52 protein-coding genes (2 of these 52 only partly in view) are annotated in these 56,393 nt (G+C 72.4%); 33 read left to right on the top strand and 19 right to left on the bottom strand.

Annotated elements, in window-relative coordinates; all coding sequences use genetic code 11:
* Positions 1–689, bottom strand: the 5' portion of a protein-coding gene (locus B1759_RS10370; protein ID WP_095514934.1) for a DUF3459 domain-containing protein. 925 nt of this gene lie to the left of the window's left edge; the window shows 689 of its 1,614 coding nt (coding positions 1–689); its start codon is at positions 687–689; its stop codon lies beyond the left edge, outside the window.
* Between the two features lie 81 nt (positions 690–770).
* Between B1759_RS10370 and B1759_RS10365 the strand changes: the two genes are divergently transcribed.
* The 4 genes from B1759_RS10365 to B1759_RS20465 all read left to right on the top strand — a co-directional run bounded on the left by B1759_RS10365 (position 771) and on the right by B1759_RS20465 (position 4,721).
* Complete coding sequence (locus tag B1759_RS10365; protein ID WP_095514933.1) at positions 771–1,220, top strand: SxtJ family membrane protein; 450 nt, start codon at positions 771–773, stop codon at positions 1,218–1,220.
* Positions 1,221–2,255 (top strand): SGNH/GDSL hydrolase family protein, encoded by a 1,035-nt coding sequence (locus B1759_RS10360; protein ID WP_095514932.1) that lies wholly within the window; start codon positions 1,221–1,223, stop codon positions 2,253–2,255.
* Positions 2,252–4,105 carry a carbamoyltransferase gene (locus tag B1759_RS10355; RefSeq protein WP_095514931.1) on the top strand — a complete coding sequence of 618 codons (1,854 nt, stop codon included), beginning with the start codon at positions 2,252–2,254 and terminating at the stop codon, positions 4,103–4,105. Before B1759_RS10360 ends, B1759_RS10355 begins: the two co-directional genes overlap by 4 nt.
* Before the next feature lie 232 nt (positions 4,106–4,337).
* Positions 4,338–4,721 carry an RNA-binding protein gene (locus B1759_RS20465; RefSeq protein ID WP_095514930.1) on the top strand — a complete coding sequence of 128 codons (384 nt, stop codon included), beginning with the start codon at positions 4,338–4,340 and terminating at the stop codon, positions 4,719–4,721.
* A 131-nt stretch (positions 4,722–4,852) separates the two neighbouring features.
* Here the strand turns inward: B1759_RS20465 and B1759_RS10345 are convergent, their stop codons facing one another.
* Positions 4,853–6,052 (bottom strand): endonuclease/exonuclease/phosphatase family protein, encoded by a 1,200-nt coding sequence (locus tag B1759_RS10345; RefSeq protein ID WP_158225209.1) that lies wholly within the window; start codon positions 6,050–6,052, stop codon positions 4,853–4,855.
* Between the two features lie 88 nt (positions 6,053–6,140).
* On the opposite strand from B1759_RS10345, the gene B1759_RS10340 reads away from it, so the two are divergent.
* The 3 genes from B1759_RS10340 to B1759_RS10330 all read left to right on the top strand — a co-directional run bounded on the left by B1759_RS10340 (position 6,141) and on the right by B1759_RS10330 (position 9,278).
* A complete protein-coding gene (locus tag B1759_RS10340; protein ID WP_095514928.1) occupies positions 6,141–6,971 on the top strand; it encodes a hypothetical protein in 831 nt (276 codons plus the stop codon).
* Between the two features lie 89 nt (positions 6,972–7,060).
* Positions 7,061–8,707, top strand: coding sequence for a CCA tRNA nucleotidyltransferase (locus B1759_RS10335; RefSeq protein ID WP_095514927.1), 1,647 nt, complete (start codon positions 7,061–7,063; stop codon positions 8,705–8,707).
* 178 nt (positions 8,708–8,885) lie between these two features.
* Positions 8,886–9,278: a hypothetical protein gene (locus B1759_RS10330; RefSeq protein ID WP_095514926.1), complete on the top strand. Its 393-nt coding sequence runs from the start codon at positions 8,886–8,888 to the stop codon at positions 9,276–9,278.
* A gap of 41 nt (positions 9,279–9,319) precedes the next feature.
* Here the strand turns inward: B1759_RS10330 and B1759_RS10325 are convergent, their stop codons facing one another.
* The 8 genes from B1759_RS10325 to B1759_RS10290 all read right to left on the bottom strand — a co-directional run bounded on the left by B1759_RS10325 (position 9,320) and on the right by B1759_RS10290 (position 16,360).
* Positions 9,320–11,050: an amidohydrolase gene (locus B1759_RS10325; protein ID WP_095514925.1), complete on the bottom strand. Its 1,731-nt coding sequence runs from the start codon at positions 11,048–11,050 to the stop codon at positions 9,320–9,322.
* Positions 11,051–11,131: 81 nt separating this feature from the next.
* Positions 11,132–11,947: a hypothetical protein gene (locus tag B1759_RS10320; RefSeq protein WP_095514924.1), complete on the bottom strand. Its 816-nt coding sequence runs from the start codon at positions 11,945–11,947 to the stop codon at positions 11,132–11,134.
* Between the two features lie 26 nt (positions 11,948–11,973).
* Positions 11,974–12,396: a DUF3037 domain-containing protein gene (locus B1759_RS10315; RefSeq protein WP_095514923.1), complete on the bottom strand. Its 423-nt coding sequence runs from the start codon at positions 12,394–12,396 to the stop codon at positions 11,974–11,976.
* A gap of 1 nt (position 12,397) precedes the next feature.
* The gene (locus B1759_RS10310; RefSeq protein WP_369811371.1) at positions 12,398–13,234 is read right to left on the bottom strand and encodes a HipA family kinase; all 837 of its coding nucleotides are present in this window, start codon (positions 13,232–13,234) and stop codon (positions 12,398–12,400) included.
* A gap of 13 nt (positions 13,235–13,247) precedes the next feature.
* Positions 13,248–13,820: an RNA 2',3'-cyclic phosphodiesterase gene (gene thpR / locus B1759_RS10305; RefSeq protein ID WP_095514921.1), complete on the bottom strand. Its 573-nt coding sequence runs from the start codon at positions 13,818–13,820 to the stop codon at positions 13,248–13,250.
* A gap of 65 nt (positions 13,821–13,885) precedes the next feature.
* Positions 13,886–14,329 (bottom strand): EthD family reductase, encoded by a 444-nt coding sequence (locus B1759_RS10300; RefSeq protein ID WP_095514920.1) that lies wholly within the window; start codon positions 14,327–14,329, stop codon positions 13,886–13,888.
* Positions 14,330–14,464: 135 nt separating this feature from the next.
* Positions 14,465–15,469, bottom strand: a complete 1,005-nt coding sequence (locus tag B1759_RS10295) for an iron ABC transporter permease (RefSeq protein WP_095514919.1) — start codon at positions 15,467–15,469, stop codon at positions 14,465–14,467.
* A 3-nt stretch (positions 15,470–15,472) separates the two neighbouring features.
* Positions 15,473–16,360, bottom strand: coding sequence for an ABC transporter substrate-binding protein (locus B1759_RS10290; protein ID WP_095514918.1), 888 nt, complete (start codon positions 16,358–16,360; stop codon positions 15,473–15,475).
* A gap of 34 nt (positions 16,361–16,394) precedes the next feature.
* Between B1759_RS10290 and B1759_RS10285 the strand changes: the two genes are divergently transcribed.
* From B1759_RS10285 to B1759_RS10265, 5 genes are all read left to right on the top strand, one after another.
* Positions 16,395–17,357 carry a diacylglycerol kinase family protein gene (locus B1759_RS10285; RefSeq protein WP_158225208.1) on the top strand — a complete coding sequence of 321 codons (963 nt, stop codon included), beginning with the start codon at positions 16,395–16,397 and terminating at the stop codon, positions 17,355–17,357.
* A gap of 64 nt (positions 17,358–17,421) precedes the next feature.
* On the top strand, positions 17,422–18,819 hold the full coding sequence (locus tag B1759_RS10280) for a sigma-54 dependent transcriptional regulator (RefSeq protein WP_095514916.1): 1,398 nt from the start codon (positions 17,422–17,424) through the stop codon (positions 18,817–18,819).
* Positions 18,820–19,085: 266 nt separating this feature from the next.
* Positions 19,086–19,754 carry a deoxyribose-phosphate aldolase gene (gene deoC / locus B1759_RS10275; RefSeq protein WP_369811370.1) on the top strand — a complete coding sequence of 223 codons (669 nt, stop codon included), beginning with the start codon at positions 19,086–19,088 and terminating at the stop codon, positions 19,752–19,754.
* Between the two features lie 99 nt (positions 19,755–19,853).
* Positions 19,854–20,408 (top strand): SPOR domain-containing protein, encoded by a 555-nt coding sequence (locus tag B1759_RS10270; protein WP_143537336.1) that lies wholly within the window; start codon positions 19,854–19,856, stop codon positions 20,406–20,408.
* 10 nt (positions 20,409–20,418) lie between these two features.
* Entirely contained in the window at positions 20,419–20,919 is a 501-nt protein-coding gene (locus B1759_RS10265; protein ID WP_095514914.1) for a hypothetical protein, read from the top strand.
* A 3-nt stretch (positions 20,920–20,922) separates the two neighbouring features.
* Here B1759_RS10265 and B1759_RS10260 read toward each other — a convergent pair whose 3' ends face one another.
* The 3 genes from B1759_RS10260 to B1759_RS10250 form a co-directional block, all read right to left on the bottom strand.
* On the bottom strand, positions 20,923–22,470 hold the full coding sequence (locus B1759_RS10260) for an FG-GAP-like repeat-containing protein (RefSeq protein ID WP_095514913.1): 1,548 nt from the start codon (positions 22,468–22,470) through the stop codon (positions 20,923–20,925).
* A gap of 69 nt (positions 22,471–22,539) precedes the next feature.
* Positions 22,540–23,538, bottom strand: coding sequence for a hypothetical protein (locus B1759_RS10255; RefSeq protein ID WP_095514912.1), 999 nt, complete (start codon positions 23,536–23,538; stop codon positions 22,540–22,542).
* Between the two features lie 114 nt (positions 23,539–23,652).
* Positions 23,653–24,426, bottom strand: a complete 774-nt coding sequence (locus B1759_RS10250) for a hypothetical protein (RefSeq protein ID WP_095514911.1) — start codon at positions 24,424–24,426, stop codon at positions 23,653–23,655.
* 238 nt (positions 24,427–24,664) lie between these two features.
* Here B1759_RS10250 and B1759_RS10245 point away from each other — a divergent pair, with 238 nt between their 5' ends.
* Together B1759_RS10245 and pgm are read left to right on the top strand one after the other, a co-directional pair.
* Positions 24,665–27,808 carry a BamA/TamA family outer membrane protein gene (locus B1759_RS10245; RefSeq protein ID WP_095514910.1) on the top strand — a complete coding sequence of 1,048 codons (3,144 nt, stop codon included), beginning with the start codon at positions 24,665–24,667 and terminating at the stop codon, positions 27,806–27,808.
* A 95-nt stretch (positions 27,809–27,903) separates the two neighbouring features.
* Positions 27,904–29,556 (top strand): phosphoglucomutase (alpha-D-glucose-1,6-bisphosphate-dependent), encoded by a 1,653-nt coding sequence (pgm, locus tag B1759_RS10240; RefSeq protein ID WP_095514909.1) that lies wholly within the window; start codon positions 27,904–27,906, stop codon positions 29,554–29,556.
* A gap of 31 nt (positions 29,557–29,587) precedes the next feature.
* Here pgm and B1759_RS10235 read toward each other — a convergent pair whose 3' ends face one another.
* Together B1759_RS10235 and ruvB are read right to left on the bottom strand one after the other, a co-directional pair.
* On the bottom strand, positions 29,588–30,481 hold the full coding sequence (locus tag B1759_RS10235) for a hypothetical protein (RefSeq protein ID WP_095514908.1): 894 nt from the start codon (positions 30,479–30,481) through the stop codon (positions 29,588–29,590).
* A gap of 102 nt (positions 30,482–30,583) precedes the next feature.
* Positions 30,584–31,636: a Holliday junction branch migration DNA helicase RuvB gene (gene ruvB, locus B1759_RS10230; RefSeq protein WP_095514907.1), complete on the bottom strand. Its 1,053-nt coding sequence runs from the start codon at positions 31,634–31,636 to the stop codon at positions 30,584–30,586.
* Positions 31,637–31,757: 121 nt separating this feature from the next.
* Here ruvB and B1759_RS10225 point away from each other — a divergent pair, with 121 nt between their 5' ends.
* Both B1759_RS10225 and B1759_RS10220 read left to right on the top strand, forming a co-directional pair.
* Positions 31,758–33,413, top strand: a complete 1,656-nt coding sequence (locus tag B1759_RS10225) for a sulfatase-like hydrolase/transferase (protein WP_095514906.1) — start codon at positions 31,758–31,760, stop codon at positions 33,411–33,413.
* Positions 33,414–33,610: 197 nt separating this feature from the next.
* A complete protein-coding gene (locus tag B1759_RS10220) occupies positions 33,611–36,910 on the top strand; it encodes a glycosyl hydrolase (RefSeq protein ID WP_095514905.1) in 3,300 nt (1,099 codons plus the stop codon).
* Here the strand turns inward: B1759_RS10220 and B1759_RS10215 are convergent.
* The 3 genes from B1759_RS10215 to B1759_RS10205 form a co-directional block, all read right to left on the bottom strand.
* Entirely contained in the window at positions 36,847–37,236 is a 390-nt protein-coding gene (locus B1759_RS10215; RefSeq protein ID WP_095514904.1) for a hypothetical protein, read from the bottom strand. The two genes, B1759_RS10220 and B1759_RS10215, sit on opposite strands and share 64 nt — an antisense overlap.
* A gap of 66 nt (positions 37,237–37,302) precedes the next feature.
* Positions 37,303–39,399, bottom strand: coding sequence for a serine/threonine-protein kinase (locus tag B1759_RS10210; RefSeq protein ID WP_095514903.1), 2,097 nt, complete (start codon positions 39,397–39,399; stop codon positions 37,303–37,305).
* A gap of 56 nt (positions 39,400–39,455) precedes the next feature.
* A complete protein-coding gene (locus tag B1759_RS10205) occupies positions 39,456–40,100 on the bottom strand; it encodes an ECF-type sigma factor (protein ID WP_095514902.1) in 645 nt (214 codons plus the stop codon).
* Positions 40,101–40,512: 412 nt separating this feature from the next.
* Between B1759_RS10205 and B1759_RS10200 the strand changes: the two genes are divergently transcribed.
* The 17 genes from B1759_RS10200 to B1759_RS10130 all read left to right on the top strand — a co-directional run bounded on the left by B1759_RS10200 (position 40,513) and on the right by B1759_RS10130 (position 55,697).
* A complete protein-coding gene (locus tag B1759_RS10200) occupies positions 40,513–41,688 on the top strand; it encodes a hypothetical protein (RefSeq protein WP_095514901.1) in 1,176 nt (391 codons plus the stop codon).
* Positions 41,689–41,726: 38 nt separating this feature from the next.
* Entirely contained in the window at positions 41,727–42,299 is a 573-nt protein-coding gene (locus B1759_RS10195) for a T9SS type A sorting domain-containing protein (RefSeq protein WP_095514900.1), read from the top strand.
* A gap of 190 nt (positions 42,300–42,489) precedes the next feature.
* Positions 42,490–43,131 carry a DUF3109 family protein gene (locus B1759_RS10190; protein WP_095514899.1) on the top strand — a complete coding sequence of 214 codons (642 nt, stop codon included), beginning with the start codon at positions 42,490–42,492 and terminating at the stop codon, positions 43,129–43,131.
* A 47-nt stretch (positions 43,132–43,178) separates the two neighbouring features.
* Positions 43,179–44,675, top strand: coding sequence for an RNA polymerase factor sigma-54 (rpoN, locus tag B1759_RS10185; protein ID WP_095514898.1), 1,497 nt, complete (start codon positions 43,179–43,181; stop codon positions 44,673–44,675).
* A 60-nt stretch (positions 44,676–44,735) separates the two neighbouring features.
* A complete protein-coding gene (locus B1759_RS10180) occupies positions 44,736–45,116 on the top strand; it encodes a hypothetical protein (RefSeq protein WP_095514897.1) in 381 nt (126 codons plus the stop codon).
* Positions 45,117–45,393: 277 nt separating this feature from the next.
* Complete coding sequence (locus tag B1759_RS10175; RefSeq protein WP_095514896.1) at positions 45,394–45,606, top strand: hypothetical protein; 213 nt, start codon at positions 45,394–45,396, stop codon at positions 45,604–45,606.
* Positions 45,607–45,631: 25 nt separating this feature from the next.
* Entirely contained in the window at positions 45,632–45,781 is a 150-nt protein-coding gene (locus tag B1759_RS19695) for a hypothetical protein (protein ID WP_158225207.1), read from the top strand.
* A 214-nt stretch (positions 45,782–45,995) separates the two neighbouring features.
* Positions 45,996–46,346, top strand: a complete 351-nt coding sequence (locus tag B1759_RS10170) for a hypothetical protein (protein WP_095514895.1) — start codon at positions 45,996–45,998, stop codon at positions 46,344–46,346.
* Between the two features lie 117 nt (positions 46,347–46,463).
* Complete coding sequence (locus tag B1759_RS10165; protein ID WP_143537335.1) at positions 46,464–47,195, top strand: sensor histidine kinase; 732 nt, start codon at positions 46,464–46,466, stop codon at positions 47,193–47,195.
* 25 nt (positions 47,196–47,220) lie between these two features.
* Positions 47,221–47,838 carry a response regulator transcription factor gene (locus B1759_RS10160; RefSeq protein WP_095514893.1) on the top strand — a complete coding sequence of 206 codons (618 nt, stop codon included), beginning with the start codon at positions 47,221–47,223 and terminating at the stop codon, positions 47,836–47,838.
* A gap of 21 nt (positions 47,839–47,859) precedes the next feature.
* Positions 47,860–48,978: a sensor histidine kinase gene (locus B1759_RS10155; protein WP_095514892.1), complete on the top strand. Its 1,119-nt coding sequence runs from the start codon at positions 47,860–47,862 to the stop codon at positions 48,976–48,978.
* A gap of 289 nt (positions 48,979–49,267) precedes the next feature.
* Positions 49,268–49,432, top strand: a complete 165-nt coding sequence (locus tag B1759_RS19690) for a hypothetical protein (RefSeq protein ID WP_158225206.1) — start codon at positions 49,268–49,270, stop codon at positions 49,430–49,432.
* 29 nt (positions 49,433–49,461) lie between these two features.
* On the top strand, positions 49,462–50,601 hold the full coding sequence (locus B1759_RS10150; RefSeq protein WP_095514891.1) for a sigma 54-interacting transcriptional regulator: 1,140 nt from the start codon (positions 49,462–49,464) through the stop codon (positions 50,599–50,601).
* Positions 50,602–50,805: 204 nt separating this feature from the next.
* Entirely contained in the window at positions 50,806–51,177 is a 372-nt protein-coding gene (locus B1759_RS19685; RefSeq protein WP_095514890.1) for a hypothetical protein, read from the top strand.
* 82 nt (positions 51,178–51,259) lie between these two features.
* Complete coding sequence (locus B1759_RS10140; protein ID WP_158225205.1) at positions 51,260–54,217, top strand: type 2 lanthipeptide synthetase LanM family protein; 2,958 nt, start codon at positions 51,260–51,262, stop codon at positions 54,215–54,217.
* Positions 54,189–55,229: a S41 family peptidase gene (locus B1759_RS10135; protein WP_095514888.1), complete on the top strand. Its 1,041-nt coding sequence runs from the start codon at positions 54,189–54,191 to the stop codon at positions 55,227–55,229. Before B1759_RS10140 ends, B1759_RS10135 begins: the two co-directional genes overlap by 29 nt.
* 60 nt (positions 55,230–55,289) lie before the next feature.
* On the top strand, positions 55,290–55,697 hold the full coding sequence (locus B1759_RS10130) for a hypothetical protein (protein WP_095514887.1): 408 nt from the start codon (positions 55,290–55,292) through the stop codon (positions 55,695–55,697).
* A 49-nt stretch (positions 55,698–55,746) separates the two neighbouring features.
* Here B1759_RS10130 and B1759_RS10125 read toward each other — a convergent pair whose 3' ends face one another.
* Positions 55,747–56,393 carry the 3' portion of a hypothetical protein gene (locus tag B1759_RS10125; RefSeq protein WP_095514886.1) on the bottom strand. Its footprint extends 463 nt past the window's final position, so 647 of the gene's 1,110 nt are visible here — the last part of the coding sequence; the start codon falls outside the window, past its right edge; its stop codon occupies positions 55,747–55,749.

Raw genomic sequence — 56,393 nt, 5'->3', positions numbered from 1 at the left:
ACGGCGATGGCGAGCGCGTTGACCTCGGCGCTGTCGGGGTTGGCAGCGGTCGCTGCCAGAGAGCCGGGCCAGGCCACGTCCAGCACCACCCGGAGGCGCCGCGCGTGGGCCGCCTCGACGAGGTCCTGAAGCAGGCGGTCGGCGGCCGAGGTGCCCCAGGTGGCCGGGTCGCCGGGCGTTTCGAGCAGGATCGCCTCCCGGTCGCGTGCGGGCTTCGGCCCGAGGAAGGGGTCGACGTGGTGGGGCGCCCGCACGTCGGCGACGCGGAGGACGAGGGCGGTCACGCCCAGCGCGGCGATGGCTGGCAGCTCGTCGAGGACGCCCTGGAGATCGCCGCCGTAGCGCCGGAGCGGGAGGGTGGCCTCGGCGTTCCCCAGGTCGCGCTCCCAGTCGGCGCGGGCGGTCCAGTCGGCGCCCCAGGGGGTGGGCTGCCACCCGGCGTCGAGGAGCGCCATCGGAGAGACCGCGTCGGTGGCGGCGACGGCCGCCGGGGTGGGGTCGTTGTCGGGGTCCCCGTTGCGGAAGCGGTCCACGTCGATCTCGTACCAGGCCGCTTCGGCCGCCCACGCGGGCGGCGTGTCGGGAGCCAGAGGGAGGTCGTCGAGGCCGAGCGCCGGGCCCCTGTCCGAAGAGGACGCGCGACACCCCGCGAGCGCGATGACCGACAGGGTGAGGAGGAGCAGGCGCATGGCGGTCGGGAGGACGAGGCAAGCTACCGGCCCCGAGGCACGCCGTCCCGGGCGGTAGCTTCGCCCTCCCCCCTGCGCCCCGTGTCCGCCACGCCCTCTCTTCTTCAGACCGTCCGCGACGAGGTGCGCGCGCTGGACCCGTCGCGGCGCGCGCTGCGGCAGTTCGGCTGGGTGGTGGGCGGGGTGCTGCTGGGCATCAGCGGGTTGCTGCTGTGGCGGCGCGGGCCCGGCGTCGCCGTGTGGGCGCTGGGCGGCGTCGGCGGCGTACTGGTGGCGCTCGGCACCCTCGCTCCCGTCGCCCTTCGCTCCGTGCGGACCGTCTGGATGGCGCTCGCCTTCGCGATGGGCTTCGTCATGACGCGCGTCCTGCTGACGCTGGCCTTCGCGCTCGCCGTCGTGCCCGTCGCCTTCGCCCTCCGACTGTTCGGAAAGGACCCGATGCACCGCCGCCCCGACCCGGACGCCTCGACCTACTGGCTCGACAAGGCCGACGGCCGACCGGACCGTGGCAGCCTCGAACGCTACTTCTGAATGGACACCGCTCCCCCCTCTTCATCCTCGCGCCGCCCACGCGCCGTCCGCTGGCTGGGTGCCCTGGTGGCCGTCGGCCTCGTGACTGTGCTGCTGCTCGGCGCGATGGAGCTCGGCGCCCGGGCGCTCGGGCTGGGCGATCCCATCCTCTACTACTCGACGGTCGAGGGCGGAGTGCGTCCCCTTGCTCGCCAGGCGTCGGAGCGCGTCGGCGGCGCCCGCGTGACGATCGACGAGAACGGATTCCGCTCGGTCAGCACGGTGCCCACCGCGGATTCCTCCGCCCTCCGCGTCCTCTACCTGGGCGGCTCGGTGACGTGGGGGGGGTCCCAGGTCGACGACCCCGACACCTATGCCGAGCGGGCGTCCGAGGTCGTGCGTTCGGCGACGGGACGGCCGGTCTACGCCATGAACGCGGGCGTCAACGGGACATCGCTGCTCAACGCTGCCGAGGTCTACGCCGTCGAGGGCGCGCGCGCCGACGCGGTCGTGTGGCTTTTTCCCTGGGGCAGCACCGTCCGCCCCTACATCTCCCTGGGCCCGCTGCTCCCGGCCCGGCTGGCCCCGCGGTTCGCCGCCGTCGAGCTCGTCGACCAGCTCCTGTTCCGGTACTGGCTCGGGGCCTTTCGCGAGTCCTCGGCGCCGGGCGAGCCGTTCACCGTGGACGACCTCCCGCCCGGCTACGACGACGTGGCCTCGCATGAGACGGAGGCCCGGCGTGACGCCAACCTCGCCGCGCTGCAGTCCGTCGTCGCGGACGCGCAGCGCCGCGGCGTGCCCATCCTCGTGGGCGTGACGCCGACCGTGAGGGGAGACGGTCCTCTTCCGGTCCCTTCGGAGGCACAGGCGGCCCTGGACGAGGCCCGCGCTGCCGGAGCCGTCGTGTTCGACGCGCACGCGGTGGTGGCGGCCGAGGGCGGACCCGACGGCCTGTTCCTCGATGGCGTCCACTTCTCGACGGCGGGCCACCACGCCATCGGCGAAGCGCTCGGCGCCCTCATCCTCCCCACCCTCGCCGACTCCACCGCGCGGTGACCGTTCTCGGCCTGTCCTGCTTCTACCACGACGCCGCGGCGGCGCTCGTGCGCGACGGCGAGATCGTGGCGGCGGCGCAGGAGGAGCGGTTCACGCGGCGCAAGCACGACCCCTCGTTCCCCTCGAACGCGGCCGCCTACTGCCTCGCCGAGGCGGGCATCGAGGCGGCCGACCTCGACGCGGTCGCGTTCTATGACAAGCCGCTGCTGACTTTCGAGCGGCTCCTGGAAACCTACCTGGCCTACGCTCCGAGGGGCCTCGGGTCGTTCCTCCAGGCGATGCCGCTCTGGCTCCGGCGCAAGCTCTGGACGCCCGACATCCTTCGCAAGGAGTTGGGCGGCTACGAGGGGCCGCTCGTGTTCGCCGAGCACCACCGGAGCCACGCCGCGAGCGCGTTCTACCCGTCGCCCTTCGAGCGGGCGGCCGTGCTCACCACCGACGGCGTCGGCGAGTGGGCGACGACCAGCTGGGGCGTGGGCGACGGTGCCGGACTCGACCTGCGACAGGAGATCCACTTCCCGCACTCGCTCGGGCTGCTGTACTCGGCGTTCACCACGTTCTGCGGCTTCCGCGTCAACTCGGGCGAGTACAAGCTGATGGGGCTGGCTCCCTACGGCGAGCCGCGCTACGTGGACACCATCCTGGAGCACCTGATCGACCTCCGGGCGGACGGCTCGTACCGGCTCCACGCCGACGCGTTCACGTTCCCGGTCGGCCTGCGGATGACGGGGCGGCGCTTCGAGACCCTGTTCGGTGGCCCGGCGCGCGAGCCCGAAGGCCCCCTGACACAGCGCGAGATGGACCTCGCGCGGAGCGTCCAGGCGGTCGTCGAGGAGGCCGTGCTGCGGATGGCGCGCCACGTCCACGCGGAGACGGGCGAGGCCAACCTCTGCCTCGCGGGCGGCGTGGCGCTCAACTGCGTCGCCAACGGGCGGCTGCTGCGGGAGGGACCGTTCGAGCGGATCTGGGTCCAGCCCGCCGCGGGCGACGCGGGCGGCGCGCTGGGAGCCGCGCTCGTCGCCACCCACGAGTGGGCCGGCCTCGGGCGGACCGTCCACCCGGCCGACGGCATGCACGGCAGCTACCTCGGGCCCCAGTGGAGCGTCGCCGAGGTCCGCGCCGCGCTCGACGCCGAGGGGCTGGCGTACGAGACGCTGGCCGACGACGACGCGCTGTGCGACCGCGTCGCCGGTCTTCTGGCTGAGGAAAAGACGGTCGGCTGGTTTCAGGGCCGCGCCGAGTTCGGGCCCCGCGCCCTCGGCCACCGCTCCATCCTCGCCGACCCGCGCGGGCGCGCGGTTCAGCGCCGCGTCAACCTCCAGATCAAGTTCCGCGAGAGCTTCCGTCCCTTCGCGCCGTCGGTGCTGGCCGAGCGAGCCGACGAGGTGTTCGACCTCGGCGGGACGGGGAATGCGGAGTCAGGGGCGACCCGTTCTCGCCCCTCTCCCGACTCCCCCTACATGCTCCTCGTCGGCCCGGTGCGCGGGGCCACGGTCGAGGGCGAGGGCCTCGGCCGGATGGGAGGCGTCCAGAGCACCGTCCCAGCCGTCACCCACGTCGACGGCTCGGCGCGCGTGCAGACGGTCACGGAGGCGAGAAACGGCCTCTACTACCACCTCCTGAAGGCGTTCGAGGCGCGGACCGGCTGCCCGGTGCTCGTCAACACGTCGTTCAACGTGCGCGGCGAGCCCATCGTCCACGCCCCGGCGGACGCCCTCCGCGTGTTTCGGCGGACGCACATGGACGCGCTCGCGATCGGGCCGTTCGTGCTCACCCGCGACGCGCTGCCCGAGGCCGAGCGCCAGCCGTTCACGGCCGAGCAAATCGCCGAGACCTACGGCCTGGACTGACCGAATGCCCCTCAGAGCCTCTCAGGGACGTACGAAATCCCTGCGTGGAGGATCTATCGGTCCGTGATGCGGTATGTTGATGAGACCTGCCCGTGGTGATCGCCCTTCGGCGAATCCATCGCGGGCTCTGCTTTCACGGAGCACGCGGGGCCGACAGATCCGAGTCGAGCTTTCTGGCCCACAACGTCTTTCGCCTTTCCCTGTCGGCGCTCCCCCTCAACCTCCCGTAGAGATGAAGAACATTTACGTCGCGAACCTCCCCTACTCGTCGGACGACGCCGAGCTTCGTGGCCTTTTTGAAGAGTACGGCACCGTCGATAAGGCGACCGTCATCAAGGACCGTGACACGGGCCGCTCGCGTGGCTTCGGCTTCGTCGAGATGTCCAGCGACTCCGAGGCCGATGCGGCCATCGAGGGCCTCAACGGCCACGAGATGGGCGGCCGCCCGCTGACCGTGAACGAGGCCCGCCCGCGTGGCGAGCGTCCGAGCGGTGGCGGCGGTGGTGGCTACCGCGGTGGCGGCGGCGGTGGCGGTGGCTACCGCGGCGGTGGCGGCGGCGGCAGCTACGGTGGTGGTGGCGGTGGCGGCTACCGCGGTGGCGGCGGCGGCTACTAAGCCCCCCGGCTCAACGCTTCGGGCGGCGGTCCTCTTCGGAGGGCCGCCGCCCTTTTTTGTGCCCGCCCTCCAGACCGTCCGCCTCGGCGACGGGCCGGGTGCAACTCCCCGGCGGCCCGCCTCCGAACGTGCTACTCGGCGCGGATCAGCCGCTGCGTCCGGACGACACCCGCGGCCTGGAGCCGGACCATGTAGACGCCCGGCGCGAAGGTGCCACTGCCCAGCCGGACCGCGTGCTGTCCGGCTCCGTAGGTGCCCGCCAGCAAGGCGACGCGGCGGCCGAGCGCATCGAACACGTCCAGCTGAACCTCGCCCGGCGCGTCGAGGCGGAAGCGGAGGCGCGCGTCGGCGCGGACCGGGTTGGGAGCCGGAGCGAGCAGCGCCACCCCGGCGTCCGGATCGACGGGCGTGTCGGTGGAGAGGAACGAGAAGCGCGCGAGCACCGGGACGTGGTCTGAGGTCGAGTTGACGTAGCTGCTGACGCCGGTCAGGACCTCGCCGTAGCGGTCCACCGACCCCTCGACGTAGAGCCCCGAGAGGCCCGACGTAAAGAGGAGGTGGTCACGCGTGTCGCCGCCGGTGCACGTCGAGTTGGTGCAGAAGGTGTTGACGCCGCTGTCTTCGAGAGCCAGCGTGGCCGGCACGTAGTCCGCGTCCTGCACGAACCCGTCGTACGGCGACGTGAAGCTGCTGCCGCGCGTCGAGCCGGTCAGGTAGTCGTTGAAGTCACCCAGCAGGATCACCTCGTCGCCCCCCTCGATCCGGCCGTCGATGTAGTCCTTGAGGGCCACCGCCGCCGCCTGCCGGCGCGCGTAGTCCTCCGAGCCGGTGCTGGCCTTCGCGTGGAACGTGATCACGTAGACCGTGCGCGCGACGCCCCCGACAGTCACGCGGGCCTGCATCTCGAACGGGAGGCGCCCCGCGAACTCGTAGTCGAAGTCGCTCAGGATCGTCCGCGACCCGGTGACCTGGACCACCGACCGGTCGTAGATGAACGCCAGCTTCTGGTCGAAGGTGGGGTTGGTGCTCACCTGCGGCCCGAGGCGGCCGGAGTAGCCTGCAGACTGGAGACGCGTGAGGAGGCTGCTCCACTCGGTCACGTCGACCACCTCCTGCAGCGCCCACAGGTCGATCTCCGACTGCTCGATGACCGCGCCGACGTTGTTGAGCTGGACGGTGTCGTTCGAGGGCCCCTGCCCGGCCGCCCCGAAGAACTCGAGGTTCCAGGTCGCCACCTCAAACGTGTCGTCGGCGCCGCGCGGCGGGACCGTCTGGGCGGCGAGGACCGGGACGAGGAAGGCTGCGAGGATCGCGAGCGAGAGGGCGCGCATAGGATCGGAGGAGGAGGTGCACGAAGGTAGACGGCACGTGTGCGGACGGGATGAACCGGACGGGTAGATTGGCGTCCCCCCCGGACCCATGCCGCAGACCCCGCCCGCTGGGCGCCCCCGCCTCTCCGTCGTCGGCGAGCCCGACCTCGCGTCGCGCCTCGGTCTCCCCGCGGCCCCCAACGGCACGGCGGACGACCGGCCGCACGTGGTGGTGATCGGCGGTCCGGTGGAGGACCGCGTGGAGCATGCCGCGCTCGCCGTCGGGGCCGGGGCGCACGCGTTTCTGCTGTGGCCCCCCGCCTCTTCGGTCGGCGCCGCGGAGGGCCTGGCCGACCGCGCCGAAGAAGCGGGCGTCGAGGTGGGCGTCGCGCGTCCGCTGGGTGCCACGGCAGCGCTGGCGGGCGTGCCTGCGGGGTGGGTGGCGCGGCTCGTGACGCTGTCGCTGGTGGCCCGCCTGGAGGGTCCGCTGGCTCGGGCCGGGTGGGCGACGCTGCTGGCCGGGGCGCTCGACCTGTGCGCGACGCTGGCGGTGGCGCGCGACGTGACGCGGCTGGACGCCGTCGCCGAGCGGGACCACGGGGCGCTGCGGGCGGTCGCGCTGGCAGCGCGCTTCGAGAATGGCGCCTACGCCCAGGCCACCGTCCGCTTCTCGGACCACGTCGCCGAGGACGAGATCGCGCTCTACGCCTCGCGGCCGGGCTCGCGCGTGGAGGCGCGGTCGCTGGCCGGGCCGCTCTGCGTGGAGGCGGAGGGCCGGGGCTCGCGGCTCGTCTCTGAGGCCCCCCACCCCGACACCGATGCGGCAGAGGTGGACGCCTTCGCGGCGGCCGTCGCCGCGGGCCGCCCGGCGCCCTACGCGCTCGACGACGCGCTCGCGACGCTGCGGCTGGTGGAGCGAGTGCGGGGAAAACTGCGGTAGGGATCGGCAGTTCTGCGCGTTCTTCCCCGCTCCGGGGTTGACGCCCTCCGCGTGTCCCGGCACCTTCTGTGCTCTTCCAGCCCCGCTCGATGACCGCCCCCCTCCCCTACTCTGCCGTCCTGCGTCGCATCGGCGCCGAGGCCGAGCGACTGGAGATCGAGGCGCACGCCGTCGGCGGGGCGGTGCGGGACGCGCTTCTGGGGCGGCCGACGACGGACCTCGACGTGGTGGCGGTGGGGCCGGGCAGCGGGATCGCGCTGGCGAAGGCCGTGGCGACGGCGCTCGGTGTGAAGGCGCCGGCGGTGTACCCGGCGTTCGGGACGGCGGCGGTCACGGTCCCGGCGACGCGGCTGGCGGCGCTCACAGGCGAGGACGAGCCGGAGCGCCTCGTGCTGGAGTTCGTCGGGGCGCGGAAGGAGAGCTACCGAGCGGACTCCCGCAAGCCGATCGTGGAGGACGGGACGCTGGACGAGGACCTCTCCCGGCGCGACTTCACGGTCAACGCCCTCGCGGCCTCGCTCACGGGCGACGCGTTCGGCGAGATCGTGGACCGCTTCGGCGGGCTGGACGACCTGGAGACGCGCGTGCTGCGGACGCCCCTCGACCCAGCAGTGACGTTTGCGGACGACCCCCTGCGGATGGTCCGCGCGGCGCGGTTCTCGACGCAGCTCGGGTTCGAGGTCGCGCCCGAGGCGGTCGAGGCGATGACGGCGGCGGCAGATCGCATCGGGATCGTGTCGGCGGAGCGCATCACAGACGAACTGCACAAGCTGCTGGCGGCGCCGGTGCCGTCGGCCGGCCTGGGGCTGCTGTTCCGGACGGGCCTGTTGGAGCCCATCCTGCCGGAGGTGACGGCGCTCGCGGGCGTCGAAGAGGTCGGCGGGCGCGCGCACAAGGACAACTTCTGGCACACGCTGGAGGTGGTCGACAACCTCGCGTACCTGCAGCGGGGCGTCGGGGTGGGCGACCGGGCGGACGGCTACGACCTGTGGCTCCGCTGGGCCGCCCTTCTCCACGATGTGGGCAAGGTGTTGACAAAGCGGTTCGAGCGTGGGACCGGGTGGACGTTCCACGGGCACGAGGACGTCGGCCCGCGAAAGCTCATCCCGGAGATCTTCCGTCGGCTGCGCCTGCCCCTGGGCGACCCGCTCGACTTCGTGCAGACGATCGTCCGCCTGCACCACCGCCCCGCCGCCCTGGTGGATTCCGACGTGACCGACTCGGCGGTGCGCCGGTTGCTGATGGACGCCGGGGACGACATCGAGGACCTGATGCTGCTCGTCCGGGCGGACGTGACGAGCAAGAACGCGCGCCGCGTGCGTCGCTACCTGACGGGGTTCGACCGGGTCGAGCGGCGGTTCACCGAGGTAGAGGAGCGCGACCGGATGCGCAACTGGGAGCCGCCGGTCTCGGGCGACGAGATCAAGGCACAGCTCGGGCTGGACGAGGGCGTGGCGGTGGGGATGCTGAAGGAGTGGGTGCGCGAGGCGGTGCTGGACGGGACGGTGCCCAACGAGCACGATGCGGCGTGGGCGTACGTGCTGGCGCGACAGGACGAGGCCGTGCGGCGCGGGGCACTGTTCCAGTCGGCGATTCGGATGCTGAAGGGCCCGCAGCGGGGCGCCATCGGGGCGGTCAAGGAGGCGCTGTTCTGGGGCGACGTCCCGGAGGACGCCGAGGCGGCGCAGGCGTTCGTGGAGGCAGCGGTCGCGGAGGCGCTGGGAGACGACGCGTAGGGCGAGCCCTCGCGATGCGGCCAGGAGACTTCTCCAGGGTGCGCGCCTCGGTCGGCCTCGGTGCCGGAGCGAAAGGACAGGGACGGCGGATGCCTCGGGTCGGCGCTGGCCCAGCGCGCGGTCACGGCGGCGTGAGGCCGGCCGGATCGCTTGTCTCCCTGGCTCGTCTACGAGATCCATGCCTCCGTTTCCGATGCGCCTCCTTCTGCTCCTCGGTGCCAGCCTCGCCCTATCGGGGTGTTTCAACCCGTTCGCGTGCTCGCCGATGGGCTGCGCGAAGGCCGTGGACGGTCGAGCTCGCCTCCAGCCCATCATCGACGCCGTCGTCGCGTACGGCGACGCGCAGGGAGCCTACCCGGACAGCGTGGCCCAGTTGGTCCCCGCCTTCCTCGTGGCGCTCCCCGACACGCCCGACTGGGTGGCACGGTCAGGGCAGAGCGAGTGGTGGTACTACGAGCGGTCCGGCGACGGGGCCACGTTCAGCGTCGGCTTCGCCTATGGCGGCCCCGGCATGAACCACTGCGGGTGGACCTCCGACCGGGGCGACTGGCGGTGCAGCGGCCACTACTGACCCGGCTACCTCGGTCGGGCAGCGAAGGGACCGAGGCGGGGTCAGCGGCCCTCAGCCTCGTAGCGGACCACCCCGTCCACGACGGTCATGCGGACGGCGCCGGAGAGCAGGGCGTCGCCGGGGGTGGTGAGGGGGTCCAGGGAGAGCACGGTCAGGTCGGCCCACTTGCCGACTTCGAGCGTGCCGGTGCGGTCCTCGATGCCGGAGGCGCGGGCGGGCCAGACGGTGTAGGCGCGGAGCGCCTCCTCGGCGGTGACGGCCTCCTCGGGGTACCAGCCGCCCGGCGGCGTGCCGTCCTTCTGCTGGCGGGTGGTGGCGGCGTAGATCCCGTAGAAGACCGACCAGTCGGTGCCGGTAAAGTCGGCGTTGAAGAGCAGGAGCGCGCCGCCGCGGCGGAGCGAGCGCCAGGCGTAGGCCCCGCGCACGCGGTCCGGCCCGAGGCGGTCGCCCGCCCACGGGCTGTCCTCGACGGCATGGCCGGGCTCCATCGAGGCGACGAGGTTCAGCGTCCCGAACCGGTCGAGGTCGTCGGGGTGGACGACCTGGGCGTGCTCGACGCGGTGGCGCAGGGCGCGGGCGTCGGGGTGGCGGGCGAAGACGCCCTCGTAGAAGTCGAGCACGTCGCGGTTGCCTGCGTCGCCGATGGCGTGGATGCCCACCTGGAAGCCCGCCGCGATGAACGCCTCGGTGGCGTCCGGGTCGAAGCCGTAGTCGGCCCCGGCGACGCCACGGTGGCCGGGCTGGTCGGCGTAGTCGGCGAGGAGGCGGGCGCCGCGGGAGCCCAGCGAGCCGTCGTAGTAGGCCTTGACGGCGCGGATCTGGAGCATGGCCTCGCGGCCGGTGGTGGGTCCGCGCCGCGTCCATTCGTCCACGTCCGGCGCGTCGGGCACGCCGACCGCCAGGAGGACCTCGACGCGCATGGGGAGGCTGTCCGCGAGGGCCTGGTAGACGGGGAGGTAGTCCATCCGCACGCCCGCGTGGTGAGTGGAGACGTACCCGGCCTGGAGGAGTTGGTCCATGCCGTGGCGCAGGATCCGCTGCCGGTGGGCCATCGAGCGGAGCGGGACGGCGTCGTTGAGCAGGTCGGTGGCGTTGTTGAGCAGGACGCCCGTCAACGAGCCGTCGGCGCGGCGGACGAGGGTGCCGCCGACCGGGTCCGGGGTGTCGGGGCCGAGCCCGGCGGCTTCCAGCGCGAGGGCGTTGCCGAAGGTGCCGAAGCCGCGCAGGCCCTTCAGAACGACGGGGCGGTCGGGGAAGAGCGCGTCGAGGAAGGCGCGGTCGGGCAGGGCGTCGGCCCACTCGCCCTCGTCCCAGCCGGTGCCCAGGATCCACTCGCCGTCGGGACGGTCCGTGGCCGCCGCGCGGAGCCGGCCGGCGATGTCGGCCTCGGTGCGGACACCGACGAGGGAGATCTCCTCGGCCTTCTCCCCGATCTCGTGCAGGTGCCCGTGGCTCTCGATGAGGCCGGGGACGACCGTCGCGCCGTCCAGGTCCACGACGCGGGTGTCACGTCCGCGCATTGCCAGCGCCTCGGCGTCGGAGCCGACGAAGGCGATGCGGTCGCCCTCGACCACGACGGCAGTCGCATCCGGCGACCACTGGCCGTCGGCGAACGGCGCGTCCGGGGCTGGGCGGCCCTCGGCGTCCGGGTCGCCCCAGGCCAGCGTGTAGACGCGGGCGTCGTGCAGGATGAGGCTTGGGCCGGCAGACGTGGCGCAGCCTGCGAGGAAGACGAACGCGGCGAGCGAGGCCCAGCGAGCGAAGGACGGCATGGACAGGTCGGGGCGGGACCTCCAACCTATCCCCGTCGGAGCGCTCTCACAGCGTCCGCCTCAGCGCCGAGGCGGGCGGCCTCAGGCGGCGTGCTCGGGGAACAGCTCCCGGAAGCGGGCGACCATCGTGCGGGCTTCGTCAGCGACCCGGGCGCGGTCGGCCTCGGCGAACGACGTCGAGTAGGCGTCAGGGTCACCGCCGGAGCGGGCGAGGTCCCAATACTCGTCGGCGCGGGCGAGGGCGTCCTCGAAGGCGTCGGGGTCGGTCATCACCGCGTCCGACTCCAGGAGCGGCTGCGCGAAGCGGGCGCGGGCCTCGGTCTCCGAGAGACCGTCCGGGCCGAAGCCCGCGTGCGTCGCGTCGTCCTCCTCGGTGCCGACGCGGAAGGCCGGGTGGTGAAGCAGGTCGTCGAAGCCGAGCGTCGGGTGCCCGGTCTGCTGGGCCATCTCGATCTCCTCGGGCAGCATGGCCTGCCAGTGGACCTCGACCGAGCCGAGGAGCCCGTCGAGGCCCATCCAGTCCTCCTCGGAGGGGTCCTCACCGACGAGCTGGGCGGCGAGCGCCGATCGCTTGTGGGCGCGGTCGGGGGCAGGCAGCGAGAAGAAGGCCCACAGCACGCGGGCCGTCTCCAGCAGCGCGACCGTGTCGTCGGCGACGGCCTCGGGCTCGGTGCGGAGGCGGAAGGCGTCGGCGGCGTCGAGGTCGTAGAGCGCGAAGAGGGGCTCGGCGAAGAGCGCGAGCGACTCGTAGAGGACGCCCGTCTCACCGTCGACGAGGACACGCGTCAGACGGGCCTTGCGGTCGGCGAAGGCCTCCGCAGCGGCCCCGTCGAAGGCGGCCACCGTCTCGGGGTCGAGGTCAGCGAGGGGAGCGTCGAAGTCGTCGTCGTCGAACACAGAACGGAGGGGAGAGAGAGGCCTCGCTAGACGCCGGACGGCGCCCGTGGGGTTCCGGGGTCCGCGCGATCTCCGTACGCGGATGCGCCGAAGAGGGACGCCGCGATGCGGTCCAGCGCCGCCGCTGCGTCGTCGGTGACGCCGGTGCGTACGGGCGACGGCTGGAGCGCGGTCGACCGCGTGGCCGTCAGGAAGTGGAACCGCTCGGACGCCGGGAGCCGACCCACCGGACCCGCCTCGGGGCCGCCGGCCACGATCTGGCGGAGCGCGCCGAGGGCGCGGGCGAGCAGGTCGGCGTCGAGCCCGAGGCGGGCGGCGGCGGCGGCGGCGTCGACCAGTCGGGCGTCGAGGAAGCGCGCCTGGCGGCACTGCAGCACCACGCCCACCGTCACGGCGTCGCCGGACGGCACCCAGACGGCGCGGAGCAGGGCGTAGTCGAAAGCGGGCATCTCAGCGCCGGTACGGGAGGGGCGACGCGTCCGGGCGCTCAGCCTGGGCGCGGACCGCCTCCTCGACCCACCGGCGGGGCGCAGCGAGGCGCTCGCGGAAGAAGTCGGCGTAGGCGGCGCGGGCCGCCGCGGGCGTGTCGAAGGCGGGCTCGCGGCCCTCGGGCGCGTCCATCAGCAGTGCGTCCGGGACGGTCGCCAACACGTCGGTGAGGGCGGCCTCGGTGAGACGGGGCGCCAGCCGGGCGTCGGCCACGTCGACCGGCCCGGCGACGGGCAGGAGGACGTGGTCCTTGATCGGCGTGAACGGAGCGCGGGCACGCTCGGCGTCCACGCTCGCCCAGTTGTGGTGGAAGTAGAGCGCCGCGCCGTGGTCGATGAGCCACAGCTTCGGCCCCTCCTCACTCCGGGCGACGAGCAGGTTCGGGTTGCGGGCCGTCCGGTCGATGTTGGTCGTCAGCGCGTCCAGCCAGACGATGTCGGCGGCGAGGTCCGGGTCGATCAGGTCGGCGTGGGCGGCGGGCTCGTAGGCGAACGCGCCCGGCACGAACGCGAGCCCCACGTTCTCGCCTCCGCTCCCGCGCAGGATGTCCTGGATCTCGGGGTCTGGCTCGGCCCGCCCGAAGCCGTCGCCGAGGTGGACCAGGGCGAGGTCGGGCAGCGGCAGGTCGAGCGCCCGAGCCAGCCCGCCGACGATCAGCTCGGCGAGGAGCGCGCGCGCCCCCTGCCCGGCGCCGCGGAACTTGACGACGTACAGCCCGGCCTCGGTCTCGATGAGCGCGGGCAGCGAGCCGCCCTCGCGGAGCGGCGTGACGTAGCGGAGGGCCGCATGGGTGGAGATCGACATGGCGTGCTCACCCCCCGCTGGCGGGCGCGGTTTCCACGAGCGGCACGCGCAGCAGCGTCACGTAGTGCGCGCCGGTATCGTCGGGCAGGCTCTCGACGAGCGACACCGACGCGGCGACGCCCGAGGCGGATGGCGGGTCGATCCCGCGGAGCGCCTTCCGCAGTACGGTCGGGTCGGGCGGGCGGAAGCGCGCGAGTGTGACGTGTGGGAGGAACGCGAGGTCGCGGCCCGGCACGCCGACCTCGGCGAGCCGTCGGTCGAGGCGGCCGACGACCGCGCGCAGGGCTCGCGAGTCGTCCACGGCGGCGGCCAGCGCGCGGGGGCGCCGAGCCGACGGCAGCCGCAGCAGGGCGCCGGTGGTGACGGGCACGGGGTCCGAGCGGAGACCCCTCACGACTTCCGTGATCGCCGCCAGCCGCTCCGGGTCGGTCGGGCCGAGGAAGCGGGTCGTCAGGTGGAGGTGGTCCTCGGGGAGCCACCGCGCGCCGGGGATCGGGGGGCGCCATGCCGTCAGCGCGGCCGTCACGTCGGGCGGCAGGTCGAGGGCGAGGAAGAGGCGACGGAGCGGGGGCGGAGGCATCGGGCGAGGATACGCGTCGGGAGAAAACCCAAAGCGACGGGTGCGTGGGGAACGGCGCCCGCGATCTACCGAACGTCGCCGACCATGATGACGGGGGCTCCGCCGGACGAGATCCTGACCGCATCGGCGGCGACCTCCTGCATCCCCGGCCGGGCGCGGGCCTCTTGTAGCGCTGCAGCCGAGTGAAGGGTCCACGTGAACTGCTGGTAGTACGGGGCGGGGCCGGTCGCCGTCGGGCGGAACCGAGTCACCGTGTACGGGAGGGCGTCGTCGTCGAACCCCATCGCGTCATGGAGGAGTCGGAGATGGGCCCGGTAGTCCGCCTCAAACTGGTCGGCATCGGTGGGCTGGGGGTACAGGACCACGAGTTGAACGGCGCCCGACGCGACGCGCGGCGCGGGAGCAGAGGCGCGTGCGCCCTGCGCGGAGGTACACCCCGGAGCGAGGAACACGAGAAGGGCGGCCAGAGCGGCAGCCGTGAGTGAGGCTGCGCGGAACGAACGGGACATGGTTGGGAGGGGTGGAGGACTTCGGGGGCGACGGTCCCTGACACGGTATGGCCGAACGCTCGGTGCCCGCGCTCGCCGTCGCCTTTTCCCTGTCACAGCGAGAGAGAAGAGAGGCGCCCCCCCGAGTGAGCGCGTCTACGCCAGTCCCGAGCCGAAGCGGCGCAGCAGCGCCAGGAAGAAGGGCACGCCGCAGATGGCCGTCAGCACGCCGACAGGCACCTCCTGGGAGGGGAGCACCGTCCGCGCGGCGAGGTCGGCGAGGAGCAGGAACAGCGCGCCGCCGACGAACGCCAGCGGTACCAGTCGCCGGTGCGGCGCCCCGGCCACGAGGCGGACCGCGTGCGGCACGATCAGCCCCACGAACCCGATCACCCCGGCCGACGCCACCAGCACGCCCGTCGCCACGGCGGAGAGCGCGATCAGCGCCCGCTTCAGCGCCTCGACCGGCACGCCGAGCGCCGCGGCGGGCTCCTCACCGGTCGAGAGCAGGTCCAGCGGACGCGCCAGCGCCCACAGGCCGCCGAGCGACGCCAGCGACACGACCAGCGGCAACCACGTCGTCCCCCACCGCGCCCGCGACAGCGACCCGAGCAGCCAGAACAGGACCGCCCGCAGCTTGTCGGGCTCCGGGCTGGCGTAGGTCACGAACGCCGTCACCGAGCCCAGCAGCGCCGACATGGCGACGCCCGCGAGCAGCAGGCGCGTCGTCGAGAGCGTCGGGCCGCGCCGGGCGGCAGCGAACACGGCGAGGACGGCCAGCCATGCGCCCGCGACGGCTGCGACCGGCATCGAGACGGTCTTGGCGACGACCGCGGGCAGGAAGCCGAGGTAGAACAGCGCCGCGCCCGCACTCGCGCCCGACGAAGCCCCCAGCAGGTACGGCTCGGCGAGCGGGTTGCGGACGAGCGCCTGCATCGCCACGCCCACCACCGCCAGCCCGCCGCCGACGGCCAACGCCAGCACGATGCGCGGCACGCGGAGCGCCCACACGATGGTCGCGTCTACCTCGGTGCCCCGTCCGACGAGGGCGGCCCACACGCGGCCCGGCCCCAGATCGGCGCTGCCCCACACGAGGCTGGCCGCGACCGCGAGCACGGTGGCGACGGCCAGCGCCAGCCCGACCCAGGCGGTGCGGCTCACGGCTCAGGCCGCCCCGGCGGCGAACGCCTCGGGGTGGAGCAGCCGCGCGAGGCGCTCCAGGCCCTCCACGAGCCGCGGGCCGGGCCGGCTGACGAGGTCCGGGTCCATCCCGTACACCCGCCCGTTCACGACGGCGGGCAGGTTGAAAAACGTCGGGTGGTCCCGGAGCAGGCTCGCCGGATCGAAGTCGGGGCCGGAGAGCACGATGATCACCTCGGGCGCCATCTCCAGCACCACCTCGTCGCTCGGCACCGACGACGCACCCTCGAAGGCGTCGGTCAGGTTGTCGCCCCCTGCCAGCCGCACCAGCTCGCTCGCGTACGAGTCGCGGCCGAAGGCGTAGAGCGTCTCCGAGCCGACCAGCAGCAGCACGCGCGGCGACGAGAACGGCGACACAGCGTCCTGCACCGCGGCGACGCGGCGCTCGAAATCGGCCGCGGCCGGGGCGCCACCGGAGACGGCGAGGAGCGTGTCGAGCGTCCGCAGCGCGCGTGGCACGTCGGCGACCTCGTCGAAGCGGAAGAGGTACGCGGGGATGCCGAGCGCCTCCAGCCCGTCGGCTGTGTCGGCGGTGTTGACGTCGTCTGAGCCGATGGCGAGCGACGGCGCGAGCGCGACGATGCCCTCCAGATCCAACGGCAGCGTCTGCACGCGGGGCCGCTGGGCGACGCCCGCCGGGAAGTCGTCGCTCATGCCGACGCCAGCGAGGCGGTCGACGCCTGCCGCCGTGGCCACCAGCTCGGTGATGTTGGGCGCCAGCGACATCACCGACTCCGGCGTGCCCCCCAGGGCTACCGTCCGCCCCAGGTCGTCGGTGACCGAGCCGGGCGCAGCGGGGCCACATGCGGCGAGGACGAGGGCACCGACGAGGGCGAAGAAGAGGCGGTGCATGGCAGGCGGGTGCAGACGGCTAAGTTACCCGGCCATGACGGCTCACGTCCTCCTCAACCCCGCCGCACGCGGGGGTCGCAACCGCGCGCTGGCCGCGCCCCTGGCCCGGCACCTCGCCGAGGCAGGCGTCGAGGCGGCGATCCACGAGACGCTGGCCCCCGGCGACGCCGAGCGGATGGCCCACACGTTCGGCCTCGGCGGCGCGCTGGTGGTGGTCGCGGGCGGCGACGGGACGGTCCACGAGGCCGTCAACGGGATCGTCGGCACCGAGGGTACCCTGGCGGTGCTGCCGATGGGCACCGGCAACGACTACGCGACCGCGCTCGGCATGGACGCGGACCTCGCGACGGCCTGCCGTCAGCTCGCCACGGCGCCGCACCGGGCGATCGAGGTCGGGCACGTCTGGTGGGCGGACGCGCGCGGCGGGACGCACGAGCGGGTGGCCGCCAACTGCCTCGGGATGGGCTTCGACGCGCATGCGGCCGGGGTGGCGGCCGAGACGAAGTGGCTCGGCGGCCGAGCGGCCTACCTCGCGGCGGTGTTCAGGACGCTCTGGGCGTGGCGGCGGCCCACCCTCCGCGTCCGCGTGCGGACGACCGGCGGCGAGACCGAAGTGGCCTACGACGGGCCGCTGTTCCTGTGCGAGGTCGGCCTCGGGCACTCCGTCGGCGGGGGCTTCCTCATCACGCCCGACGCCGTCCTGGACGATGGGCTGCTCGACGTGTGTCTCGTCCGCCACGTGCGGACGGCCCGCGCGCTCCGCCTCCTGCCCCAGACGTTCAGCGGCGCCCACGTGACGGCGCCGGAGGTCACGATGGGACGCGTGGCGGCGCTGTCGCTCGCCGTCGAGGCGGGCGCGGTCGGCATCCAGACCGATGGCGAGGTGTTGACCCTGGACGCGGTCGACGTTCAGGTGGAGGTGCGGCCGGGGGCGTTGCGCGTCGTCGCGCCGTCGCTGCGGACGCCTGTCAGACAGACTCGGATCGCCACCGAATAACGGCGCGAAGCCGTTACGATTCGTACCATTGGCTTCTCCCGGACCGCCTGCGATCTCCCCTCCAATGAGCCAGAAGCGCATTTTCATCGTCGACGACGACCCCAAGATCGGTGAGCTGTTCGCCAAGGTGCTCGCGCGTGACGGCTACGCCGCGACCGGCTTCACGTCCGCCGAGCCGCTCCTCCAGGCCATCGACGACGGCAAGACGCCCGACCTCGTCCTGACCGACCTGATGATGCCCGACATATCGGGCATGGAGCTCATCGAGGCTCTCCGCGAGCGCGGCCTGACGCTCCCCGTGATCGTGATGACGGCCCACTCGTCGGTGCAGACGGCCGTCGAGGCGATGCGCCTGGGCGCGTTCCACTACCTCCAGAAGCCGGTCAACCTGGAGGAGATGCGGGCGCTGCTGTCGAAGGCGCTCGACCTGTACTCCGACAAGAAGGAGCTCCAGGAGATCAAGCAGACGCGCAAGAAGAAGCACGACGTCGGCAAGATCATCGGCACGAGCGACGAGGTCCAGACGGTCCGCGACACGATCCAGACGCTGGCCGACATCCCCAACACGACCGTGCTCGTGCGCGGCGAGACCGGGACGGGCAAGAACCTCGTCGCCCAGACGCTGCACTACGCGTCCAAGTGGGCCGCGGGGCGGTTCATGGAGATCAACTGCGCCGCGCTGCCGGACAACCTGCTGGAGTCCGAGCTGTTCGGCTACGAGAAGGGCGCCTTCACCGACGCCCGCGCCGCGAAGCCCGGCCTGCTGGAGGTCGCCGACGGCGGGACGCTCTTCCTCGACGAGATCGACTCGATGTCGCTGCCGCTCCAGTCGAAGCTGCTCAGCTTCCTGGAGAGCCGCCAGTTCCGCCGCCTCGGCGGGACCGACGAGATCAAGGTGACCACGCGCATCGTCTGTGCGACGAACGCGAACCTGCAGGAGAAGGTCGCCGAGAAGGAGTTCCGCAAGGACCTGCTGTTCCGCATCAACGTGGTCGCACTGGAGTTGCCGCCGCTGCGCCGGATGGGCCGCGACGCGCTCGCCATCGCGGAGAAGGTGGCGACGGGCTTCGCGGAGGAGTTCGCCAAGCCCTTCGACGGCTTCACCGAGGCGGCCGAGGAGAAGCTCGTCGCCCACTCCTGGCCGGGCAACGTCCGCGAGCTGCGCAACGTCCTGGAGCGGGCCATGATCTTCGCCAAGACGCCCACGCTCGACGCCGCCGACCTGGTCCTCCTCCAGACCGACGCGTTCGACGGCGCCGCCTCCGACGCCGACACGTTCCGCTTCCGCTCCGGCGCGGCCCTCGAGGAGCTCGAGTACGAGTACATCAAGCACACGCTCGCCAACAACCGCAACTCGTCCTACGCCGACGTCGCCAAGCTGCTCGGCATCTCCAAGAAGACGCTCTGGGAGAAGCGCAAGCGCTACAACCTGGACGAGGAAGTCGAGGAGATGACGGCGTAGCGGTAGGAGGTCGGAAGGTTGAACGTTGGAAGGTGGTCGCCTGCCTCTTCGACGCCGAACCTTCCACCTTCAACATTCCACCCTTCGGACCCACCGTGACTGACCAGCAGAAGGCCGCCCTCGCCGACCGACTGACGGGCCGCGCACCCGCCCCGGCCGCCCCCACCGCGGGCGACCTCTCGACCGCCCTCGAGCGGATGATCGGCGCGGGCGCCGCGCGCTTCGGCCTCCGCGCCGACGCCACCGGCCCGGCCGATGCCTGCGCGCTGGCTCCGCCGCTGGCCCGGCTCATCGACCACACCGTCCTCAAGCCGGACACCACCGAGACCCAGATCCGCGAGCTCTGTGCCGAGGCGCGCGAGTACTGCTTCGCGAGCGTCTGTGTGAGCCCCGTCTGGGTGCCCGTCGCCGCGAGCGAGCTGGCCGGGACCACGCCGATGGTGTGCACCGTGATCGGCTTCCCGCACGGCGCGACCCGCACGCCCGTCAAGGCCTTCGAGACCGCCCAGGCGGTCGCCGACGGGGCCGACGAGATCGACATGGTGCTGGCCATCGCGCTGCTCAAGTCTGAGCGCTACGCCGAGGTCGAGGCTGACATCCGCGCGGTCGTGGAGGCCGCCAGCGGGCGCACCGTTAAGGTGATCCTGGAGACGGCGCTCCTGACCGATGAGGAGAAGGTGATCGCCTGCGTCCTCTCCCAAAACGCCGGGGCTGACTTCGTGAAGACGTCCACCGGCTTCGCCTCGTCGGGCGCCAGCCCGCAGGACGTGGCCCTCATGCGCCGCGTCGTGGGCGACTCGATGGGCGTCAAGGCGTCGGGCGGCGTGCGCTCGGCCGAGGACGCCTACGCGATGGTCGAGGCGGGTGCCACCCGGCTCGGCGCCAGCGCGGGCGTCGCTATTTTGAAGGGCCTCACCTCGGACGCGTCCTACTAGCCTGCGCCGCGGGCTGGCATGAGGGACGGGATACCGGGTACCGCGTCTCGCCGACGCCGCCTTGTGCCCCCCACCTCGTCCCCGTACCCATCCCCCACCATGCGGATCACCTCCCTTCTCGCGCTCGGCGCGGTCCTGACCCTCTCGGCTTGCTCCGGCGCCGGCGTCGTCACCGACCCCGGTCCCGAGACGCCGCCGGAGACGCCCGAGGCGACCTACCCGGCCTACGAGACGTTCGACGCGACCGGGCTCGACGCCGAACCGCCCACGTCGACCACCATTATCCACGACGTGCCCGCGGGCGTGATGGCGGGCCGTGTCCGCGTGCCGGGCGGCAGCGGCGGGGTCGCACCGCCGCCGCAGGAGCCGACGGCCCAGCAGGTGGAGGGCTTTCGCGTGCAGGTCTTCTCGAGTGCCAACCGCGACACCGCCGAGCGCGTCCGCGGGGAGGCGGTGACGTGGTGGGAGGGCGCCCAGTCGGCGCCGGGCGCGCCGCGGACGATGGAGACCGTCGTGACGTACCTCCAGCCGTACTACCGCGTCCGCATGGGCGCCTTCGCGAGCCGCCAGGAGGCCGAGGCCGCGCTCGCGCTCGTCCGCCAGCAGTACCCCGAGGCGTTCCTCGTGCCGGACCTCGTGACGGTGATGCGGTAGCGGCCGTGGCATGACGCTCTCGCCTGCACACGCGCAGTGGTTCTCGCGTCTCTTCGAGGCACAGACGCGGTCATGGGCGTACCTCCTTGCGACGGTCGGGAAGGCGATCGGGCTGACGCTCATCGTCGCACCGTTTCTGGTGCTGTTCTTGTCGCCCCTCCTCCCGGAGGCCCTGTCGCCACCGGTGCGGCCTGGGTCGACTGTCTGGGTGGGCTTCCTGCTCGGCGTCGCCTCCTCGCTCGGCCAGTCCGTGATCGGGCGCCACGTCTGGCGACATCTGGGAGCGCCACCCGCCGATCTCGGCGATCGCATCGGCCTGGTCACGCTCATCCCCTACACGTTGGCGCGCCGAGCCGTCCACCGGCGCACGGTCGCCGACATCCGCCACTCCGAGCGCCCGGCTCAAGGGTGGGTCGCGGCAGCGCTCTGGCTCTACACGGACGCCTTGCTCGTCGTGGCGGTCGGCGCACTCGTCGTCGGCACGGTGAGCGGGCGGCTGACCATCGGCTGAGCCTCACCGCACTACCACCAGCGCCCGACTGGCTCTCCTCGCCTCGGTCACCACCTGGACGAGGTAGGCGCCCTGCGTCCACCCTTCCACGTCGACCCCGAGGCGGTGGGACCCGGCTGGGCGGGCGCCATCCAGCAGTGTCGCGCGGACGCGTCCCAGCAGGTCCACCACGCGCACGGTGACGTGGGACGGCGCGGCCAGCGTGAAGCGGACCTCGGCACGGGTGCGGGCGGGCGATGGGAACGGGGCGTCGAGCACGAGCCCGCCGGAGTGGGGCGACGCCTCCGCATCCACCCCGGCGCCGGTGAACAGGACGCGCGCTGCCCCGCGCGTCGGGCCTCCAGCATCGGACAGGCGCGAGCCGAAGACGAGGTCCGAGAACCCGTCGCCATCGAGGTTGCCGAGGCATGCCGTCGGGTTCCACTCGTCGCCGTTCTGAAACGGGCCGACGGCGCCGCCGGTCGTCTCGCTCAGCTTCTGCGCCGCGCGGACCGTGCCGTCGCGTCGCAGGAACAGCAACCAGCCCGCACCGCGCTCCGGCCCGCCGTCGTCGTCCCGGTTGGCGCCCACGGCGAGGTCCGGGACGCCGTCGCCGTCGAGGTCGCCCGTGGCGACGAGCGAGCTGCCGAAGATGTCGAACGGATCGAGCGGTCCCCCGAAGCCGCCCGCCGTCGCGCTGATCTTCTGGTGGTCACGGACCGTCCCGTCCGGCTTCAGGAAGAGGACCCACACCGCGCCCTGGCCGTCGGCTCCGTCGTCGTCGAGCGAGGCCGCCACAGCGAGATCCGGCGTGCCGTCGCCATCGAGGTCGCCGACGCCCGCGACGGCCTGCCCGAACAGGTCGTCGTCGTCCAAGATGCCCTCGAAGCCGCCCGCCGTGTCGCTGATGCGCTGCGTCTGACGGACGGTGCCGTCGGCGTTCAGGAAGAGGATCCACACGGCCCCGCGGTTCGGCCCGCCGTCGTCCGCGTCGTCGCCGCCGACCGCGAGGTCCGGGATGCCGTCGCCGTCGAGGTCGCCGAGGGCCGTGACGCTGTGGCCGAACAGGTCGCCGTCGGCCGGCGGGTCGGTCAGCCCGCCCGCCGTCGCGCTGATCTTCTGGACCGAGCGCACCTCGCCGGTCGCATCCAGGAAGAGGATCCACACCGCGCCCCGGTTCTCGCCCCCATCGTCGTCCCGGTCGGCGCCGACGGCCAGTTCGGGGACGCCGTCCCCATCCAGGTCGCCCACGGAGGCGAGCGCCGTCCCGACCGCGTCGCCGGGGTCGGTGCCGGGCAGGCGGATCGCGAAGCCGTCGCGGACGGTGCCGTCGGAATTCAGCGACAGCATCCACACCGCGCCCGTGCCCGCGTCGCCGGTCGCGCCGACGGCCAGCTCGGCGGTCCCATCGCCCGACAGGTCGCCGAGCGCCGCCGCCGAGACGCCGAAGCGGTCGCCGTCGGCCAGCGTGCCGGGGAAGCCGCCGTCGACCGCGCTGATCGTCTGGCTGCGGACGACCTGCGCCCGTACGTCAGACGCCAGCAGGACGAGGAGACAGCAGAAGAGACGCACGAGGAGAGGCGGGCGAGGCCCGGCAACCTAGCCCGCCTCGGGGACCACGCCGGAGAGGAACACGTGCCCCTAGGCCGCCTTCTTCCGCTTGCTGACCGAGACCTCGGGCTCGGCCGTGCCGGCGCTGTCGCCCGAGACCGCGTAGCGCTCGCGCATCCGGTCGAGGAGGTCCGCCGTCTGGGCGGGCGTCAGCTCGTCGAGCGACTGGACGCCGCAGTAGTGGCGCGCGGCGAGGAGCACCTGCGGGCGCCCCAGCCCGACCGTCTCGGCCTCGGCGAGGAGGTCGGCGAGGGTCGGACCGGCGGGTGCGGCCAGCGCGGGCGGCGGCAGCACCGCCGGGACCTCGACCGGGGTCGGGGCCGGACCGGCGCCGAGGCGGGCCAGCACGTCGGCGAAGACCGGGTTGTCGAACTCCGTCCCGACCGGCAGGTCGGCGGCGTTCGACTTCACGACCGTCGCCACGCGGCGCGTCTCGAAGCCGTCCTGGCGCAGCGACAGCTCCAGCATCACATCTACGAAGTACTCCAGGCCGGAGGTCGTCATCGGCAGCACGCGGCCGACCTCGTTCTCCTCACGGTCCTGCCGACCGCGCGCGGCGATCTGGTCCGTGATCACGACACACGCGCCGGAGTCGACGCAGAGGCGCCGCAGGACCTCCTGGAAGACCACCTGATCGGCCTGAAGCTCCTCCGCGGACGGCTGGGCTGTCGGGTCGCCGGTGCGCGCACGGATGGCCTGGACCGTCGCCCGGTGCTTCCGGCCGAAGTACATGGCCCAGCTGTCGAGCGCGTAGCACCCGTAGCCCTGCTCGGCGCGGCCCTCGCCGAGCGCCCAGTCGACGAACGGCAGCAGTTCGTCCGGGTGCTCCACTTCCAGGGCGTCGAAGTGCGAGCCGTCGGCGCCAGGCAGAAGGCGCGCCTTGCGCTCGGTGTCGAAGTAGCAGAGGCGGCCGAGCCCGGCGTCGGCGAGGGAGGCAGCGAACCAGCTCTTGCCGGCGCCCGCGGCTCCGCGGACGGCGACGACGAGGCGCCGCTGCTGCGGCCGACGGCTGAGAGGATGGACGGTCATGGGAAGGGGGGAATGGCGGGCGAGATCAGCCTACACCGACTCAGTGACAGGGATATGTCACAGGAAGAAACCGGTGAGCGCCGAGCGCAGGAACCACGTTCGGCGCTCCACGCACTAGGATGCTTTGCGGAGCGGCACCCGATCGGCCTCGATGCGGCGGAGCGGTCGGTCGGCGTACGGCCCCCAGACCGACTCGAAGCGGCGGTCGAGGCGGCGGACGAGCACGTGCGGCGCCTGACCGTTGGCGACGTGCCAGAGGTGCCGCTCGGGCGAGTCGCCATCGGCGTCGAGGGCGTAGGGCACGAGGACGCTCGGCTGCTCGGGGCGGAGCGTCACCTGCTTCGCCTCCCGCGTCGCGAGCGTGGCGAGGTTGGTCCGCCCGCGCGCCGAGAACAGGTCGGGGTCCCACTGGCTGGCGAGGTAGAGCACGTCGTCCATGTGGCCGAGGAGATCGCTGCCCCGGAGGCGGTAGACGGTGTCCACGACGCCGTGGGCGAGCAGGGTCGCGTCGCGGCGAAGGCGACGGTCGTGGTCGCGCAGTGCACGCCGTCCAGACGCCCCGGCCGCCTCGAACGCGATCCGCCGCACCGACGGCACCCCATCGCCGGTGTCCACGGGCACCTCGACGACGAGGTCGAGCGTGAAGAACGCCGGGCCGGTGCCACTCGCCGGCCAGTCGGCCGAGGCGGGCACCTCGACCTCCATCTCAGAACGCAGGCGGGCGTCCTCGCGGAGCACCTTCACCAGGTGCCACGCCAGCTCGTCCTGGACGGCGCCGGGGTACGGGGGCTCGTAGTGGGGACCAGTCGCCAGCGCCCGCGCCCAGTCGGACGGAGAGCCGACGCGGGAGGGGGAACCAACACGGGAGGGGAGGGGGACGCGGGTCATGGGTCTCGGGGGAAGGGGGGAGCGTGGCCTCTCGCGCACGCGCACGCGTATGATATAGGGTCACGGTGACACCGCTTTGTCACAGCACAGAGGCCTCGCCTTTCCCCGTTCGCCTCAATGCCGCGGTGGCCTCGGCCGTCGGCCATTCCACAGTTCCTGGCTCCCGGCAGGCAAGGCGCCGAGACCCGGCCCGTTCCGGCAGCGGCCTACCTTCCCCTCCCCCCTCGGACGCCCCTCGATGCCCCGCCTCTCGCCCCTCCTCGTCCTGCTGGTCCTCACCGCCGCCGCGCCGTCCGCGCAGGTCGGCTTCGGGGCGTTCAACGGGCGCAACCACCCCGAGGTCGACTGGCAGGTGGCGGCGACCGAGCACTTCGAGATCGTGTACCCGGCCCACCTCGCCGGCATTGAGGCCGAGGCCGCCGCGGTCGCCGAGGCGACCTATGACGCCCTCACGGTCACCTTCTCCGCCGACTCGACCGCGCTCACCTTCGACGACCCGATCCGGATCTACCTCTCCGACGAGGACGAGATCGCCAATGGCATCGCCTTCAACGTCGGGTCGAGCGGGTTCACCACCATCTGGGTCCACGTCAACGACACGGCCGACATCTGGACGGGCGACGTGAAGTGGCTCCGCAAGGTGATCGCGCACGAGGTGGCCCACCTGATCCACTACCGTGCCGTCCGCGGCAACCTGGGGCTGCTGGACCTCTTCTTCGGCGACCCGCTGCCCAGCTTCTGGACCGAGGGCCTGGCGCAGTACGCCACCGAGCGCTGGGACGCGCAGCGCGGCGACCGCTGGCTGCGGACCGCCACCTTCGAGGACCGTCTCAACTACAACGACGGCACGAGCCCCCAGAACGGGCGCCTCCGCTACGCCGTCGGCAACAGCCAGGTGCGGTACCTCGCCCAGTCGCGCGGGGACTCGACGATCGCCCAGATCCTCGCCCACCGCAAGCCGGTGCTCCTCGGCCTCGGGAGCGTCCACGACTTCTCGACGGCCTTCCGTGCCGTCACGGGCGAGAGCTACGGGACCTTCAACGAGGAGTGGCGCAAGCACGTCAACGTCTACTACAACACGCAGGCGGGGCAGATGGAGCGGCTGGACTCACTCGACACCCAGCCCTTCGGCCTGCCGGGGCAGGTCGTCTACGACGTCGCCTTCAGCCCGGACACGGCGCGCGTCGCGGCCGTCGTCCTGCCCAGCCTGACGCGACCGGTCCGCCGCCTGATCGCGGTGCCGAACCCCGGCGCCGACAGCACGCGCACGGGCGGCCTCCGCATCCTGGCCGAGGGCGCCATCACGGGGCCGATCTCGTGGAGCCCCGACGGCACGCAGATCGCCTTCGCGCGGACGCGCCGTGGGGCAAACGGCTCGCTGCTCAACGACCTCTACCTCGTCCGCTCGACCGGCGGCGGGATGCGGAGGCTGACCACCGACCGCCGCGCCGTCTCCCCCACGTTCGCGCCCGACGGCCGCCGCCTCGCCTTCGTCGGCGTCGACGGCCCGACGGCCAACCTGTTCGAGTTGGACCTGGAGACGATGCGGGAGCGCCCGCTGACCGCCTTCACCGGCGACGTGCAGATCCCGACGGCGCGCTGGTCCCCCGATGGCGCTCGCATCGCGCTTTCCCTGTTCGACGCCGAGGGAGTGAGGGACCTCGCCACCGTCGACCTGGCGACCGGTGAGGTGGTCCGCCTCGGCACCGACCCGGACACCCCCCGCACCGAGCGCGACGACCGCCTCCCCGTCTGGAATGCCGCGGGCGACTCGCTGGCCTTCACGTCGCTGCGCGACCGAGCGCCCAACGCGTTCGTGGCGCGGACGGGGCACCCCGTGACGCCGGAGGTCACACCAGAGAGGGCCGCCTTCATGGACTCGCTCCGCGCGAGCGCCCCGGCTCGCGTCCTCATGGGCGGCGTGCTCGGGGCTGCGACGCCGCCCGACACCCGCGTCACCTTCCTGTACGACGGCGCCACCGTCCACGACTGGCTGCCGCCGGACAGCCTGCACCCGGCCGGCCGGCTGGTGCTCGTGTCGAGCGAGACCAAGCGCCGCGACCGCGTCTTCGTCGTCGACGCCCGGCGGCGGCCGACCGTCGTGACCGACACGGTGAGGGTGCCCCCGGCCTATGCCGCCTGGACCACGCACCGACCGGAGCTCACCGTCCCGGACGCCATCGCGCCCGACCCGTCGCTCATCCGCGAGCGGCGCGCCTACAACTCGCTGGCGAACCTCACGCACGCCGTCACGATCGCGCTGCCCTACGGCGACCCCGGCGAGGACGGCGAGCTGTTCACGGCCGACGACGACTGGGGCGCATTCGCCAACTCGCTCTTTCTCGAACCGCTCGGCAAGCACCAGCTGGCGGTGCTCGCGGGCGTCTCCGTCACCCGGCCCATCGACAAGTCGTTCCTCGTCCTGTCGTACGTCAACCAGCAGTTCGCGCCGACGCTGGCGCTCGACCTGTACCGCTTCCCGTCGCCCGCGAGCGTCTACGGCTCGGACCTGCTCGTGGAGGACCTGACCGGCGGCGACGTCTCGGCGACGCTCCCGGTGGACGTGATCGACCGGCCGTACACGACCACGCTGCTCGGCGCCCGGGTCCGCTACGCCTACGCGAGCCCTCTCGCCCTCGACCGCTTCGACGACGTCGAGACGACCGGCCTCGGCGTCCCCGAGGCGGGCACGCGGTTCGACGTGCAGGTCGGCGCCGCCTATAAGTTTCAGCGTCCGTACCGGTGGAACGGCCTCACGCCGCTCGACGGCACCGGCCTGCGGGCGCGCGTCACGGCGGGCGTCCCCGCGCTCGGCGGCGACACGTTCCTCCGGCCCGACGTGCTCGGCTACCACGTCCAGCCGGTCGGCCTGGGCCAGACGCGCCTCTACCTGAAGGGCCGCGCGACGGCGCTCGTCGGCGAGACGCTGGCCCAGGACTACGTCGGTCTGGCGCGCTACGACGACATCGACCTGCAGGTCCCGCTGGTGGGCGCGCTGACGCTGGGCGACGCCGAGCGCGTGCGCGGCTACCGCAGCTACGCCGTCGGCACGCGGGCGCTGTTCGGCTCTGCCGAGCTGCGGATGCCGATCCTGTTCGACCTCCAGACGACCGTCCTCGGGCTGGCCCGCTTCGGCCCCGTCGCCCCGTCCCTCTTCGCCGACGCCGGGCTGGTCTGGACGGGGGCCGACTTCGACAACGCCGCGCGCCGCGTCGGCGTGGGTGCCGAGGTGGCCAACCTCGTCTCGCTCGGGGGCTTCGAGTTCCGCCACGCGCTCGGCCTCGCGATCCCCGCCTCCCGCCTCGATGAGGTCTGGAACGGAACGCTGCCCTTCGACGACGTGGATGTCACCTACCGCATCCAGGCCGCCGTGCCGTTCTAGCGCGACTCACGGAGCCCGCTCGCGATCACACACCGACCCGACCTCGCCGCCCCTCCCCGCCTCGGTGTAGACTTCGGCACCCCTCCCCTCGCCCGATGTCCATCGACCCGCTCGCCGGCCAGCCCGTCCCGCCGTCCCGCCTGCCCGACGTGCCCCGCATCGTCGCGGCCTACTACACGACCACGCCCGACCCCGAGGACCCCGCCCAGCGCGTCGCCTTCGGCACCTCCGGCCACCGCGGCCGATCCCTGGACGGTGCGTTTACCGAGGCCCACGTGCTCGCCATCAGCCAGGCCCTCGTCGAGCACCGCGCCGAGGCGGGCATCGACGGGCCGATGGTCGTCGGCTACGACTCCCACGCGCTCTCCTACCCCGCCTTCGGGACCGCGCTGGAGGTCTTCGCGGCCCACGGCGTCGACGTAATCGTGCAGGCGGGCGGCGGCGTCACGCCCACGCCCGCCGTCTCGCACGCCATCCTGGCCCACAACCGCGGCCGCACGACCGGGCTGGCCGACGGCGTCGTCATCACGCCGAGCCACAACCCGCCCGAGGACGGCGGCTTCAAGTACAACCCCACCTCCGGCGGCCCCGCGGGCGGCGACGTCACCGGCCCCGTCCAGGCCCGCGCCAACGAGATCCTCGCAACCAGCCTCGCCGACGTCAAGCGCATCCCGCTGGCCCGCGCCCTCGCCGCCGACACCACCCACGCCCGCGACCTCGTCCAGCCCTACGTGGACGACCTCGGCGCCATCCTGGACCTGGACGCCGTCCGCGACGCGGGCGTCCGCATCGGCGTCGACCCGCTCGGCGGCGCGAGCATCGACTACTGGCCGCGCATCGCCGAGCGCTACGGCCTCGACCTGGAGGTCGTCAACGAGCGCGTCGACGCCACGTTCGGCTTCATGCGCATCGACCGCGACGGCAAGATCCGGATGGACTGCTCGTCGCCGTACGCCATGGCCGGGCTGGTCGAGTTGAAGGACCGCTTCGACGTCGCCGTCGGCTGCGACCCCGACGCCGACCGCCACGGCATCGTGGCCCCGAGCGTCGGCCTGATGAACCCCAACCACTACCTCGCGGTCGCCGTCGAGTACCTCGTCCAGCACCGTCCCGACTGGCCCGCCGAGGCGGCCATTGGCAAGACGCTCGTGTCGTCGTCCATGATCGACCGCGTCGTGGCCTCGCTCGGGCGGACGCTCGCCGAGGTGCCCGTCGGCTTCAAGTGGTTCGTCGACGGCCTCGTCTCCGGCACGATGGCGTTCGGCGGCGAGGAGAGCGCCGGTGCTTCGTTCCTCCGAAAGAACGGCGGCACGTGGACGACCGACAAGGACGGCATCCTGCTGGCGCTCCTCGCGGCCGAGATCACGGCCGTCACCGGGACGGACCCCGGCGAGCGCTACGCCGATCTCGAAGCGCGCTTCGGCAGTCCGGTCTACGCCCGCATCGACGCGCCTGCCAGCCGCGCCCAGAAGGCCGTCCTCGCCGACCTCTCGCCTTCGGCCATCACCGCGGGCTCGCTCGCGGGCGACGCCGTGACGGCCATCCTGACGCGCGCGCCGGGCAACGACGCGCCCATCGGCGGCCTCAAGGTGCAGACCGAGGCCGGCTGGTTCGCCGCCCGCCCCTCGGGCACCGAGGATGTCTACAAGATCTACGCGGAGAGCTTCCGCGGCCCCGACCACCTCGCCCAGTTCCAGGCTGAAGCCCAAGACCTCGTCTCGGCCGCCTTCGCGGACGCAGGCGTGTAGCCCCGCCTCGGTACCGAAGCGGGCGGAGCCGTCAGTCGAGCCACAGCACGCGCGGATCCTCGGCCACGCGCACGCGCTGCCCGACGAGGTCCGCCGGGCGGTAGACCGCCGGGAAGAGCCGCCCCGTGGCCCCATCCCCCAGCCGGACACCGTCGAGCCCGCCAACGGTGACCGTCCGCGACGCCCGCCCGAGGCGCACCGTGAGCGAGTAGGCGTAGGCATCCCCCTCCCCTACCGCGACGACCTCGCCGGGCACCCCCTCCGGCCGACCGCCCCAGAACGGGTCCTGTCGGCGCGTCTCGGCCCGACGGTCCGCCAGCCACGCGACCGGCCCGCCGCGCTCCTGGCGGAAGTCGTAGAGCATCCGACGCGAGCGGATCGGCAGGCTCGTGACAGGGACGAGCCCGTCATGGCCGAGGGTGAATGGGCGCCCGACGAAGTAGAAGCCTCTCCCCCGGCGCCCGCTCGGGTCCTCAGCGTCCTGCCAGTCGGTGGCCCAGTAAACCGTCTCGCCGCGCCACGTCGCGAACGGCGCCCCCTCGCCCCCGATGTCGCGTGCCTCGAAGCGGACCGTCGGCGCCGAGGCCTCGTCCGGGAGGACGGCCAGCGTCCACGTCTCCACGGCGATCCCGTTCGAAACCGCCGTCCGCAGCGCGACCACCAGCCCCGCGCCGTCCCCGAGACGGACCCGGAACGCGCGGAGGTCGGACTGTGCGCTCAGCGACTCGGTAGCCCAACCGACCACCCCATCGCTTCGTCGGACCTCGATCCGCCCGTCGCCGTCCGCCCCCACCGACCGCCAGCACACGCGCTCGGCGGCACGCTCGACACACAGGTCGCGCCCCTCCCGCGCCGCCTCGGTGAACGGCTGGACCGGCTGGGCCGCGACCGCCAGCGGAAGGAGGAGCAGGAGAAGCGCGCGCATGACCGGGCCTGGACGGACCGCAAGCAACACCACGCCCGTGCGCCCCGCCTCCCCTCTTCCGGCGACTCCGCCTCGGCCCGCCACCGGACCGAGGCGAGCGGATCAGCCGATCAGTTCGTCGAAGATGTCGGACTGCTTGAGCGGCGGCGCCACGTCGAAGTGGTCGTAGGCCCGTCGGGTCGCGACGCGGCCCCGCGGCGTCCGCGCCATGAAGCCCTCCTGGATCAGGTACGGCTCGTAGACCTCCTCCACCGTCCCGGCGTCCTCCCCGACGGCGACCGCGATGGTGCTCACGCCCACCGGCCCGCCGTCGAACTTCTCCATGAGCGCGAGCAGGATGCGGGCGTCCATCTCGTCGAGCCCCGCCTCGTCCACGTCGAGCGCGTTGAGCGCGTGGTCCGCCACGCGGCGGGAGATGCGTCCGTCGCCCGGCCCTGCATCGGTCTCCACCTCGGCGAAGTCGCGCGTCCGGCGGAGGAGCTTGTTGGCGATGCGCGGCGTGCCGCGGCTGCGGCGCGCGATCTCGTAGGCGCCCTCGTCGTCGATCTCGACGCCCATCAGGCCCGAACTGCGGAGCACGATGCTGTGGAGCGTGTCCACGTCGTAGTAGTCGTACCGGAAGTCGACCCCGAAGCGGGCGCGCAGCGGCGCCGTGAGGAGGCCCTTCCGCGTCGTCGCGCCGATCAACGTGAACGGCGGCAGCGCGATCCGGACGCTCCGCGCCGACGGCCCGGAGTCGATCAGGATGTCGATCGCATAGTCCTCCATCGCCGAGTACAGGTACTCCTCCACGACCGGCGACAGCCGGTGGATCTCGTCGATGAACAGCACGTCGCCCTCGTTGAGGTTCGTCAGCAGGCCCGCGATGTTGGCGGGCTTGTCGAGCGCCGGGCCGGACGTGCTCTTGACCTCGGAGCCCATCTCCTCGGCGATGATGTACGCCAGGGTCGTCTTCCCGAGGCCGGGCGGGCCGGAGAGGATCACGTGGTCCAGCGCCTCGCCGCGCTGCAGCGCCGCCGTAATGAACACACGCAGGTTCTCCTTGATCTTCTGCTGGCCGATGAAGTCGTCGAGGGCGCGGGGCCGGAGGGCCTTCTCGAGATCGGCGTCGGGGGCCGAGGTCGGCGCGGAGGCGTCGCGGGGAGCGGAGGTCATGGATCAGAGGTCGGTTTTCCAGAAGGTACCGGCAGGGGGTGACAAGGCGCGTCACCCTCTGCCTCGGGATTGAGGAGGGGCAGACGAGCGCCTGTAGCTTCGGCCCCTCTTCCCTCTCGCCATGCCGACCCGCCTCCTGACCGGCCTCGTGGGCGTCCTCCTGGCGTCGGCCTCGCTCGCAGCGCAGCCCAACGTGGTCCTCATCGTGGCCGACGACCTCGGCTTCGGCGACGTCGGCTACAACGGCGCCGAGATCGCCACGCCCCACCTCGACCAACTCGCGGCCGAGGGCATCGTGCTGGACCGCTTCTACACGTCGCCGCTCTGCTCGCCGTCGCGCGCCGGGCTCCTCACCGGCCGCTACGGCCTCCGCATGGGCATCGCCGAGCCCGTCACGATGGCCGACACCGTCGGCCTGCCCCAGGCCGAGACGACCCTCGCCGAGGCCCTCCAGGGCGCCGGCTACGAGACCGCCATGGTCGGCAAGTGGCACCTCGGCGACGCCTGCCACCAGCACCCCCGCGCCCACGGGTTCGACTCGTTCCTCGGCGCCGTCAGCGGCGGCGTCCAGTACTGGACCCGGCAGACGAGCGAGGGCCTCGACTGGTGGCGCGGCTACACGCCGGAGGTGACCGAGGGCTACACCACCGAGATCATCGCCGCCGAGGCCGTCGACATCCTGTCTCGACCACGCGACGGGCCGCTGTTCCTCTACCTGCCGTTCACCGCTCCCCACACGCCGCTGCAGGCGCCCGCGGCGGACCTGGCGCTCTACGACCACCTGCCGGAGCCGCGCCGGACGTACGCGGCGATGGTGACGAACCTGGACCGGGGCATCGGGCAGATCATGGACGTCGTGCGCGCGTCGAGCGAGCCGACGCTGGTGTGGTTCCTCTCGGACAACGGGGCCGTTCAGGCGCTCGGCGGCGACAACAGCGGGCTCCGTGGCCGGAAGGGCCAGACGTGGGAGGGGGCCATCCGGGTGCCGTCGGTGGTGTGGTACCCCGCCTGGGGCACGCGCACGATCCAGCACCCGGTGTGGTACCTCGACGTGCTGCCGACGGTGCTGGCGCTGGCGCCGGGCGCGACGCCCCCCACGCTCCCGCTCGACGGCGCTGATCAGTCCGCACTCCTCGCCGGAGCGCCGCCTTCCCCGGCGCACCTCGACCGCCGCCTCTACTCGTACCGCCGGATCGCCGGTGACGGGTACTGGCTCGGCGCGCAGACCGCGGACTGGAAGTACCACGAGCACATCACGTCGGAGCGCGTGCGGATGTACTTCTACGGGATCGGCCCGGACCCGGTCGAGACGGTCCGCTGGCTCCAGCCCGCCGTGCCCGGCCTGGAGCGTCAGCTGGCGGCGGAGGCGTACGCGTTCGCCGCGCTGACGCCCCCGTGGGCATCCAGCGACACCACGCTCACGCAACCCACCGTCCCGGACCTCTCGGAGTGCCCGGCCGCTCCGACGTGGTCCCATGCAGCGCCTCAGAGGCGCTCCGCCCCCGCCGCCGTCACGGAGGTCGTGCTCTCGCCTCCTGCGCCGACGCCGTCGGCGGGACGCGTGCGGGTGTCGTTCGCAGTCCCCGAGGCGACCTCGGTCCACCTCACGGTGCTCGACACCCGAGGCCGGCAGGTCGCCGTTCTCGCCGACGGCCCGGTCGCCGCCGGCTGGCACCGGGCGACGCTGGACGGCGACGCGCTGGCAGCGGGCGTGTACGTGGTGCGGCTGGAGGCGGCGGGGACCGTCGCCACGCGGCAGGCCGTGATCGTGCGCTGACACTCTGGGCACGCTCCGTCTCCGCACGGCTCCGGACCTGCGCCCCACCGCCTCGGGGACACCGGGCGACCCACGGAGAGGTCGAGGTGGGGCGATCCACGAGAACCCGGGGAGGGAACAGAAATCCTGAAAGCCTTTTCAGACTTCATCTACATTGGGCACATGCCGAGAGGCTCCCCGCTCCTCCCCACACGCCGATGCCTCTCCGCCCCCGTCTCCACGCTGCGCGCCTCCGCGCGCCTCTCTGCACACTCCTGGTCAGCGTCCTCGCCCTCGCGGCCCAGGCTCAGCCCGTCCAAGTCGGCCTGGGGAGCTACAGCACGACGCTGCCGTCCGGCGAGATCGGCCCTCAGAATGCGGCGGGCCAGTCGGCCGTCCCGAAGCGCACAGCCGACATCGGGCTGCCGGTCCAGTCCAACGACTGGTGGAGCAGCCTCACCTACCCGTTCTTCGGCGACCCGTACTCGAACATCCTCTACGCGCACCCGATCAACGCGCGGGCGACTGCGGCAGGCCTCCAGATCGGGACCACGACCGAGCCGGTCTTCGTCGCCGCGGACTACCTCTACCCGTTCGCCGCGCAGCTGACGGTCGGCGTCGAGGGCCTCGCGGCCAGCCGCGCCGAGACCGCCGGCTACGGCGACTGGACGGTGACGGCCCGCTGGACCGACGGGCCGCGCACGATGGAGGCGACGCTCGGGCACGGCCTGCCGTACGTCTTCTTCGAGATGACCGGCGGCCGGGCCGTCCTCACGCCTGCCCAGACCCCGACGATCTGGTCCAACAGCGGCGGCGTGCTGGGCCTGACCGTTGCCGGGCGGCACTACGGCGTCTTCGCCCCGCCCGGCGCGGTGTGGACGGGCACGAACCCGCTCGTCTCGACGCTCGACGGCCAGGGCACCGTCTCCGTCGCCCTCCTGCCCGACGCCCAGCCCGGGACGCTGGAGCTGTTCCGCCGCCACGCCTACGCCTTCGTCACCGACAGCCGGGTCGACTGGACGTACGACGAGCCGAGCGCGCGACTCACCGCCACGTACACCCTCGACACCGAGCTGAAGGGCAGCGACCCGACGACGGTCAACGAAACGATGACGGCGCTGTACCGCCACCAGTGGCGCCACATGGAGGTCCCGACGACCGGCCTCACGTATGCGTCGCCCCGCGGCGAGATGCGGCTCATCGAGGCGGGCTCCTTCTCGACCGAGCAGCCCTTCACGGGCGTCCTCCCCGCCCTGCCCGACCGCGGCGCCGCCAACCCGGCCGACCTGCTCGCGCTCGTGCAGCAGGCGGCGCAGGAGCCGCTGCCCGCCGGGCCGAGCTACGAGAACGGCAAGGCGATGAGCCGCGTCGCCCACCTCGTCCACATCGCCGACCAGCTCGGCGCGACGGCCGAGCGGGACCACTTCCTGTCGCTGCTCAAGACGCGCTTGGAGGACTGGTTCACGGTGGGCGGGGCGCAGGAATACTCGTACAACGCCACCTGGGACGTGCTGACGGGCTACCCGTCCGGCTTCGGGGCCGACAACCAGATCAACGACCACCACTTCCACGCGAGCTACGCCATCCAGAGCGCCGCCACCATCGCTCGCTTCGATCCCGCGTGGGCCGCGCAGGAGGCCTGGGGCGGCATGGTCAACCTGCTCGTGAAGGACGCCAACAACTGGGACCGCGACGACGAGCGCTTCCCCTTCCTCCGCACCTACGACGCCTACGCCGGGCACTCGTGGGCGGCCGGCCACGGCGACTTCGCCGAGGGCAACAACCAGGAGTCCAGTTCCGAGTCGATGAACTTCGCCTCGGCGGTCGTCCTCTGGGGCGAGGCCACCGGCCAGACCGAGATCCGCGACCTCGGCATCTACCTCTACACCACCGAGGCGGCCGCGGTGGACCAGTACTGGTTCGACGTGGACGACGCCGTCTTCCCGGCCAGCTACCCGCACGTCGCCATCGGGATGGTGTGGGGCGGCAAGGGCGTCCACTCGACGTGGTTCGGTGGCGACCCCGAGTTCATCCACGGCATCAACATCCTGCCCGTCACCAGCGGGTCGCTCTACCTCGGCCACCACCCGGACTTCGTCACGGCCAACTACGACGAGATCGTGGCCGAGCGCGGCGGTCCGCCTGCGGTCTGGAAGGACGTGCTGTGGCAGTACCTCGCGCTCAGCGACCCGTCGCGCGCGCTGGCGGCCTACCTCGCCGACCCCGGTTACGAGCCGTTCGACGGCGAGTCACGCGCCCACACCATGCACTGGCTCTACACCGTCAAGAAGATGGGCCGCGTGGAGCCCGGCATCACGGCCGACGTGCCCACCTTCGCCGTCTTCCGCGATGGCGACGACCTGACGTACATCGCCTACAACGCGGGCGCCGCCGACCGGCTGGTGACCTTCTCGGACGGCTACACGATGACCGTCGCCCCGAGCGAGCTGCGGTCGGAGAGCACGGCCACCGAGAACCCCGATGCGCCGGTCGCCCTCCTCCGCGCGAGCGCGACGACGGGCAAGGCGCCACTCACCGTCACCTTCGAGGGCAGCCGCAGCTTCGACCCCAACGACGACGCGCTCGCCTTCGCCTGGGACTTCGGCGACGGCCGCACCAGCACCGAGGCGGACACGACCGTCGTCTTCACCGACCTCGGCGAGCGCTGGGTCTCCCTCGCCGTCACCGACGCGCAGGGCTTCACCGCGCGCGACAGCGTCCGGGTCACCGTGCTCGGCAACGGCACGCCCTACGGCGGCACCCCGCCGATGATGCCGGGCACCATCGAGGCCGAGGACTACGACCTCGGCGGCGAGGGCATCGCCTACCACGACGTCGACGCGAACAACATCGGCCTCGCGTACCGGCCGTCGGAAGGCGTCGACATCGAGGGCGCCAGCACGCACGGGTTCGACGTGTACTGGATCACCGCGGGCGAGTGGTTGGAGTACACCTTCGAGGTCCCCGCGGACGGGCTCTACACGATCACCCCGTACCTCTCCACGGTGCCCGGCTTCGGCACGTTCCGGCTGCTGGTCGACAACGTAGACGTGAGCGGCGAGCGCGCCGTGCCCGGCACGGGCGGGTGGCAGTCCTGGCAGCCGTTCGCCGTCACCAACGTGCCCATCGAGGCGGGCGTCCACATCCTGCGCGTCGAGGCCGACTCGGACTCGGACGCGACGGGCTGGCTCTTCAGCCTCAACTGGATCGAGTTCGAGGCGAACCCGGTGAACGCGGAGGACGGCACGGCGCCGCCCCGCCTCGACCTCCGCCAGAATGCCCCCAACCCGGTCTCGGCGACCACGCGGATCGACTTCGCAGTCCCCACCGCCGGGCCGGTCGCGCTGGAGGTGTTCGACGCCGTCGGCCGCCGCGTCGCCGTCCTCGCCGACGGACCGCACGTGCCGGGCACGTACACCGTCCCGTTCGACACGACCTCTCTGCCGAGCGGGGTCTACCTGTACCGCCTCACCACCCCCGACGGCGCGCTGACGAGGCGCATGGCGGTGCTCCGGTAGCCCGCCTCGGGACCGAGGCGGCCGGGGTCGGGGGCCTGACCGCCGCTCGCGGATGGCTCCTCCCCGGCAGCCTCGTCGCTCCACCCATCGAACAGGACGGTCAGAGGCGAGGTACCGAGGAACCCGGCCGATGCGCCGGACTCGGTCGCCTCGTCGGCCGCGAGCAACGAGGCGACGGCGTCGCGGAGGGCGACGTCGGGGGCGCCGGTGGAGGTCTGGCAGGCGGTCGCGAGGAACGCCTCGCGGTCGGCGGGCGCGAGGTCGACGGCAACATCGAAGAGCCGCTTGATCTCGCCCCAGCGGACGGAGTCGACGGGTGGGGTCATGTCCGTTCGTGCGTCGAACGGCGACCGCGAGGATCATCGTCGGCCGCGCGAAGGCGGCCGCGCCCGCTACCGGCCCACCGAGTCGCGCATCGCGAGCAGGTCGGTCAGGTTGGCCCGCGCGTAGGTGAGGAACGGATGGTCTCGCCCGAGCGCCGTCTCGCCGATGGCAACGGATCGCTCCTGGTCGACCACGGCCCGCGCGAAGTCACGCCGGTGCTGGTGGATGGCGACGCGCGAGTTGAGCGCGAACGCCACGTAGGGATGGTCCGCCCCGCGCGTCTCGATGCAGAGCGCGATGGCCTCGTCTAGGATCAGTTCCGCCTCGTCGAACCGCTCCAGGTCGATCAGGATCAGGCCGAGGTTGTTGAGGTTGACACCGAGGTCGACCCGGGCCTCCTCGGAGTCGTCGGCGCGGCGCCCCGCGATCACCTCCCGGATCACGCGCACGGCCTCCTCCAGCTCCCCGGTGTCCGACAGGATGAGCCCGATGGTGTTGAGGATGGCCAGCCGCTCGCTCTCGCCAGGCCGGGCGTAGAGCGAGTCCAGCCGTAGCGCCTCGCGCGCGAACCGGTCGGCCTGCGGGTACGCCTCCTTGCGGTACTGGAGGTTGGCGAGTTCCAGGAGCGCGTCGCGGTGCCCGAGCGGGTCCTCGCCGGTCGCTTCGAACAGGCCGAGCGCGTCGCGCAGGGCGGGCTCGGAGGCGTCGTACAGCCCCACGGCGCGGTAGACACGGCCGATGGTGCCGAGCATCTGCGCGAGCACGAGCGGCTCCTGGGCGAGGTCGGCGCGGGCCTTCGCGGCCCCGGCATCGAGCAACTCGCGGGCCGAGAGCGAGTCCGGGTTGCTGGCGCCCGTCGGGTCCGACCCCGCGAAGATGCCCTCCAGGAAGTCGGCCGTCCGCTCGGCGCGCGTGGCGGACCGTTCGGCGCGGTCGCGCTCGGCGGCCAGGCGGCTCGTGTAGAACGCCGTCGCGCCGATGGCCAGCAGCGTCACCAGCACGGTCGTCGCGACGCCGACGCGGTGGCGCCCCACGAAGCGCCGCGCGCGGTAGCCGACCGTCGGCGTGCGCGCCACCACCGGGTCGCCCCGCTGGAAGCGCCGGAGGTCGGCGCCGAGGTCCTCGGCGGCACCGTACCGCCGGGCCGGGTCCTTGGCGAGCGCCTTCATCACGATCGTGTCGAGGTCGCCACGGAGCGCGCGCCGACGGGCCTCCCGGGTGACCGTCGACGGCAGCGGCGGCTGCGCGTCGCGTACCGCCGCCACGATGCCGCTCAGGGTCGCGCGTTGGATGGCGTAGGGCCGCGTACCTGCCAGCAACTCGTACAGCAACACCCCGAGCGCGTACACGTCGGTGGCCGTCGTGATCGGCTCCCCGGTGACCTGCTCCGGCGCCGCGTACTCGGGCGTCAGCATCGGGAGCGCCGTCTCGACGCTCGCCTCCACCTCGGTGGCCTCGTCGAGCAGGCGAGCGATGCCGAAGTCGAGCAGCTTCACGTCGCCCTCCTCCGTCACGAACACGTTCGACGGCTTCAGGTCCCGATGGACGACGAGGTGCCGGTGCGCGTAGCCGACCGCGTCGCAGACCTGGAGGAAGAGCGCGATCCGCGCATCCAGCGAGAGGTCGTGGGCGTCGGCGTAGGCCGTGAGTGGCTCTCCCTCGACGTACTCCATGACGAGGTACGGCACCCCCTGCGCCGTGACTCCGCCGTCGAGGAGGCGCGCGATGCCGGGGTGCTTCAGGCGGGCCAGGATCTGGCGCTCGCGCACGAACAGGCGGACGCGCTCGCCCGCGACGAGGCCCAACCGCTTCAGCGCCGCGGCCTGCCTGTAGGCCCCGTCGGCCCGCTCCACGAGGTCGACGCGCCCCATCCCGCCTCGTCCGATCTCGCGCACGACGCGCCACGCCCCGACCCGCTCGCCCGTCACCGCGGCGTCGGAGACGAGCGCGGCGGCGTGGTCGGTGTCCATCCCCTCGCCGAAGAGGTCCGCCGTCGTGTCCGCCGCGAGCAGGCTCTCGACCTCGGCCCGAAGGTGAGTGTCCAGGTGGCCGTCGGCGGACCGGCAGAGGCGGTCGAGCGCGTCCGCGCGGGCGTCGGGCGGGAGGTCGGCGACGGCGTCGAACACGTCGCCGACGCGCGCCCAGTCAGTAGAGTCAGGCCGCATCGAGAGAACCAGGAGAGGGGATCATCCTTCCCTCCGTCGGCGCAGCCGGTGCGGTGTCAGCCCGGTCGCGTGGGGTCCGGCTCGGCGTCCGACCCATCATCCAGGGCCCGGTGCAGCCACGCCTTGGCGCGACGCCAGTCGCGCTTGGCGGTCGCGACGCTGATGTCGAGCGCGGCGGCCGTCTCGTCGAACGAGAGCCCGCCGAAGTAGCGGCACTCGATCACCCGCGCCGCCCGCTCGTCCAGGGCCGCCAGCCCGTGGAGCGCCGTGTCGATGTCGATGAGCCGGGCCGCGAAGTTGTCGAGGTCGGCGGAGTCGTCGGCCACGCCCCCGACCGCGGTCAGGCTCAGGGGCGAGGCCTCGCCGCCGCGCTTGGCCGCGTGCCGCCGCCGGGCGTGGTCCACGAGCACGTTCCGCATCGCCCGCGCCGCCGACGCGAACACGTAGGCGCGATCCGGCACCAGGTCCTGCCCGGCCATCCGGAGGTAGGCCTCGTGGACGAGCGCCGTCGTCTGGAAGCTGCCCACGTCGTAGCGCCGCCGCTGCGCGCGCGCGATGTCGCGGAGTTCCTCGTAGACGACCGGCATCAGCCGCTCCACGAGCGCCTCGGCCGCCGTCTCCCCCGCGACGACCTCCTGGAGGAGTGCCGTCACCGCGCCGACGCGGTCCTCGTGGTGGGCAGAGGAGGCCGAAGAGAGCATTAGGGTAGACGCAGGGTACCGGAAACTAGGACCCGACGTCCACCGAAACCCGTGGCGATCGTTTCGAACGGAAGGGGACCACCGGCCCCGCCCCGAGGACCCCGGACGCTGGCGCACCGACAACCGCGTGCCGGGCTGCGACCGTTCGCCGGGCCGCGGTAGAAACGGACCTCACGGTCGACTGACAGCGACGGAACACCGCGAATGGACAAGTCCACTTCCTGCCTTCGTAAGCCCCACTTCGGAGGCTACGGAATCTCCTTAGGACGCAGCGGCTACCGCACCCCCTCCGAGTGACCTACGTGATCGACACAAACATCCTGTTATGATCGAAACAGAAACAATGAGTCAAAAAATAGACTTTCCCTCTCCCGCGCACCATCGCGCCCCTTCCTCCTCTCCCGCTTTTCTCATGCGTCTCCTTGCCACCCTCGCCCTCGCGCTCGTTCTGACGACCGCCGTGCACGCCCAGGTCACCTTCCTCGACGAAGTCCGCATCGAGGACGGCCTCCGCGTCGGCGACCACGCGGCCCCGACGGCCCTCGTGGACATCATCAAGAACACCACCGGCGGCCTGTCTCCCTTCGCCATCACCCGCACCAACGGCGGCAACCAGAACAACCGGTTCCGCTTCTCGATCACGGGCAACTCGGGCGGCGTCGCGCCCGGCTCCCTGTACCTCATCGCGGATCAGAACGACGGCGACTTCGCGGTCGTGACCGACCAGAGCTCGCTCGACCCGCAGTTCCTCGTCCGCTCCACCGGCGTCGTCGGGCAGCGCCAGACCGGCACCTTCGGCAGCCTCGCCTTCGGCAACCAGTGGGTCGCCACCGGCGTCGCGCCGTTCCCGTTCGGCGGCGAGGCCACCAACCCGTACGGCATCCGCATCCAGGACGACAGCGACTTCGCCCTCTTCCAGCTCGTCGAGCGAGCCAGCCCGGGCAAGGAGACGACCGCGGGCAACAAGGACGCCGAGATCGCCTGGGGCGATGACACCGACGACCGCCTCAACTTCGTCTTCGTCGACGCCCAGAACACCCGGACGCAGGTGGCGCAGTTCTCCGTCACCTCCTTCTCCGACCGGTTCGCCGAAGACGGCTCGCCCGCGTCCACCGGCGTGTTCTCGGTCCAGGGCGACATCCGGAGCGACGCCCTCGAACTCCGGGGTGGCAGCGACATCGCCGAGCCCTTCATGATCGCCGACTCGCCCATTCTCGCGCCGGGCATGGTGGTCGCCATCGACCCCGACGTGCCGGGCGCGCTCCGCGTGGCCGACCGTGCCTATGACCGCACCGTCGCGGGCATCGTCAGCGGCGCCGGCGGCATCCGCCCCGGCCTCACCCTTCGCCAGGACGGCACCATCGCCGACGGCGACCACCCGGTCGCGCTCACGGGTCGCGTCTACGCCTACGCCGACGCCTCCAACGGGCCCATCCGCCCCGGCGACCTCCTCACCACCTCGGACACGCCCGGCCACGCCCAGCGCGTCACCGACTCGGCCCAGTCCCAGGGCGCCGTGCTCGGCAAGGCCATGACGTCCCTCGACGAGGGCACCGGCCTGGTGCTCGTGCTCGTCACGCTCCAGTGAGCCGCCGTCGCCCCCCGTCCCTCCTGCCCCCTCGTGTCATGACCCGTTTCCTTCTCCTGCTGGCGCTCGTCGCCGGCAGCGCCACTGCGCAGACCGCCCGCACCGACTCCCGCGACGGGCCACTCCGCGACGGCCCGCTCCGCGTCACCTCGCTCGACTCACCGATGCTCCTCGCCGCCGACGGCGCCGAGGTCTGGGTCGCCGCCGGGACCTACAGCGTGGCCCGCCTCGACGCCCCGATGCGGCTGGTCGCCGACGGCGGCCCGGTCCGCCTCACCGGCCTCGCCGGGCCGGTCCTCGCCGCGGCGCCGACGCGCGCGTCCGCCACGGCCGCCGAGACCGCGCTCGACGCCGCGTTCCCGAACCCGTTCTCCCGGACGGCGACGGTCCCGCTCACGCTCGCCCAGGCCGCCGAGGTCGACGTCCGCGTCGTGGACGTGCTCGGCCGCGAGGTCGCCCGGCTGGCGCAGGGCGCGCGCGACGCGGGCACCTACCCGCTCACGCTCGCTGCCGACGCACTCGCCAACGGCGTCTACGTCGTCGTCGCCGAGATCCGCCCGGCGTCCGGCGACACGGTTCGCTTCACGCAGCGCATCACGCTCGCCCGCTGACGCGGCCCCGCAGGCACCGCCACGGGGCGGGGGACCCCGGTCTCCCGCCCCGTTCGCATTTCTCCCTTCTCGGTGTCGGTGCGAACACCAGTCTTCCCTGCCTCGGCCCGGTGTCGGCCCAGCCCCGACATTCGCCTGCCCCCGGCGTTTTCCGTTGACCGCAGACCGTGCCAGCCCCTACGTTGGCGTCATGTTTGCAGTCGACCACGTTCTCGTCTCCGACGCCCTCCTCGACGCGCCCTTCGCGTGCCACCTGGGCTCCTGCTTCGGCGCGTGCTGCGTCCACGGCGACCGCGGCGCCCCCGTCGACGCCGACGAGCGACAGGCCCTCGAGGACGCCCTCCCGGTCGTCGAGCACAAGCTCCGGCCCGAGGCCCGCGCCGAGATCGCCCGCAAGGGCGTCTGGGAAGGCGACGAGCGCTCCGGCTACCACACCACCACGGTCCGCAATCGCGAGTGCGTGTTCGTGGTCTACGACGGCGGTGCCCAGTCGGCCGTCGCCAAGTGCTCCCTCCAGCAGGCCTTCTGGGACGGCAAGATCGGCTTCGAGAAGCCCGTCTCGTGCCACCTCTACCCCGTCCGCATCGAGACCTTCGGCGAGGGCGCCGACGCCGTCGACGTGATCAACTACGAGCGGATCTCGCTCTGCGACTCCGCCGTCCCCCACGGCCGACGCACCGGCGTCCAACTCGCCGACTTCCTGGATCGCCCCCTCACCCGCAAGTACGGCGCCGACTGGGTGGCCCGCTTTCGCGACACGCTCCAGCAGCGCCGCGAGGACGTGGGCATCGGCCCGCAAGACCCCGCCCCGGCCCCCGCCACCGCCTCTTAAACGGCCCCCGCGTCCCCCCGATACCCCCCGGGTCGCCCGTCCCTCCGATGCTCAATCTCCACCAGAAACAAAGCCTCCAGCAGAAGCTCTCGCCGCAGCAGATCCAGTACATCAAGCTGCTGCAACTGCCCACGCTCGCGCTCGAACAGCGCATCAAGGCCGAGATGGAGGCCAACCCGCTCCTGGAGGAAGGCGAGGAGGAAGACGATCTCCAGCTCGACAACGCCGACGAGCCCACCGACGACGGCTCCAACGACGACCGCGACGACGACCTCCCCTCGGACGACCCCCAGAACTCCTCCGACGACGAGTTCGACTGGGACGAATTCCTCAACGCCCCCGACGACCTCTACGGCTACAAGGCCGAGGTCGACCGCTCCGCCGAGGAGGACGAGCGCGAGACCCCCATGGCCGCCATGTCGTCGCTCGCCGAGGGCCTCCGCGACCAGGTCGGCCTGCTGGACCTGACCGACACCGAAGAACTCGTCGCCGACCAGATCATCGGCTCCATCGACGAGGACGGCTACCTGCGGCGCCCCGTCGAGTCGATCCTCGACGATGTCATGTTCAACTACGGCGTCGTCCTCACCGAGGCCGACGTCGAGCGCGTGCTCTCCAAGATCCAGCGCCTCGACCCGGTCGGCATCGCCGCACGCGACCTCCGCGAGTGCCTCCTCGTCCAGCTCGACATGATGGGCAACGAGGTCGACGGCCGCGAGAACGCCATCGACATGCTCCGGGACTGCTACAAGGCGTTCACGATGAAGCACTTCGATGCCATCCAGCGCAAGCTCGGCATCGACGAGTACGACCTCAAGGAGGCCTTCGACCTCGTCCGCAGCCTCGACCCGAAGCCCGGCGAGGGTGACTTCGCCGTCCAGACCAACTACATCACGCCCGACTTCACCGTCGAGCGCGACGGCGAGGACTTCCGCATCTCGCTCAACGGCCGCAACGCCCCCGAGCTGCGCGTGTCCCGGCACTACCGGAACATGTGGAACGACCTCGCGGCCAAGAAGACCAAGGGCGACCCGAAGGCGCGCGAGACGAAGGACTTCCTCAAGACCCGCATGGAGTCCGCGCGGTGGTTCATCAACTCCATCCAGCAGCGCCGCAACACGCTCCTGAAGGTGATGGAGGCCATCGTGGAGGTGCAGCACGAGTTCTTCGAGCACGGCGAGGGCAACCTCAAGCCGATGATCCTGAAGGACATCGCGGACATCATCAAGATGGACATCTCGACGGTGTCGCGCGTCGTCAACGGCAAGTACGTCCAGACCGAGTACGGCGTCTACGAGCTGAAGCACTTCTTCAGCGAGGGCATCACCGGCGACGACGGCGAGGAGGTCTCCAACAAGGAGGTCAAGGCGCTCCTGGAGCGGATCGTCGGCAAGGAGGACAAGACCAAGCCCCACAGCGACCAGAAGCTGGCCGACCTGCTGGCGGGCGAGGGCTACCCCATCGCCCGGCGCACGGTGACGAAGTACCGCGAGCAGCTCAACATCCCGGTGGCGCGGCTCCGGCGGCAGATCGTGCTGGCGTAGAACGTGGAGCATGGTGCGGCGGAGAGCGTTCTCACGCCCACGCCCTACGCACGAGGCCCCATGCCCTCCCCCACCCCCGACGATGTCCGCGTGGCCGTCGACCGCGCGCTGGCCCGGCTGGCGCCCGAGGCGGCCGCAGAGGCCCCGCGTGCGATGGCGGTCGCGCTCGCGCTCGCGGAGGGGATCTCGGCCGAGGCCGCCCTGGCCCGGTGCGGCGTGGAGGTCCCCCCGGCACGGCCCCAGGCGGTCGCGTTCGTGCTGCTGCCCCCGGGCGCGCTGTTCTGGTGGCAGGGCGTCCGCTACCGCAAGGTGCCCGCGCGCGCGTCGCGGTCGATGGTGCCGGGCACGCCCAACGCCTACCCCGTCGCAGGCGGCGACGGCCGCTGGATCGCGCCCGACCAGCGCGTCGACCGCGTCGCCACGACCCTGCGCGCCGCGTAGCGCCACCTCGGGGCGTCCGTGGAGGGCCCGAGGCGAGGCCACTAGCACCCGGGCTCTAGCCCGCGCGACGAGATAGAGCCGGAGCGCCACGGCACCGGGCCGGGCACCGGTGAAGGGGCGGTGGAGCGGGCGGGCACGGTCGTTGGACAAGTGAGGGCGGGCCGGCTCCCGCCGGTCCGCCTCCCGCGATGTCGACCACGGACACAGCGGGCTTGCTGCCCACCGTCTCGCGACGCTCGGGCGGCGAGCCTCGTCCGTCCCCTGCCCTCTCCCGACCGTGACTCCCCAGCCTGCTGGCTCCACCGAGAGCTACCGAACCACCGCGTGTCGGCTCGCCGACGCGATCCACGAGACCGCTCTGGGCTCGGTATCCCTCGACCCGGATGCCCTCGACGCCGTCGTCGGGGGGAGCCTCGTCTCGGATGAGGTCTACCGGGCCGCGGCCGACTTCCTCGTGGACTGGCGCGCGGACTCCTCCGCGTCTGCCTGACCTCCCAACATCGACCCCTGATCCCATGAGCACGACCAACAACGAGACCCCCGACACCTTCGACCCCAACGAACTGGACGACAGCCAGCTCGAGGACGTCGCCGGTGGCGCCGACGGGGACTGGACCTGGACCCCCGACGACCCCTGGACCCCCGACGGCGACCCGGTCGCCTAGCCCCGATCCCGTTCCGCTCTGAAGACGGGCGGTCTGCATGACGCCGGCCGCCCGTCTCGTCATTTCGCGCCTCTCGGCGCCCCCCGCCCGACAGAGCGACAGCCCTACCCGGCCGAGGGCGCCCTCTACTCGACCGGCCCCATCCCCTCCGCGGGCCCTCCTAGCCCCGCGGCACGGGGATTGAACCCCCTTTCGCACCCCTCCCTCCCTCCCGATGTCGAACGCCTTCAGTTCTCAGCGCCCGCTCCGCGAGCTCCTCTCGGCCGCAGCCACCGACCCGTCCCTCCGGCGTCGGATGAAGGCCCGCGCCCACACCGTCCTGGCCGACTGGGGCATCCGCGCCCCGGGCCGAACCGTGTACTTCGTGGAGCCCGGCGAGGCGCCCCTGGAAGGGCTCGACGGGGAAGCGTTCATCGAACTCCCGCACCCCGCGCCCGTCCTCAGCGACGACGCCCTCGACGCGGTTGCGGGCGGGTGGGATGAAGCCCGAGACCGCGCCGTCGCCGTCGTCGACCGCGCCATCGACGCCGTCGACTGGCGGGCCTCCGACCCGTGGGCGTTGTAGGACATCCTCTCAGCCTGCGGCCTCCGTCGCGGATCGCGCCCCAGACGGTGCGACGTTGACCAGGAAGCGATGCCGAGTGTCTTCCTCACGATCCTGGTCGCCGCCGGACTCCCTCTCGTGGCTCTTCTTCCCTGGCTGGTCGCGGCTCTAGTTGCGGGCTGGGTCTGCGCGCGGGCGGCGCGGCGAGCGCGCGAGGCAGACCGCCGGGCCCAGCAGGCCGAGCAGCAGGCCCGGCTCAGCCTCGCCCGGGCCGAGCGCGACCACCGGCGGCTCGCTGCGGTCCTTCACGACGGGCCCGTGCAGGACCTGCTGGCGCTCGGCATGGACGCCCGCGTCTCGACCCACCTCGGTCTCCCCGTGGCGCCCCCCGATGTCTCGGGCGTCGTGCAGCAACTCCGGGCGGTCAGCGAGGGCCTGCGCCCCCCCGCGCTCGGCCCGTTCGGGCTCGCCGCCGCCCTCACCGCCCACGTCGAGCGGTTCCGCGCGAACCACCCCGCCATCGCCGTCTCCCTGGACCTCGACGACGACGACCTGCCCGCCGAGACTCGGCTCGCGCTGTTCCGGATCGCACAGGAGGCCATCGGCAATGCCGCCCTGCACGGCCCTCCGCTCACCATCGACATCCGCCTGAGCACATTCACGGAGCGTGTGGAGTTCACTATTCGGGACGACGGCAACGGGTGGGAGGTCCCAGACGACATCGCGACCCTGGCCCAGACGGGGCGGTACGGTGTGTTCGGAATGCTCATGCAGGCCGAGTCGGTCGGGGCGTCACTCACGGTGCAGAGCGCCCCGGGAGAGACGGTGGTGCATATTTCCGCCCTCCCGACCCGACCGAATCAGGCGTAACCTCTGGCGGTACCCCAACGCCCCGATGCCCGTCTCCATCCGCGTCCTGATCGCCGACGACCATCCGGTGTGGAGGCGCGGCATCCGCGCACTGCTCGACGCCGAGGCCGACATTGAGGTCGTGGCCGAGGCGGCGGACGGCGAGGAGGCCATCCGCGCCATCCGTGCAGGAGGGCTCGACGTGGCGGTCCTGGACATGGAGATGCCCCGCCTGACCGGCGTGGACGTCTCTCGAACCGTCCGCGATGAGGGGCTGCCGGTCCGGGTCCTGGCCCTCTCGTCCTACGACGACGCCTCGTACGTGAGCGGGCTGCTGCAGAACGGAGCCTCGGGATACCTCACCAAGGACAAGCCGCCGTCGCTCATCATCGAAGCCGTTCGAGCCGTGGCCCGGGGCGAGGGCCGCTGGTTCGTCCAGCCGACGTCGAAGGACGACCCGGCCGCTGGGCTCTCGGAGCGCGAGTGCGAGGTGCTGGCGCTGCTGGCGCAGGGCAAGGCCAACGCCCAGATTGGCGAGACACTGTTCATCTCCGAGAACACGGTCCGCAACCACCTCGCCAACACGTATGCCAAGATCGGCGTCAGGACGGCGCGCGAGGCCGTCGCGTGGGCGTGGCGGAACGGGTTCCCCGGCGCCGAGTAACGCGGCCGAGCCCCACCGCGTGTGCTGAGCCTCTCCCGACTCGTCTTCGCTGTCTCGCTCGTCGCCGTGCCAGCGATGGCGCAGACGCCCCCGGCCCTCCGCGAGGCCCTCGCCTGGGATTCTTTCTACGTGATGGGGGCCGAGCGCCTGGGCACGTGGCGCTACCGGGCGCTCGACGCGGATGGCGCCGAGGGCTCCACCAGCCTCGGCAAGACCTGGATCGAGGTTGAGGACCCCTACGGCGGGCGCATCCTGATTCCGCAGTTCTACCAGCAGTCGATCCAGACGCGCGTGCAGGACGCGGTCGAGGGGCGGAGCCAGCGCGTCAACATCGACATCCCGCGCGCCACCTTCTACGTCCTGCTGGGGCTGCTCGGCGGGGCGGTCGTTCTGGTGGCGATACTGCCTCTCTACGTCTACCGCCGCCGCTACCTCAAGGAACTCGACAAGCGGCGGCAGCTTCAGGAGGCCAGGCGGCAACTGGCCGAGAGCCGCGAGGACGAACGCCGACAGCTGGCGCGCGAACTCCACGACGGCCCGCTCCAGGACCTCCACGCGCTTCGCATGCAGCTCGGCCTCGCCGCCGACGCGCTCGACGGCGACGCTGCCGCTCGGCCGCGTGTCCGCGGCGCGCAGGACGACGCCCACACCGTCGTCGAGGACCTCCGCCGCATCACCGAGGCGCTCCGCCCCCCCGCGCTTGGCCCGTTCGGGCTCTCCGCCGCCCTCTCCGCCCATGCCGACCGGTTCCGCCGACGGCACCCCGGCATCGAGGTCCGCCTCGCCCTCGCCCCCGACGGCCTCAAGCTCCCCGAGCCCATCCGCCTCGCACTGTTCCGGATCGCGCAGGAGGCCATGAACAACGCGGCCAAGCACGGGCCTCCGGCGACCCTCCGCCTCGAACTCGACCTGTCGGACGACGAGGTCTGCCTCATCATCGAGGACGACGGCCCCGGCCTCGGCGCCGTGACCGACTTCTCTGCCCTCGCCGCCGACGGCCACTTCGGGCTGCTCGGCATGCAGGAACGAGCCGACGCGGTGTCCGGGACGCTCCACGTGGCGAACCGCTCCGAAGGCGGCTTCCGCGTGCAGGTCTCGGTGCCGCGCGCCGAGGCCGTGGAGGAGGCGCCCGGGCGATAGAGGGAGAGACCCATCGCGAGATCGGGCCTCTCGCACGCGAGGGAGCGGGGCCCACCCCGCACTTCACGAGTCTCTTTTCCAGGACCGTCCCTCGGCCATAGACCGATCGACTAGTTCCGCTAGTCGCCTTGCGAGCACGACTCGTCTCCCTGATAGACATGCACGTAGCAGAGCCGACGGGCGAGCTTTGCAGAACGACCACCACGAAGGGTCAGAGTGTGCCTAGTAGAGAGTGGGCTCCACTACGCAAACTGTGGCTCCACCCCGCACCACTCCTTCCTCCCTGGCCATGTTCCTCCTCGCTGCCCTCGCCCTCTTCCTCGCCCCGACCCTCCCGGCCCAAGCTCTGTCGGCACCCGAGACCGGACCCGCGACGCAGGTCCAGGACGCCCTCGCCTCCGACGACCCCGACCAGAAGTGCATCATCATCATGGGCCATATCGTCTGCCTGTAACCCTCGCTTCTCTCCTGCACTCTGGTCCCATGCCTGCTCCTACCTCCGCCTGGCTCACGCCTCTCGCCTCCCGCATCGCGGCTCTGTCCGAAGCCATCTGGGGTCGCACCGGCGTCGTTCGCATGATCGGGACCTCGCCCGGCCTCCTCGCCGCCCAGACCCGGCTGGACCGGTTCGCCCGTGTCGACCGCCCCGTCCTTATCACGGGTGAGAGCGGCGTGGGCAAAGAACTGTTCGCCCGCGCCACGTACCTGCTGTCGCCGCGCACCGGGCGCGCGTTCGTGGGTGTCAACTGCGCCCAGTTCGTCGACGAGAACCTGCTCATCTCCGAGCTGTTCGGCCACAAGAAGGGCTCGTTCACGGGCGCCACCGAGGACCGGAAGGGCCTGTTCGAAGAAGCCGACGGCGGGGTGCTGTTCCTCGACGAAGTCGGCGAGCTGACGCCGCGCGCTCAGGCGGCCCTGCTGCGCGCCATCGGCGTGGGCGAGATCGTCCGCCTCGGCGAGTCGGCGGCCCGGCGCGTCGACGTGCGCGTCGTGGCGGCCACCAACCGCGACTTGCGTGCGATGGTGGCCGACGGCACGTTCCGCGAGGACCTGTACTACCGGCTGGCACCGCTCCGGCTGCACGTGCCCGCCCTCCGCGAGCGCGGCGACGACTGGCGGATGATCGCCGAGGCGTACCTCGCCCAGCTCTGCCGCCAGGCCGGCGCGGACCGCCTGCTGGGCGAGTCCGCCGTGCGTGCCCTGACAGGCTACCCGTGGCCGGGCAACGTCCGCGAAGTCCGCGGCCTGCTCGACACGGCCTTCTGCCTCTGCCTCGGCGACACCATCGAGGCAGCCGACGTGGAGCCCGAGCTCCGGGCCGATCCCGACGAACTCGACGAGCGCACGCTGGCGATGGCCGCGGGCGGCACCGGCGACCCCTACGCCCAGATGTCGCGCGGCCAGGGCTCCTTCTGGTCCGTCGTCCGGGATCCGTACCTGGACCGTGAGCTCAACCGCGACGAGGTCCGCCAGATCGTCGAGCGCGGGCTCTCCGAGGCAGGCGGCAGCTACAAGCGCGCCCTCCGGGCCTTCGGGCTGCCCGAGGCGGAGTACCTCAAGTTCATGGACTTCCTCCGCCACCACCGCCTCAAGCCTGAGCGGTACCGGCGGAACGCGGCCTGAGGCCCGCGCCAGTAGAGCCTCCGGCCCGACAAGCCGAACCCGGGCTCTACCCTCCGGCCCCCCGACGGGCACAGGAGGTCCTGAAGCCCTTCACGGCCTCTTGGCACAGCCCTTGGAGCTCTCGTGGCAGACCCCAGAGGCGGCCTTCGCAGCCTCGACGGTCTCTCAAACCGAAACACCCTTTCACACCGAACACAGACTCCAATGGCTAACCAGAAGCCCACCGTGGCCCCCGACCGCATCATCGAGCGCCTCGTCCTCCGCGCCACGACCGACGACGCCCTGAAGGCACGCCTCATCAACGACCCGGCTGCCGACCTCCACGAGGCGTTCGCCTCCGCCGGCTACCCGGCCGACCAGCTCCCGTCGATCACGTTCGTCAGCGCCGACCTCGGCGTCGCGAGCGGCGAGAACGTCGTGGTGATCCCGGACGAGGCTCCGGCCGAGGCCGAGCTCTCGGAGGCGGACCTCGAGGCCGTCGCGGGCGGCGTCCAGGCCGAGTCCGAGTCCTGGATCTGCACGTTCACCTGCGACTGCTTCAAGAGCTGGGCCGCGGTCTGCATCGAGACGACGTAAGGGCACCCCTTCCAGGACGCCCATGAGGTGCCCGCCGGCCCGCGCCGTGCGGGCACCTTTCGCATTCCCCCTCCCCCCTTCCATGGCCCTCCCCGCCACCGACCGCTGGGTCGCTCTCGCCGCGCGCGGCGACTCCACCCGGATCCACGCCCGCCTCCGCCTCGGCGCCCCTCCGCGCGCGCTCTCCGGGACCGATGCCGGACCGGCGCCCCCCTGTGCAGACGCCCCCGCCCTCGCCGCGCTCACGGCAGACGCCCGCCGCCTGGCCTCGGGATGGGAGGGCTCCATGAGGGCCAAAGTCCCTTCTGGAGGCACCCCGTTCGTCGAGGCCTGGGCGCCGTGGGTCGCTGCGGCGGCCGAGCGCGTCCGAGCCACGCTCGGCCCGGAGGACGCCCTGCCTGCCCCCGTCCTCCATCGGTTCGAGGCCGCGCTGGGAGCGGAACTGGCCACCCTCGCCTCCCATCCGCTTCGGACGGCCTACGCGGTGCGGAAGTCGATCCGGGGTGGGAACGCAGACGAGGTCTACGCCGGGTTCGTTGCCGACCTGGCGAGCGACGCGGGCGACACCCTGTTCGAGGACTATCCCGTCCTGGCTCGCCTCGTCCCCACGCGCGCGCTGTACTGGGTCGAGTCGACGGTGGAGTTTGCGCGTCGGCTCGGCCGAGACCGGTCGTCCATCGAGGCGGCGGCGAAGGCCTGGACGGGAGACCGCGCCATCGGCCCCCTCGTCGATGTCTCGACGGGCCTCTCCGACCCGCATCGCCGGGGGCGTTCGGTCGTGATCGCCACGTTCGGCTCCGGGTTCAAGGCCGTGTACAAACCGCGCCCGGTCGACCTTGACCTAGCGTTCGGGCGGTTCGCCGCGTGGATGGCGGCCGAGAACGGCCCGGTCGTCCACTCTCCCCGAGTAGTCGGGCGCCGATCCCACGGGTGGGCCGAGTTCATCGCCGAGGCGAAGGGCTCGGTCGACCCGGCCAGGTACTATCAGCGCGCCGGGGCCCTCCTGTGCACCCTCCACATGCTCGGGGGCCGCGACTTCCACTTCGAAAACATCGTGGCGGGGCCGGACGGTCCGGTTCCGATCGATCTCGAAGTCCTGCTCGCCCATCACCCACCGACGCTCGGCGCGGCCGCCCCGGCGGCCGTCATCTCCGAGTCGGTGGTCTCGACTTCGCTCCTCCCCCACTGGTCAGGCGCCGGGTCGCTCCGGATCGACACCGGGGGCTTCAGCGGCGAGATGGGGCTGCTCGACGCGGGTCCCTCACCCGACGGCCCGAGGAAGAACGTTCCACACGCCCACTCGGGGCCCGCCCACCCCGAAGACTACGAGGACGACCTGATGGCCGGGTTCGAGGCCGCCTACCGGTTCTTCGCTGACCGGCGCGAGGAGTTGGGCTCGACGGGTGGGCCCCTCTCGGCGTTCGATGGCGCCCGGACGCGGTTTCTGTTCCGCCACACGCGGACCTACGGGTCCCTGACACGCCAGGCCCTCACGTGCCGACATCTTCGAGACCCGGATCTCCGCGACCTCGAACTCGACCTCCTCTTCCGCCCTCTCCTCCATGCCGAAGGCAGCGAGGCGTGGGCCCCCATCGTCCACGACGAGAAGGCGACCCTCGATGTCCTCGATGTCCCCTTCTTCGAGGCGACGGTAGACAGCACGGCCCTCGAGACCTCGGCGGGCCCCATCCCGCACTTCTTCGCCGAGAGCGGGCTCGCACGGACCCAGGCCCGGATCCAGGCGCTCTCCCTCGACGACCTCGCCTTCCAGCAGGCCTCGATCCGGGCAGCCCTCTTCACCCGGCGCTCGAACGGAACCACCGTCCTTCCCGCCCCCAGGCGCCGGCTGCCCGCCGCCAGCCCGGCCGACCTCGGGTCCGCGGCCGACGCGGTGTCGGCCCAGATCCGAGCGGGTCTGTTCGAGCAGCCCGATGGGACACTGATCTGGCCCCACGTCGACCGTGTGGCCGCCCTGGACCGGTGCGAGGTCTCCCCGCCGGGGGTGTCGCTCCACGACGGCGTGGCGGGAGTCGGCCTGTTTCTCGCAGCACACGCGGCGATCCGAGGCTCGGACGCGTCCGAGCGGATGGCGCGCAGGCTCCTCGACGGCCTCGCGGGACGGGTCCGGGCGGGACGTGTGCGCGGCCTCGGCGGGACGACCGGCCTGCCGTCGGTGCTGTACGCGCTCGCCGAGGCGGGCCGACTCCTCGACCACCCCGCGTGGTCCGACGCATCCGTCGACGCCCTCGACCACCTTGACCCCGAGGCCATCGACCGCGACGAGGCCCTGGACGTGATCGCCGGGTCGGCGGGCGCGGCCCTGTGTCTCAGCCGTGTCCATGAGCTCACCGGGAGCGCGCGGGCACTGGACCTCGCCGTTCGGTGTGCGGACCGGCTCCTGCAGGCGCGCCTCTCGCTCCGAGGCCATGCGGTATGGCCCTCTGCCGAGGAGGGCGTCCTGATCGGGTACGCCCACGGGGTAGCCGGCATCGCGGACGCCCTCCGGCGTGTCGGGGCGCTGGCCGGGACCGAGCGGCACACCGCCGCCGCCGCCGATGCGATCGGCTACGTCCAGTCACGGATGGATTCGGCGACCGCCTCGTGGATCCGGTTGGACCGGCTGGACGATTCCGAAGCCGCGCCCGAGCCTGCCTCCGACATGTGGTGCCACGGGACGGCAGGCGTCCTTCTCGCGCTCGCCTCCTCCGGAGACGGTCCCGACATCGAGGCCCCCGGGCCGCTGGCCGAGGCAGCCGCCCGGCTTCTCGACCTGGCCGACCAGCCTCGCGACCACGCCTGCTGCGGCGCGTTCGGGCGGGTCGCTGCGGCGTTCGAGGTTTCCGGCGGCCACGGCCCCCTCGCCGACGCGGCCCGCGGCATGGCCGCGCGGCTGACTCTCCGGGCCGACGGAACGTACGTCGCCCAGTACGGCGCCGGATATTTCGACCCCGGTCTCTACACCGGCCTCTCCGGTGTCGGCCTCGTCCTGCTGCGCCTCCACGCCCCCTCTCATGCGCCATCGTTCCTCACCTGGTCCTAGTCGAATCGGCCGGGCCTGGCTCACCGTCGCGCTGCTGGCGGTGATCGCAGGCTGCGGGCCAAGACATCCGCTCGGCTCCCGCGACCTCGGCGACATCACCCCCGGGGCCGAGGCCTACCTAGTTCGGGCCCTGACGATCCTCCAGGAGGAGGCCCTCCACGCCGACAGGCTCAACGCCGAGGCCCTCGACGCCGTAGCAGACCTGGCGCGAAACGCCGACTCCCCCGCCGAGACGTACCCGGCCATCCGCCACGCCGTCGAGGCGCTCGGCGACGGCCACAGCGCGTTCGTGACGGCGGATCAGGTGGCGGCCGGCCGGAGCGCGAGCCGGGCCGAGCAGGGGCCGCCTGTCGACGGGCGATCCGTGGGCTCCGTGGCCGTCCTCCGCCTGGGCACGGCCATCTACGACGACCCCGAGCGGCGGTCGGGCCTCGCGGAGGCGATCCACGGCGCGCTCGCCCAACTGGCCGACGACGAGCCCTGCGGCTGGGTCCTCGACCTCCGCGGGAACCAGGGCGGGGATCTCTGGCCCATGCTGGCCGGCACGGGGCCGCTCGTGGGTGAGGGCGAGGCCGGAGGAATCGACGTGCCGGGGCCGTCGGACATGGGGTGGCGCTACGCCGGAGGAAAGGTCTCGCTCCGCCTCCGCCTGGCGGGCATCCTCCCCCTCTCCGCCCCCCAGCTTACCGTCGAGTCCCCTGTGGTCCTCGACGGGACGCCGCCGGTGGCCGTGCTGACCGATAGCCTGACGGCGAGTTCGGCGGAGGCCCTCGTCGTCGCGTTCCGGGGGCGCCCGCGCTCGGCGAGCTTCGGCTCGCCCACATACGGCGTCCCGACGGCAAACCAGACCGTTCGGCTGGACGATGGCGCACTCTTGATCGTGACCACCGGTGTGTTCGTGGACCGGACAGGCCGCCGATATGCGGGCCCGATCGCACCCGACGTGGACGCGGAGGGCCCCGCGGTCCTCGAGTCGGCCATTCGATGGGTCGAAGCGGAATGCGACGCGTGAGGCAGCGGTAGATTCCAGCTGCCCGGGGCCGTAGACTCGGGCCCGTCCCCTCTCCCCTCCATGCAACCTGTTCTGCCTGACGAACTGGCCCAACTCGGCGAGGCGGCTGGACAGCTCGCCTTCCTGAGCGCCGTTCTCGGAGGGTTCTCCTTTTCGATTCTCAGCTCGCTCCTGACGGCGGAGGGCCCACGCGGCCTGGGCACGGCGCTCGTGTCGAGCGCGGCCATCGCGGCGGCGGCCTTCTTGTGCGCGTCTATCATGGGCACCCTCCTCTCGTTCTCGCCGGACGTGACGGTGGCCGTGGTCCCCCGCCGCACCCTCATGGTCCTGCTGGTGGTGGGGATGTACGCGCTCCTGATCGCCCTCGGCCTCTGCGGGTGGGTCCGGTCCAGGGTGACGGGGATGATCACCTCGCTGGCCGCCTTCGTCAGCGGCCTCGTCATCGCATGGGCCGCGACCGGCTTCTGAGGCTCTCCCTACCCGCCTCGGGCGCCTGGTACGGCCAGGGCCGCCTCGTTCAGTGCGGGATACCCTCGCGAGCGCTGGAGGTGCTCGGGTAGCACTCGGCGGCGAGGTGCCGGAGCAGGTGGGCCGCCTCGGCCGATGCCCCCGCTTCCGCGGGCACGTCGAGGCCGTCGAGGATCTCGTCCACCAGCCGGACGACGACGGCGAAGGCGTCTGGACGGAGGGAGCCCTGGTAGTTCCAGATGCGCCCCCCGTCGAGGGGCCGCCCTCCGGTGTCCGCCAGCCCGAGCAGGCGGCGGACCGCGTCCGGGCGCCATCTCCCGGTGGCCACGGTCACCCCATACGCATCGGCCATCATCTCCTCGAAGGCGTTGGAGGTCATCGCGCCCAGCACACGGCGCGTGTAGTAGTGGGCACACTCGTGCTCGCGCCGGATGACGTGGGAGACCTGGATCCACTCGTCCTCCTCAACGCCGAGGGCGGAGGCGGCGACGCCCGCGTAAGGGCCCTCGCTGAGCAGCACGAATCGGTCCTGGTACCGCGCTCGATGTGGAATCAGGGCCTGGAACGCCTCTTCCCAGGAGCCCTTCGCGCCGGAGGCCTCCCACGTGCGGCGGTATCGCCGAACGCGGTCCCAGTTGTTGTACCCGCTCACCATGAGCGCCCCCATCGATGCGGGGATGGGAACGGGCTCGTTCC

The sequence above is a fragment of the Rubrivirga sp. SAORIC476 genome, from assembly GCF_002283555.1.
In the GTDB taxonomy this organism is placed as follows: Bacteria; Bacteroidota; Rhodothermia; order Rhodothermales; family Rubricoccaceae; genus Rubrivirga.
Note: the sequence above shows the minus strand (reverse complement) of the source record. Positions and strands in the feature narration are given on the sequence as shown.

What these genes read in the sequence shown, in the direction of transcription:
- B1759_RS10360 (WP_095514932.1), top strand. Translation starts at nt 1,221, where the DNA reads ATGGACACCGCTCCCCCCTCTTCATCCTCGCGCCGCCCACGCGCCGTC.
- B1759_RS20465 (WP_095514930.1), top strand. Translation starts at nt 4,338, where the DNA reads ATGAAGAACATTTACGTCGCGAACCTCCCCTACTCGTCGGACGACGCC.
- B1759_RS10345 (WP_158225209.1), bottom strand. Translation starts at nt 6,052, where the DNA reads ATGCGCGCCCTCTCGCTCGCGATCCTCGCAGCCTTCCTCGTCCCGGTC.
- B1759_RS10340 (WP_095514928.1), top strand. Translation starts at nt 6,141, where the DNA reads ATGCCGCAGACCCCGCCCGCTGGGCGCCCCCGCCTCTCCGTCGTCGGC.
- B1759_RS10335 (WP_095514927.1), top strand. Translation starts at nt 7,061, where the DNA reads ATGACCGCCCCCCTCCCCTACTCTGCCGTCCTGCGTCGCATCGGCGCC.
- B1759_RS10330 (WP_095514926.1), top strand. Translation starts at nt 8,886, where the DNA reads ATGCCTCCGTTTCCGATGCGCCTCCTTCTGCTCCTCGGTGCCAGCCTC.
- B1759_RS10325 (WP_095514925.1), bottom strand. Translation starts at nt 11,050, where the DNA reads ATGCCGTCCTTCGCTCGCTGGGCCTCGCTCGCCGCGTTCGTCTTCCTC.
- B1759_RS10315 (WP_095514923.1), bottom strand. Translation starts at nt 12,396, where the DNA reads ATGCCCGCTTTCGACTACGCCCTGCTCCGCGCCGTCTGGGTGCCGTCC.
- thpR (WP_095514921.1), bottom strand. Translation starts at nt 13,820, where the DNA reads ATGCCTCCGCCCCCGCTCCGTCGCCTCTTCCTCGCCCTCGACCTGCCG.
- B1759_RS10300 (WP_095514920.1), bottom strand. Translation starts at nt 14,329, where the DNA reads ATGTCCCGTTCGTTCCGCGCAGCCTCACTCACGGCTGCCGCTCTGGCC.
- B1759_RS10290 (WP_095514918.1), bottom strand. Translation starts at nt 16,360, where the DNA reads ATGCACCGCCTCTTCTTCGCCCTCGTCGGTGCCCTCGTCCTCGCCGCA.
- B1759_RS10285 (WP_158225208.1), top strand. Translation starts at nt 16,395, where the DNA reads ATGACGGCTCACGTCCTCCTCAACCCCGCCGCACGCGGGGGTCGCAAC.
- B1759_RS10280 (WP_095514916.1), top strand. Translation starts at nt 17,422, where the DNA reads ATGAGCCAGAAGCGCATTTTCATCGTCGACGACGACCCCAAGATCGGT.
- B1759_RS10270 (WP_143537336.1), top strand. Translation starts at nt 19,854, where the DNA reads ATGCGGATCACCTCCCTTCTCGCGCTCGGCGCGGTCCTGACCCTCTCG.
- B1759_RS10265 (WP_095514914.1), top strand. Translation starts at nt 20,419, where the DNA reads ATGACGCTCTCGCCTGCACACGCGCAGTGGTTCTCGCGTCTCTTCGAG.
- B1759_RS10255 (WP_095514912.1), bottom strand. Translation starts at nt 23,538, where the DNA reads ATGACCGTCCATCCTCTCAGCCGTCGGCCGCAGCAGCGGCGCCTCGTC.
- B1759_RS10250 (WP_095514911.1), bottom strand. Translation starts at nt 24,426, where the DNA reads ATGACCCGCGTCCCCCTCCCCTCCCGTGTTGGTTCCCCCTCCCGCGTC.
- B1759_RS10245 (WP_095514910.1), top strand. Translation starts at nt 24,665, where the DNA reads ATGCCCCGCCTCTCGCCCCTCCTCGTCCTGCTGGTCCTCACCGCCGCC.
- pgm (WP_095514909.1), top strand. Translation starts at nt 27,904, where the DNA reads ATGTCCATCGACCCGCTCGCCGGCCAGCCCGTCCCGCCGTCCCGCCTG.
- B1759_RS10235 (WP_095514908.1), bottom strand. Translation starts at nt 30,481, where the DNA reads ATGCGCGCGCTTCTCCTGCTCCTCCTTCCGCTGGCGGTCGCGGCCCAG.
- ruvB (WP_095514907.1), bottom strand. Translation starts at nt 31,636, where the DNA reads ATGACCTCCGCTCCCCGCGACGCCTCCGCGCCGACCTCGGCCCCCGAC.
- B1759_RS10225 (WP_095514906.1), top strand. Translation starts at nt 31,758, where the DNA reads ATGCCGACCCGCCTCCTGACCGGCCTCGTGGGCGTCCTCCTGGCGTCG.
- B1759_RS10220 (WP_095514905.1), top strand. Translation starts at nt 33,611, where the DNA reads ATGCCTCTCCGCCCCCGTCTCCACGCTGCGCGCCTCCGCGCGCCTCTC.
- B1759_RS10215 (WP_095514904.1), bottom strand. Translation starts at nt 37,236, where the DNA reads ATGACCCCACCCGTCGACTCCGTCCGCTGGGGCGAGATCAAGCGGCTC.
- B1759_RS10210 (WP_095514903.1), bottom strand. Translation starts at nt 39,399, where the DNA reads ATGCGGCCTGACTCTACTGACTGGGCGCGCGTCGGCGACGTGTTCGAC.
- B1759_RS10205 (WP_095514902.1), bottom strand. Translation starts at nt 40,100, where the DNA reads ATGCTCTCTTCGGCCTCCTCTGCCCACCACGAGGACCGCGTCGGCGCG.
- B1759_RS10200 (WP_095514901.1), top strand. Translation starts at nt 40,513, where the DNA reads ATGCGTCTCCTTGCCACCCTCGCCCTCGCGCTCGTTCTGACGACCGCC.
- B1759_RS10195 (WP_095514900.1), top strand. Translation starts at nt 41,727, where the DNA reads ATGACCCGTTTCCTTCTCCTGCTGGCGCTCGTCGCCGGCAGCGCCACT.
- B1759_RS10190 (WP_095514899.1), top strand. Translation starts at nt 42,490, where the DNA reads ATGTTTGCAGTCGACCACGTTCTCGTCTCCGACGCCCTCCTCGACGCG.
- rpoN (WP_095514898.1), top strand. Translation starts at nt 43,179, where the DNA reads ATGCTCAATCTCCACCAGAAACAAAGCCTCCAGCAGAAGCTCTCGCCG.
- B1759_RS10180 (WP_095514897.1), top strand. Translation starts at nt 44,736, where the DNA reads ATGCCCTCCCCCACCCCCGACGATGTCCGCGTGGCCGTCGACCGCGCG.
- B1759_RS19695 (WP_158225207.1), top strand. Translation starts at nt 45,632, where the DNA reads ATGAGCACGACCAACAACGAGACCCCCGACACCTTCGACCCCAACGAA.
- B1759_RS10170 (WP_095514895.1), top strand. Translation starts at nt 45,996, where the DNA reads ATGTCGAACGCCTTCAGTTCTCAGCGCCCGCTCCGCGAGCTCCTCTCG.
- B1759_RS10160 (WP_095514893.1), top strand. Translation starts at nt 47,221, where the DNA reads ATGCCCGTCTCCATCCGCGTCCTGATCGCCGACGACCATCCGGTGTGG.
- B1759_RS19690 (WP_158225206.1), top strand. Translation starts at nt 49,268, where the DNA reads ATGTTCCTCCTCGCTGCCCTCGCCCTCTTCCTCGCCCCGACCCTCCCG.
- B1759_RS10150 (WP_095514891.1), top strand. Translation starts at nt 49,462, where the DNA reads ATGCCTGCTCCTACCTCCGCCTGGCTCACGCCTCTCGCCTCCCGCATC.
- B1759_RS19685 (WP_095514890.1), top strand. Translation starts at nt 50,806, where the DNA reads ATGGCTAACCAGAAGCCCACCGTGGCCCCCGACCGCATCATCGAGCGC.
- B1759_RS10140 (WP_158225205.1), top strand. Translation starts at nt 51,260, where the DNA reads ATGGCCCTCCCCGCCACCGACCGCTGGGTCGCTCTCGCCGCGCGCGGC.
- B1759_RS10135 (WP_095514888.1), top strand. Translation starts at nt 54,189, where the DNA reads ATGCGCCATCGTTCCTCACCTGGTCCTAGTCGAATCGGCCGGGCCTGG.
- B1759_RS10130 (WP_095514887.1), top strand. Translation starts at nt 55,290, where the DNA reads ATGCAACCTGTTCTGCCTGACGAACTGGCCCAACTCGGCGAGGCGGCT.